This window comes from Flavobacterium sp. (assembly GCF_041392005.1).
Classification (GTDB): domain Bacteria; phylum Bacteroidota; class Bacteroidia; order Flavobacteriales; family Flavobacteriaceae; genus Flavobacterium.
The window spans coordinates 115,344-173,014 of record NZ_JAWKMX010000003.1 but is presented as its reverse complement, the minus strand read 5'-3'; the positions used below and the strand labels follow the sequence as shown (position 1 = coordinate 173,014).

Below are 57,671 nucleotides of genomic sequence, written 5' to 3'. Positions count from 1 at the left end.
ACACGGGTGCCAGTAATAGTTGTGTGGGTTTTGAAGGTATTGAAAAATTTAAACTAACTGCTGAAAATTCGGAAACTAAAGCGGCTGGTGCAGGTGCAACCGGTATGGAAACACAAATTTCGAAAAACAACTTAATTTCAATGAGTCATTGGAAATTTTCTGAATTAAATGTGATTATTTTTGATATGAGTCATGTTAATTTAGCTTTAAAACAGTATAAAACAAAACCTGTTGACGGCATTATTGGCGCCGATGTATTATTAAAAGCAAATGCAATTATTGACTATAGTAATCATTATTTGTATTTAAGATAGTTTATTTCACGCAACCTTTTTACAAAATTAACATCTTTAATATATTGGTTATAAATATTTTATGGTTTAAAACATAAATACACTGCCATAATTTTTAAAGTTGGTTAAATGAAAACGCCCAAGAATTATACTTGGGCGTTTTCTATTTCTAATTAAAATTATTATAGTTCCAATGCTTTTTTAGGATTGTTATCCATCAATAATTCTACTGGGTTTTCTAAGGCTTCTTTTATAGCAACTAAAAACCCAACTGACTCACGACCATCAATAATTCGGTGATCATAAGATAAAGCTAAATACATCATTGGGTGAATTTCAACTTTGCCATCTACAGCAATTGGACGTTCAATAATGTTGTGCATACCTAAAATTCCGCTTTGTGGTGGATTGATAATTGGTGTTGATAACATACTACCAAAAACACCTCCGTTTGAAATTGTAAAAGTACCACCTGTCATTTCATCAACAGTAATTTGACCGTCGCGAGCACGTAATGCCAAACGTTTTACTTCGGCTTCTACACCTCTAAAGCTTAAATTTTCAGCATTGCGAATTACAGGAACCATTAATCCTTTTGGTCCTGAAACAGCAATACTAATATCACAAAAATCGTACGATATCATTTCGTTTCCATCGATCATAGAATTTACTGCAGGATACATTTTTAATGCACGAACCACTGCCAAAGTAAAGAAACTCATAAAACCTAAACCAACACCATGTTTATTTTTGAAATCATCTTTATATTGACTTCTCAATTTATTAATTGGCGTCATGTTAGCTTCGTTAAACGTCGTTAACATCGCTGTTTCATTTTTAGCTGAAACTAAGCGTTCTGCTACTTTACGACGCAACATTGACAGTTTTGTTCTTTCGCTACCCCTATTACCGCCTGTTGGTGTACCCATTGAAGGTACAGCACTAATAGCGTCTTCTTTAGTAATACGTCCGTCTTTGCCTGTTCCAACAATATCTGATGGTTGTATATTTTTTTCTGCTAATATTTTTTTAGCTGCTGGCGAAGCCGAACCAGTAGCATACGTTTCTGCTTTAACTGGAGTCGCTTTTGGCTCTTCTTTTACAGGTGCAGTTGGTGTCGTTTCTGCTTTTGCTGGTGCTGCATTGCCTTCTGGTTTTGTCGCACTTGTATCGATTAAACAAACTACTTGCCCAACAGCCACTGCATCGCCTTCTTCGGCTTTTAAGGTAATTATACCACTTGCTTCAGCGGGTAATTCCAAAGTTGCTTTATCAGAATCTACCTCGGCAATTGCCTGATCTTTTTCAACATAATCACCGTCTTGCACTAACCAAGTTGCAATTTCTACTTCGGTAATTGACTCTCCCGGTGAAGGGACTTTCATTTCTAAAATCATATTTTTTTGTTTAAAGTTTAAATTGTTTAAAGTTTCAAGTGGCTAATAGTAAACCTGAAACTTTAAACTTGAAACAAATTTTTATCTAAATAAATTTTTATCAAAAACCATAGCTATTGCACTAGCATGGCGTTTTTTAGATCGTTCGTAACTTCCTGCTGCTGGTGCACTATACGCTTTTGGCGATGCCAAGCGGAATTTTACCAAATCGAAATTCATTAACATATAACTGTAAGCACCCATATTTTTAGGCTCTTCTTGTGCCCAAACATAATCATCAACTTTAGGATAACTTTCAATGATTGCTTTAATTTGATCGGTAGCTAATGGGAATAATTGTTCTAATCGAACAAAAGCGACATCATTTCTACCTAATTCTTCTCTTTTTGCTACTAAATCATAATAGAATTTTCCTGTACAGAAAACCAATGATTTTATTGCTTTTTTATCGGTTGCATTAGGATCATCAATCACTTCTTGAAAACGTCCGTTGGCCATTTCTTCTTTAGTAGAAACAGCTAATGGATGACGTAACAAACTTTTTGGTGAAAATACGATTAATGGTTTTCTAAACTTAGTTACCATTTGACGGCGCATTAAGTGGAAAAAGTTCGCTGGTGTTGTACAGTCTGCCACATACATATTGTGTTTTGCACACAATTGAAGGTAGCGCTCCATACGTGCCGATGAATGCTCTGCTCCTTGGTTTTCGTAACCATGAGGCAATAACATTACAATACCATTTTGGTTATTCCATTTGTCTTCGCCTGCTGAAATATATTGATCCATCATGATTTGAGCGCCATTAGAAAAATCTCCAAATTGAGCTTCCCAAATAGTTAGCGTTTTAGGCGATGCTAATGCATAACCGTATTCAAATCCTAATACTCCATATTCAGATAAAAGGGAATTATAAATATAAAAATTACCTTTTTTATCTTGAATATCATCCATTAAGATAATTTCTTCTTCCGAATCTTCAACTTTTACAACAGCATGACGGTGTGAAAAAGTTCCTCGTTCAACATCTTGACCAGAAATACGCACATCGTAGCCTTCTTTTAATAAAGAACCGTAAGCCAATAATTCGCCCATTGCCCAGTCTAATTGATTTCTTTCGAAATACATGGCTTTCCGATCGTCAATTAAACGAGAAATTTTATTGATGAATTTTTTATCTTCTGGCAACTTTGTAATTGTCGTTGCTATTTTATCTAATTCTGTTAAAGAAAATGAAGTATCATACGATTTCAACATAACATCAGTAGAAACCTGCTCATAACCTTCCCATTCATTTTCCATAAATGGAGTAATAACGGTAAGCTCTTTTGTTCGTGAAATTTCTAGATTTTCATCTAATTTGGCTTTGTACTCATCTTCTAAGCCTTTTACATAGCCATCAGAAATTACACCTTCATTAAGTAACTTTTGTGCATAAATATCACGTGGATTTTTATGTTTCGCAATGGCTTTATATAATTTTGGTTGTGTAAAACGTGGTTCATCACCTTCGTTATGACCATATTTTCTATAGCCTAATAAATCGATGAAAACGTCTGTTCCAAATTCCATACGATAATCTAATGCAAACAGCATAGCATGAACAACCGCTTCAACATCATCTGCATTTACATGTAACACTGGTGATAACGTTACTTTAGCCACATCAGTACAATACGTAGATGAACGTGCGTCTAAATAATTGGTAGTAAATCCTACTTGATTATTGATTACTAAATGGATTGTTCCTTGTGTTTTATAGCCATCAAGCTTAGCCATTTGAATAATTTCATATACTATACCTTGACCCGCAATAGCGGCATCGCCATGAACAGCAATAGGTAATACTTTTGAAGGATTATTTGGATAATTTCTATCTTGTTTTGCACGTGTAATACCTTCAATAACAGCACCTACAGTTTCTAGGTGAGAAGGATTAGGCGCTAAATTTAAGTTAATTTTGTGACCAGCATCGGTTTTTCTATCAGAAGTTAAACCCAAATGGTATTTCACATCGCCATCAAAGTTCATATCTTCATCATAATCTTTACCGTCGAACTCAGAGAAAATATTTTGCGTGTTTTTACCAAAAATATTTGCCAAAACATTTAAACGGCCACGGTGTGCCATACCCATTACAAACTGTTCAACTCCTTTTTCTGCAGCAGCTTCAACAAGAGCATCAAGTGCTGGAATAGCCGACTCACATCCTTCTAAAGAAAAACGTTTTTGACCCACGTATTTTGTATGCAAGAAATTTTCGAAAGAAACCGCTTCGTTTAATTTTCGAAGAATATGTTTTTTTTGTTCTGTAGAAAAAGATGGTTGATTGTCATTAATATCTAATCGGTTTTTTATCCATTCACGAACTTTTGGATCGCGAATGTACATATATTCTACCCCAATTGACTGACAATATACTTTTTCTAAATGCTTAATAATATCGGCCAAAGTACTTGGCTTCATATTTACCATTTTAGCGGCATCAAAAACCGTATTTAAATCTGATTCGGACAAATCGAAATTCGACAAAGCTAATGTTGGCGTGTACGTTCTACGTTCTCGAACAGGGTTCGTATGTGTAAACAAATGACCGCGAGTACGATAGGCTTCGATTAAATTTAATACGTTAAATTCTTTATGAAGCTTGTCGGCAACATGTTCGCAAGAAACATTACCATTAACTATCATTTGACCAACTTCGTCGCCAGAAAAATTGGTTTGAGCAAAATCAAATCCTTGAAAAAAACTTCTCCAGCTTGGCTCTACGCTATCTGGATTTTGTAAATATTGATCGTATAAATCGGCAAAAAAAGCCGTATGTGCAGCATTTAAAAAGGAAAACCTATCCATAGTTGTGTCTAACAGACCTTTTAATTAAAAATTTTTATGCAAAAGTAAAACATTTGTAATAATCTTTTAAAGATTTTTGTATTTTTATAACATAAAACTTTAACAATTAAATTAATGAAAAAGAATTTTACAACTGTATTTTATGTATTGAGTATTGCTTTATTTTTTTGTGCATCTTCTACTATTTTTGGTCAATCGAAAATGCAACCTCAAAAATCTAAATTTTTAGATAAAGTACAGTTTGGTGGAGGTTTAGGTTTAAATTTTGGCAACAATTCTACAAACATTACTGTTGCGCCAAGTGCTATTTATAATTTTAATCAATATGTTTCGGCAGGTTTAGGCGTGCAGTATTCGTATGTAAAACAAAAAGATTTTTACGATTCACATATTTATGGCGGAAGTTTAATTGCTTTATTTAACCCTATACGTGAAATTCAACTTTCTACTGAATTAGAACAATTGCGCGTAAACAATTCGTACGACGTAAATTTTGGTGGTGGTTCTGATAATTTCTGGAACACAGCTTTGTTTTTAGGAGCTGGTTACAGAACAAACAATGTTACTATTGGTGCTCGATATAATGTTTTATATAAAGATGGTGACAATGTGTATGGCAATGCTTTTATGCCTTTTGTTAGAGTTTATTTCTAAACCACACTTTTTGCCATTCACGGGCTAATACAAGAAAAGCAACTTGCTCGGAAAGTTTTACTAAATCTGAACCGTCAAGTTGCTTTATTTTTTCTTCAGAAATATCAATAATATAAAGTAAATTTAAATATTCGGCAAACTTGTACTGAATGAGTTTGTATATTTTTTCGTGTAAATTATTTTTCAATTCACTTGGCAAAATAGTAGTTGGCAATTCCATACTTTCATTAGCTAAATTGAAATCTTTATTGAGTTGAACAATGAGTTTTTCGTACAAGTTTTCTTTTTCAGCTTGATAAAATAAAGATTCTATTGTTGCTGGCGGATTATACATTACGGTTCATTAATTGTTCTCCAAAATTTTTCAACATTTCTTTTTTAGTACTCTCAATTTCTATTTTTTCTAAAGTTGAAAATGCTTTTTGAGTAAAGTTTTGAATCGCTTGACGCGTAGCGTCTGCTGCAGTTGTTTCAACAAAAAGTTGCTTTACCGATTCAATTTTATCTGTATTATCTGTTGGTTGAATCGAAAACAGATGTAATAATTGCTCTTTTTGTTCTGTGGTTCCAAATTCTATAGCCTTTAAATACAGAAATGTTTTTTTATTTTCGATAATATCGCCACCTACTTGTTTTCCGAATGTTTTAGGATCACCAAAAGCATCTAAATAATCGTCTTGTAATTGAAAAGCAATACCCAAATTTAAACCAAAATCATAAATTAAATTAGCATTCTCCTCAGATGTTTCAGCAACAATTGCACCCATTTTCATTGCTGCGGCTACCAATACTGCCGTTTTATATTCGATCATTTTTAAATATTCGGGAATGGTAACATCGTCACGTGTTTCAAAATCAACATCGTATTGTTGTCCTTCACACACTTCTAAAGCTGTTTTACCAAATAATTTTGCAAGTTGTTGAAAAATATGTGGTTCGTAAGCTTCAAAAAACTGATATGCTAAAATTAACATAGCATCGCCCGAAAGAATTCCAGTATTCAAATCCCATTTTTCATGCACCGTTTCATTTCCTCTTCGCAAAGGTGCATCGTCCATAATATCATCATGAATTAATGAAAAATTATGAAACACCTCAACCGCAGTTGCCGCAGGTAATGCACTTTTTAAATCGGCATTAAAAATATCGGCACTCATTAAAGTTAAAACAGGGCGCATTCTTTTTCCGCCTAAATCTAAAATATACTTAATTGGTTCATAAAGCCCTTTGGGTTCTTTTTTTAAAGAAATTTGATTAAAATGTTCTGCAATTATAGTTTGATAGTTAGAAAGTGGTTGCATAGCTTCTATTTATTGGGCAAATTTCGCTAAAAAATAATTATTAAAGAAGTATTTATAATTCAAAAAGCAAGAATGTTAAAAATCTCATAAAAACTTTGGAAACTTTTTTTGTATTAAAAGTTTCTGTAGTACATTTGCAGCCGAAAATTTCGAGAAAATGAAAGAGAAAATTATTGAAAAAGCAGCCGAAATGTTTGTTTCTCACGGGTTTAAAAGCATAACAATGGATGATATTGCTTGCGAATTGGGCATATCAAAAAAAACAATTTATCAGCATTTTACAACTAAACCTGATTTGGTAAAAAGTGCAAGTTTTTTTGTTTTTGAAAAAATTTCATCGGGAATTGATGCCATTTGTCAAAAAAGTACCAACCCAATTGAAGAGCTTTTCGACATTAAAAACTTTGTTTCCGATTATTTAAAAACGGAAAACTCAACAACCACTTTTCAATTGCAAAAATATTATCCTAAAATTCATGATGCAATTAAAAAACTACATCTCGAAAAAATGGAAAACTGTATTATTGGAAATTTAACAAGAGGTATTACTGCCAATTTATATCGCAAAGAGATTGAACCTTCTATTATAGGTCGTTTTTATTTTGCGGGTATAAGTTCTTGTAAAGATGAAACACTTTTCCCTTCCAATATTTATAACAACTCTCAAATTCATAAAGAATTTTTAATTTATCATTTGCGAGGAATAGGTACTCCAAAAGGATTAGAAATATTAGAAAAAACAATACAAAAGCAAACTAATTAATATTAAATTTTAATGAAAAATTTTTACATTATTATTGTTTTAATGATTTCTTCGTTGCTAACCGCACAAGAAAAGCAAGAACAATATGCCTTTACACTAGAAGAGGCAATAGCACATGCGCTAAAAAACAACTACCAAGTTGTAAATGCAGAGCGCAATATAGAAAGTGCCATTAAGAAAAAATGGGAAACCACTGCCATTGGTTTACCTCAAATTGACGCTAGCCTTAATTATCAAAACAATTTTGAAATTCAAAAATCGTTAGTTCCTGCTGAATTTTTTGGAGGAAACCCTGGCGAATTTGCTGAAGTTGCATTTGGTACAAAACATAATATGGTTGCTAATGCAACTTTGCGTCAACTTATATTTGATGGCTCTTATTTAGTTGGATTGCAATCGGCTAAAGTTTATTTACAAATTTCTGAAAATGCAAAAGAAAAAACGGATTTAGAAATTCGTGAAATGGTTATAAATGCCTATGGTAATGTATTGTTAGCCAATGAATCTGTAAATGTATTAAAAAGCAATAAAACTTCTCTCGAAAAAACCTTGTATGAAATTACCCAAATTTATAAAAACGGTTTAACTGAAGAAGAAAGTGTTGAACAATTACAAATAACTTTAAGTCAAATTAATAGTTCGTTATCTTATGCAACGCGTCGTGCTAATATTTCACTTGATATGTTAAAATTTGTTTTGGGAATTGATTTAGACAACACACTTCAATTAAAAGATAATCTTGATCAATTAGCGTTAAAAAACATTGATTTAGCAGCAACAACTTCAACATTTAACATTAACGATAATATTGATTACAAAATCGAATTAAATACATTAAAATCAAATGAATTATTAGTTAAGTTAGAAAAAAGCAAATATTTACCTTCATTAGGTGCGCAAGTAAATTTTGGTTATAATTCATTTAGCAATGATTTTTCGTTTTTACAAAGCGATCAAAAATGGTTAAATTATTCCTATTTAGGTGTAGGATTAAATGTTCCTATATTTAGCAGTTTTGCCCGTTCATCAAGAGTGCAACAAGCAAAAATTGCTTATGAAAAAGCAGAAACAAACTTAAAACAAACGGAACAAAATTTAAGGTTACAATTTGAAACCGTTAAAAACGAATATCAATTTAGCATTGAGCAATATACCGTTTCTAAAGAAAACTTACGATTGGCAGAACGCATTGAGCACAAACAAGGTGTTAAATTTCAGGAAGGAATTTCAAGTAGTTTTGAATTTACCGAAGCACAACGCCAATTATATGCTGCGCAACAATCGTTTTTAGAAGCAATGGTAAATGTGATTAACAAAAAAACAGCTTTAGATAAAATCATCAACAATAATTAATTTATATCATGAAAAAAAATATAATCGCAATACTTACTTTAGTTTTATTGGTTGCTTGTGGTGGCGACAAAAAAAACTCGACTGAATCAGTAATAGAAAAAGGCGACGTAAAAGCGTTACGCGAAAAAAGAAGTCAATTAGTAGCACAAACCGATGCTTTAAATAAAGAAATCGAATTAATTGATGCTGCTATTGGTAAGTTAGATACCAATCATAAAATCATGTTAATTACAACGCTTACCGCTAAAGACACTTTATTTAATCATTATTTAGAACTTCAAGCAGATGTTCAAACAAAAGAAAACATTATTTTAAATTCACAATTTGGCGGAACGTTACAACAAATATATGTAGCTGAAGGACAACGAGTAACTAAAGGGCAAACTATTGCTAAAGTAGATGACGGTGGGTTAAGTCAACAAGTAGCCCAATTAGAAATTCAAGCGGGTTTAGCAAAAACAACCTTTGAACGTCAACAAAATTTATGGAATCAAAAAATTGGTTCCGAAATTCAATATTTACAAGCTAAATCGGCTTATGAAGCACAAGCTAAAGCCGTAAATCAATTAAAATCGCAATTGGCTAAAACCGTAATTAAAGCGCCTTTTTCGGGAACTATAGATGAAATAATTACCGATCAAGGTAGTGTTGTTGCACCAGGAACACCAATTGCACGTATTATTAACCTAAGCAATATGTATTTGGAAGCAGAAGTTCCTGAAAAATACATCAGTTCAATTAAAAACGGATGTGATGTTATGGTTGAATTGCCAACAATCGGTGAAAAATTTAATACAAAAGTTTCGCAAACAAGTAATTACATCAATCCTGCCAACCGCTCTTTTATGGTACAAGTAAAAGTGCCTAATAAAAACGGAAATATTAAACCAAATCTTTCTGCTAAAGTTCAAATTAAAGATTACAGTAACCCAAGTGTAATTTCGGTTCCTGCAAGTATTATTTCTGAAAATGCAGAAGGCGAACAATATGTATATATTGCCGATAATGTTACGACTGATGGTAATACTGTTGCTAAACGTGTTATTGTTACTACAGGTTTAACACAAAATGGTATGATTGAAATTTTAAGCGGTGTAACTGATGGTCAACACATCATTAAAGAAGGTGCACGTAGCGTAAAAGACGGACAAAAAGTATCGATTATTAAATAAAAATATACTATGACTCAAAATACATCCGATAAAGAATTTAAGCTTTCATCGTGGGCAATTGAAAACAAAATGACCATATATGTGGTTATGGCATTGTTTTTTATCATGGGAATTTCTGCCTATTATGGTATGCCTCGTGAAGATTTCCCTGAAGTAAAAGAAACCAAAATTTATATAAGTACAGTTTATCCAGGAAATACTGCCGAAGATATTGAACGCTTAATTATAGATCCGCTTGAAGATGAACTGAAAAACGTTAGTAATGTCGTTGAAATTACATCTACATCATCTGAAGATTACGGAATTGTAATTGTAGAATTTGACGAAAAAATTTCTGTTGATGCGGCAAAACAAAAAGTAAAAGACGAGGTCGACTCTAAAAAAGCTAGCGAAGATTGGCCTACATTTAATGGCGCCAAAGTTGAACCTAATGTGTTTGATTTAAATCTTTCTGAAGAAATTCCAATTTTAAACATTAATATTTCAGGTGAAAATTATCCTGTGTATAAATTAAAAGAGTTTGGCGAATATCTTGAAGATGAAATCGAATCGCTACCCGAAATTAAACAAGTTGATATTCGTGGCGCACAAGATAAAGAAGTTGAAGTAGCTGTTGATATTTATAAAATGATGGCAGCTCAAATTAGTTTCGACGATGTTATCAATGCCATACGTGGTGGTAATGTAACTATGTCGGCAGGTAATTTAATTGCTAATGGACAACGTCGTACTATCCGTATTTTAGGTGAAATTGAAAACCCAAGCGACCTTGATAATTTTGTAGTTAAAAGTAATCGTGGTGCTGTGTATTTAAAAGACATTGCAAATATTTCTTTTAAAGATGTTGATAAAACAACCTATGCTCGTGAGTTTGGCCATGAAGTGGTAATGCTCGATGTTAAAAAGAGAGCAGGTAAAAACATGATTGAAGCAGCCGATAAAATCAAAACTATTATTGCTGACGCACAGCTAAATAATCATATTCCAAGTGATGTAAATATTACCGTTGCTAACGACCAATCATCAAGAACTTTAAATCAGGTTGACGATTTAGTAAATAATATCATTTTTGGTATAATACTCGTTGTTGGCGTGTTAATGTTTTTCTTAGGATTCCGAAATGCACTTTTCGTTGGATTTGCCATTCCAATGTCTATGTTTATGTCGTTTATGATATTAAATGGTATGGGCTATACGCTAAATACCATGATTCTTTTCGGATTGATTATGGGACTCGGTATGTTAGTTGATAACGGAATTGTGGTTGTTGAAAACGTTTACCGTTTAATGGAAGACGAAGGCATGAGCCGAATTGAAGCCGCTAAAAAAGGTATTGGCGAAATTGCTTTACCTATTATAATTTCTACAGCTACTACTGTTGCGGCATTTGTTCCGCTTGGTTTATGGCCAGGTACTATGGGCGAATTTATGAAATTTTTCCCTATAACACTTTCTGTTGTTTTGGGTTCATCATTATTTGTTGCAGTGTTTTTTAACTCGGTATTGGTGTCTCAATTTATGGATGTTAATGACAAAATATTAACTCGTAAACAACTCATACAATTATCTATAATTTTAGTTCCAATAGGATTATTTATTGTTATAATTGGCGGTCAATATAGAGCTTTAGGTTCATTAATGATATTTACGGCTGCAATGTTTTGGGTGTATCGTTACTTTTTAAAAGATGTAACTGTAAAATTTCAACATGTAATATTATCGCGTTGGGAGAACTGGTATGAACGTTCTTTAAAATTTTTCTTATCAGGTAAAAAACCATACATCGTAACAATTGGAATGGTTATCATGTTCTTTTTAATTTTAGGATTATACTTCGGGTGGAGTGTTGCTAGCCAACGTACTAAAGTTGAATTTTTCCCTGATAACAAACCCAATCAAGTAATTGTTTATATCGAATATCCGCAAGGAACTGATATTGAAAAAACGAACGCCATTACTAAACGTATTGAAAAACAAGTGTACGAAGTAATGAATTCGAAAGAATTTATGAACGAAGATGGCACGTTTAATTATTTAGTTGAATCGGCTGTTTCACAAGTGGGTGAAGGTGCTGGAAACCCACAAACCGATGGTGGTTCAAGTGCCGAAATGCCAAACAAAGGTAAAATTACCGTTTCCATGCGTGAGTACAAATTTAGAGATGGTAAAGACTCTGAAACTATGCGTGCAAAAGTTCAAGAAGCATTAAAAGATATTTATCCTGGGGTTACCATTTCAGTTGAAAAAGATGCCGTTGGACCACCAGCAGGTTACCCTGTAAACATCGAAATTAAAGGCGACGATTATACCGAATTAATTGTTACTGCCGAAAAAATGCGCGAATTTTTAAACACGAAAAACATTCCAGGTGTTGACGAATTAAAAGTTGATGTTAATAAAAGTAAACCAGCTATGCGTGTTGTTGTTGATCGTGAAAAAGCAGGAGAAATGGGCGTTTCATCAGGACAAGTAGGTAACCAATTACGTCGTTCAATTTTTGGTGAAAAAGCAGGTATTTATAAAAAAGATGGCGATGATTACGATATTTATGTTCGTTTTAATGAAGAAAATCGCTACGATCAAAGTGCTTTGTTTAATCAAAAAATTATATTTAGAACCAACACCGGCGAATTAAAAGAAATTCCTGTTTCTACAGTGGCAAGCCAAAAGAATACGTCGTCGTTTAGTGCTATTAAACACCGAAACACCGAACGTGTTGTGGTATTATATTCTGCACTGGCTCCAGGTTATACAGATGCTGGCGCTATTGTAAATCAAATTCAATCAGAAATGGCGAATTTTAAAGATATGCCTAATGGAATAAAAATTGATTATACCGGACAAATTGAAGAGCAAAACAAACAAATGGGCTTTTTAATGGGTGCATTAATTTCGGGCTTAGGTTTAATTATGCTTATTTTGGTGTTCCAATTTAATTCCATTTCAAAACCATCAATTATTATGATTGCAGTGTTTTTAAGTTTTATTGGTGTTTTCTTAGGATTAATGATTACAGGATGGCCATTCGTAATTATGATGACCATGATGGGAATCATTTCATTAGCTGGAATTGTGGTAAATAATGGTGTGGTTTTACTCGATTATACACAGTTATTAATCGATCGTAAAAAAGAAGTTTTAGGAATTCCTGAAGGTAAGATGCTTCCAAAAGAAGAAATATTTAATGCTATTGTTGTGGGCGGAAAAGCGCGTTTACGACCTGTATTGTTAACTGCAATTACAACAGTATTGGGTTTAATTCCGCTAGCAATTGGTTTTAATATTGACTTTTTCTCATTATTTAGCGAAGGAAACCCACATATTTATATGGGTGGTGATAATGTTATCTTTTGGGGTCCATTAGCATGGACGGTAATTTTCGGACTAATTTTTGCTACCTTTTTAACACTTATAGTTGTACCTGTATTATTTTATTTGGTAAACTTATTAAAAATTTGGTGGTTTAATCGAAAAAATAAGCAACAAGAATCAGTAGAATTATAAACAGAAAGCGGTTTCAAAATTTTGAAACCGCTTTTTGTTTTATTTAAAAATCTAGATAATTTACATTCGTAGAAAACTGCAAAATATTTTGCAATACCGTAGGATTATTATTGGTAAAAAACAAATGTTCGCCTTTTTTTGTATTGCTGTTTCTTAAATTGTTTTGCATTAAAATGTTTTTAGTTTGCTTTGCAACCGCTTCGCCAGAATCGATAATTTTTATAGAATTAGGAAGAATTTTTTGTATTTGCGCTATTAAATAAGGATAATGACTACAGCCTAAAACCAAATAATCTATATTTTCAGCAATCATAGGCTGTAAATACTGGTTTAAGAGTTGTGTCATTTCTTCCGATTCAATTTTTCCATTTTCGATAAGTTCTACTAATCCTGTTCCTATTTGTTCAACAAAGTTAACATTCGTGTATTGTTTTGCTTTTTCATAAAACAATTCGCTAGTAATAGTTCCTTTCGTTGCTAGAACACCTATTTTTTGGGTTTTAGAATAAATAGCTGCTGGTTTTATAGCCGGTTCTATTCCTATAAATGGAACAGCATAAGTGGCACGCATTTCTTTTATAGCATTTGTAGTGGCAGTGTTGCACGCTACTACTATTAATTTACACTTTTTTTTTAGTAAAAAATCGACATTTTTAAAACATAATTCAATTATTTCTTTTTTCGATTTAATACCGTATGGTGCATTTTTACTATCGGCTAAATAAATTGTGTTTTCATTAGGTAATAGCCTACTAACTTCCTTCCATATAGATGTTCCGCCAATTCCAGAATCAAAAAAACCAATAGGGTTTGAATTGTTTTGCATAACACAAAAGTATAAAAAAACTGCCCAATCTTTTCGATGGGCAGTTTGTATTTTTGTAGAATTATGGATTTATAAATTAAAAACCTAATTCTTTTTTTACATCGTTTAAAATATCTGGACCAGTAGCAACCAAAACTCCACCACCTGCAGTTGCGTCTAAAATATAATCGTAACCTTTTGCAGCTGCCACTTTTTTAATAGCGTTGTGTGCTTTATCCATAATAGGTTTTAACAAGTCCATTTCTTTTTTACCCAATTCTTTTTGAGCACTTTGTTGGTATTGTTGAATGCGAACACCCATATCTTGCATTTCTTTTTCACGCGTTTGGTTTATTGCTTCGTCAACCGTTTCTGCTTCTTGTTGGTATTTTTGCAACTTTGTTTGATATTGTTGTACCATTTCTTGGTACTCGTTATCGTAATTTGTTTTTATTTTTTCTAATTGCGATTGTGCCGCTTTCATTTCGGGCATATTAGTCATTAACGCTTGTACGTCTATATGTGCCACTTTTGCTTGAGCAAATAATTGAGTTCCTGCAAATAAGATTAATGCAAATACTAAAGTTTTAAATTGTTTCATGTGTATTAAAAATTATGATATTAAATGTTATGTATTATTCTGTACTATTTTGATTTTCTTTTGCTTTTTTAGCGGCTTCGCGTTCTTCTAAAATTTTGTTTCGACGTTCTTCTAATTCTCTTTTTCTATCTTCAAGTTTTTGTTGTCGTTCTGCCTCTGCTTTTGCTCGTTTTTCTTCTGCTGTTGTTTGCGCAGGTGCTACTTCGTCTGTTGTATTATTGATTGTTTTTTCTGTTTCTTTATTTTCATCTGAAGTAGTATCAACATCTGTGCCATTTTTTTTAGCATTGCGTTCATCAAGGGCTTTTTGGCGTCTTGCTTCTGCTTCTGCTTTTCTATCTTCAAGCATTTTTTCGCGGGCGGCTTTACGTTCTTCGAGCATTTTTTCACGAGCTGCTTTTTTTGCTTCTAATGCTTCTCTACGCGCTGCAAGTTCTGGATTTTCGTCTTCCATATTTTCCAACGCCTCTTGTGCTTCTTGTGCTTTTAATTGTTTTTTTGTTAATTCTTCTCTTTTTTCTGTACGCGAAATAATACGAATTACTTTATCGCTGATATCGTGGCGTTGATTAGCAAAAAGCATCGTTAAGTCGGAAGATTTATCGAAAACAAAATCGTATTTTTGTTGTTCGGCAATATCTTGTATTGCATTAAAAACTTGATCTTGTACAGGCTTTACTAAAGTTGTTTTTTGTACGATTAAATCGCCTTGTACGCCAAACTTTTTTTCTTGATACTCTAAAAGCTCTTGTTCTAGAAAGGTTATTTCTTCTTCTCTTTCGTTAATTAATTCTTTTGTAAGTAAAGCGCGTTCTGTGTTTAAGGCTTCTTTTAGTTTATCTATTTCGGCTTTTTTTACTTCTATTTCTTGTTTCCATTTTACGGCTTTTTGTTCTAACTGGTTGTTAGCTTCTGCATACGAAGAAACTTTGCTTAAAATGTAATCCATATCAATGTAGGCAATGCGCATTCCTCTACTTTGAGAAAAAAGAAATGAAGTGCTTACTAATGTTGCTAATACGAGTATTTTTTTCATAATCTAGGCTTTATTTTTAAACCAATACCTGTGCAAGATACTAAATATTTTGTGAGTTTTTACACTAATAACGTGTAAGGTTTAAAATTGTTGTCCTATTATAAAATGAGTTTGCCATCCGCTTTTTTGTGTTGTTCCTGGTATAGGGTCGAAACCGTGAGCAAAATCGATACCCAGCAACCCAAATGCTGGCATAAACACTCGTAAACCTACACCTGCCGAACGCTGTAAGGTAAATGGGTTAAATTGTTTAAAATCGTCGAATGCCGCACCTGCTTCTAAGAATGTTAATCCGTAAATTGAAGCTGTTCCGCCTAAAACTATAGGATAGCGTAATTCTAATGAGAATTTATTATAAATTGTTCCTCCATCGGGCGATGATAAAGAATTGTTTGGATAACCTCTTAATTGAATGGTTTCACGTCCGTCTAACGAATAATTAGCTAATCCATCGCCACCTACAAAAAATCGTTCAAATGGTACTAAACCTCTTTCGCTATTATAATAACCCATAAAACCAAATTCGCCTAATGTTCGCAACACTAATTTTTCGTAAACCGTAGTGTACCAATCGGCTTTAAATTTAATTTTATAATATTCTAACCAGTTGTATTTTTTTTGATCTACTTTAGCTTGATCTACCTGTGCATCATCTGGATTGGTTACTGCGTAGCCTGAGCTATTTAGATAAGTTCCTTCGGCTATATTTGCACCATCTGGATCTATATAACCCGCTGCGGCTTTTACTTTATAATCTGGGTCGCTTTCTAGTTTACCATAATCGATACCATTAAATAGAGAGTATGGTAACGTAAAGCGAGCCGATACACTAAACTCTGAACCATATTGCGGATAAATAGGGTTAGAACCTTTGCTGTTTCTGGTTAAACCAATGGTGTATGCCAAGTTTCTAGATGAACCATCGCCAAAAGTAAATAAACCTGTGTTGTAGTTGTTTAAATCGTAATATTGAAATGATGCACTACCCGATAATACAAAATAATCGTCGGGGCGTTTTAATCGTTTTGAAACTCCAGCAGATAGCGATGTAATGTTGAAACTTTGGTCGCGCGTTACATCTCTAGTTCTGTAATTGTACAGAAATTGTTTACTATGTGAAATGGAACCAAAAAAGCTAATAGGTTTTTTACCACCTAACCAAGGTTCTGTAAATGACAAACTGTAGGTTTGGAAATAAGAACTTCCTTGTAAGCGAAGCGATAATTTTTGACCATCGCCCATAGGCAGTGGCTTATAGGCATCTTTATTAAAAATATTGCGAAGTGAAAAATTGTTAAACGACAAGCCTAATGTTCCTATAAAGCCACCGCCGCCATAGCCACCTTGAAGTTCTACTTGACTAGCACCTTTTTCTTCTACTTGGTATTCAATATCTATAGTTCCTGCTTGTGGATCTACGTTTTTAAATTCGGGTTTTATGTTTTCGGCATCGAAAAACCCTAGTGCACCTATTTCTCTAACTGATCGTATTACTAAGTCTTTACTGTACTTTTGTCCTGGTTTTGTGCGAAGTTCTCGGTAAATTACGTGGTCGTTTGTTTTATCGTTCCCTTTTACGGTAATTTTGTTAAAGTAGGCAATTGGTCCTTCTGTTATTCTAATTTCGAAATCAATTGTATCGTTATAGGTTTTTACCTCAACGGGATTAATATTCGAAAATAAATAGCCATTGTTTTGATACAAATTGGTAATATCATCGGCATCGGGTTTGGTATTATCGGCAATTCGTTTTTGAAGTAAAACACCGTTGTACGTATCGCCTTTGGCAATGCCTAACATTCTTTTTAATTGTCTTTCGTTGTAAACGGTATTTCCTATAAAACGTATGTCGCCAAAATAGTATTTTTTACCTTCTTCTACATTTATTTTTATGTTTACCGTGTTGTTTTTAGCATTATAGGCTACGGTGTCTGATAAAATTCGGGCATCTCTATATCCGCTTTCTTTGTATTTATTAATTACAGCGGTTAAATCTTCTTTATAGTTGTTTTTTATATATTTTGAACGTTTATAAAAACGTAGTACATTTCGTTTTTTTGTGTTTTTTAGTGCTTTTCGCAATTTAGCATCTGATATTTTTTCGTTTCCAGAAAATTGTATTTCTGCTACTTTTACTTTATCGCCTTTATCTATGTTAACCACCATTTTTACTTGGTTATCTAGCGTATCTGGAATAGTGTTAATAAAAACTTTAATGTTATAAAACCCATCTTTTTTGTATTTATTTTCGATGTAGTTTTTTGTAGTAGTTAGCAAGTTGTTGTTTACTATTTTTCCTTTTTTAAGATCGGTTTCTTTAAGTAAATCTTCTGCTTTTCCCTTTTTTAATCCGTTAATTTTTACATCGGCTAGTTTAGGCAATTCATTTAAATACAATTCTAATGAAATGCTATCGCCTTTTATTTCGTTTACATAAAAATTAACATCGCTAAAAAGACCTAATTTCCATAATTTTTTAATGGCCGAGCTAATTTCTGAACCTGGCACTATAATATCTTGTCCTTTTTCTAAACCTGTAAATGTAATTACTGTTTGTTCGCTATATTGAATTTTACCTGTAACTTTTACATTGGAAAGTATATATTTTTTCCCTTGTTCAAATTCTTCTTGTTGTGCTATTGCTTCTGTTGTGCTACCTAACACAAAAAACATAAATAGTACGTGTAATGTATTTTTTAACATTTTGAAATTATGAAATTTGTTCACTTGTTTTTCCAAATCTTCGTTCTCTATTTTGAAAGCTTATTATTGCTTTGTATAATTCTTCTTCTGTAAAATCGGGCCACAATACATCGGTAAAATAAAACTCTGCATATGCTACTTGCCACAGCAAGAAATTACTTAATCTGTGCTCGCCACTGGTTCGTATTACCAAATCAACATCGGGAAGATTATGGGTGTAAAGATGCTCATTAATAATGTTTTCACCAATAGCATCAGAAGAAATTATATTATTTTTAACTTTATCGCTTATTTTTTTAACAGCCTGAATAAGTTCTTCTCTACTGCCATAGCTAAGGGCTAATGTAAGCGTCATGTGTTTGTTTTCGGCAGTTTTAGCAATAACTTCTTGTAATTCTCGTTGAACCTTTTCGGGTAAATTTGTTAAATTTCCAATGGCATTTAACCTAATTTTATTTTCTTGTAGTGTTTTTAATTCTTTTTTTAACGACGAAATTAAAAGCTTCATTAAAGTATCAACCTCTAGCTTTGGGCGGTTCCAGTTTTCTGTTGAAAACGCATATAACGTAAGGTTTTTTATTCCTAATTTGGCACAATTTTCTACTGTTAATCGAACCGATTTGGTTCCGTTTTCGTGTCCTACGGCGCGTAACAGTCCTTTTTGTTTTGCCCAACGACCATTTCCGTCCATAATAATAGCTAAATGGCTTGGTAATTTTAGTTTGTTTATTTGCGTTTCTAAATGTTTCATTTTAATGCGGGCAAAAACAAGGATTTTCTCCAAATGTGTACGTTAATGTTATTCCAGAAAACACATACCAATCGTTACTGTTTAGGTTACCAAATCGTATTGAAGCAAAATTATCATTTTCTGGAAAACTACCATCTAAATTATCGGTTAATGCGTAGCGAGCTCCTACTTCTACGCCCAGTACAAACTGTTGTGCTATCTTGGCTTTAAGACCAACTACCATGGGTATTGCAAATTGACCATTTCGGTAATCTGTTTTACTTTTTTTGTTATCAATATACAATTCATCGTAAATAAAATAGTTAACACCTGTAAAGACATAGGGCGTAAAAACTTTATCAAAATTATGTAAATCGAATTCAAAAAAATTAAATTCTAAACCTGCAGAAAATTCGTGTACATAATTTTTAAACGAATAGCCTCTTAAATACCTATTTGGCGCTTCACTATCTTTATCGTTTGCTTTAAGCTCTCCATATTTATAAGAAAAACGCCACGAATGCCTTGGGCTTCTGTTCCATTTATAAACAAGTCCTATAGCGGGCTCATTTGGCTTTACATAATCGGTAGGACCAATATCGCCTATATAATTAATTCCACCAGCAAAAACCCCAATTTCATGAATTTGACTAATGGCACTTAAAGAACTGATAAATACTATATAAACTAAAAAGCGTTTCATTTTTTAAAATAGTTTGCAAATATAACAATATTGATTTCTTTACCACATTTTGTGGTAACTTATTTTAAAACGCTAAAAAAGAAAAAGTGGTATAATTTGAGAATTAATTTCTTTTATCTTCGCCCCAAAGTAATTTTTTTCGAATTGTTTTAGAAAAATCCTCTTCTTTAAACTCGATTAAATTAATGTAAAAAGAAGCTTTTTTTATGTATAAAGTGGTTTGGTTATTAACCGATGTTATTCGAGAATCTAACGATACTAAAAACGCATCTTCTCTACCCGATATTTTTAAACTAATTTCGGTATCGTCTGTTATTACAAGCGGACGAGCATTTAAATTATGTGGCGCTATTGGGTTAATTATAAAACTGTTTACACTAGGTGTTACAATAGGACCGCCACAACTTAGAGAGTAACCTGTTGAACCTGTAGGAGTTGCTAAAATTAATCCATCTGCCCAGTACGAGGTTAAATATTCTTGGTTTAAATAGGTTTCTATGGTTATCATAGAAGTTGTTTCTTTTCTAGAAACTGTTATTTCGTTAAGCGCAAAATTTAAATCGGCTAAATCTGGGTTTTTTGGCTCGCAACGCAAAGTAATAAGCGACCGTTTTGAAATGGAGTATTCTTTTGCAATAACTTTAGTTAACAGTGGTTCTATATTATCTAACTGAACGGTTGCTAAAAAACCTAATCTTCCTGTGTTAATACCTACAATAGGAATATTTTTGTCGCGCACATAGGTTACGGCTCTCAAAATTGTACCATCGCCACCTATACTTACAAAAGCTGTAAAGCTTGCATCTAATTCTGTATGGTTTGAAAAAACACTAAATTTTTTTGGCAAAAAAGATGCAATTAATTTATAGAAGTTTTCTTCAATAACAACTTCGCAATTGTTTTCAATAAAAAACGCAATTACTTTTAAAACCGTAGTTTCGGTGCTGTTTTGATAATATTGTCCAAATAACGCAAACTTCATTCTATAAACTCAAGTATTTGTCTAAATAATCGGAACGTTCTTTTAAATTTTGCAAATAGTTGTCGTCTGCTATTTCCGAAACTATTTGGTATTCAAATCGACGAAAGGTTTGAATAATATCGTTTAACGAGCCTCCACTTGTTTTAAGTGTTATTTCTACTTTATTGTTTTCTATTTTCGATACAAATGCACCTAACAGACGAGCATTATTACTTTCTACAATTTGCACAATTTGTCCCATTGTATAATTAGTTACGTCTTTTTCTACTACTAAAATACCGCCATCTTCTTTTAAAAAAGGTGTTTCGTGAAAAAATCGAATTACATCTTCTAATTCGTAGTAACCTACATATTTATTTTTATCGCTTAAAACGGGCACAATATTGGTTTCATTTTGGGCAAACACCTCTAATACGTCGAGCCAAATCATATTTACACGTACATAAAAACGGTCGAGTTCATATTTGTTATCGGTTATAGTAGTTTCGCCTTCTAAAATATCGGCATTATCTCGGCTTATACTACCTATAAAAACACCATTTTCTAAAACTGGAAAGTGCGAATAATTTAGATTTAAAAAAAAATCTTGTACATAGCTAATAGTGTCTGTTGTTTTTAACGGACGTAAATCTCTATTTATATAGCTAAATATCGAATTCATTTTTAGTTTAATTTTTGGTGCAAATTAATCAATTTTTACCACAAAGCCATTTATACTTTGTATTTTTGTTTTTCTAAAACTAAAGGTATGACAAAATTATCAGTAAACATAAATAAAATTGCAACACTTCGAAATTCTCGTGGTGGCAATGTGCCCAACTTACTTCAAGTAGCAACCGATGTGCAAAAATTTGGTGCACAAGGTGTAACCATTCATCCGCGACCAGACGAACGCCATATTCGCTATAAAGATGCCTACGATTTAAAACCTATTGTACACACCGAATATAATATTGAAGGAAATCCTATTAAAAAATTTATCGATTTAGTTCTCGAAATTAAACCCACGCAAGTTACACTTGTTCCAGACGGTAATGATGTTTTAACTTCAAATGCGGGCTGGAACACCCTAAAAAACAAAAGTTTTTTAACCGAAGTTATTGCCGAATTTAAACGAAATAATATTCGTACTTCTATTTTTGTTGACCCTATTGAAGCTATGGTCGAAGGAGCAAAAGCAACCAATGCCGACAGAATTGAACTCTACACCGAAAGTTTTGCCCATCAGTATAGCTTAGGAAATAGAAAAGGCATTGAACCATTTATTTTAGCGGCTAAAAAAGCAAACGAATTAGATTTAGGCATTAACGCTGGACACGATTTAAGTTTAGATAATATTAAATTTTTTAAAGAAAATATTCCTAACTTATTAGAAGTTTCAATTGGTCATGCACTTATTTCCGAATCGTTGTATTTAGGTTTAGAAAATGTGGTAAATATGTACTTGCAAAAATTAAACTAATTTGGGCGTGCCTCCTCACAAAACTTTGTTTTATGAAGGAGTCGCGTGTTCCACGTTACACGGTAACTTGTTGCACCCGCTCACGTAAAAAACGTTATAAAAATGGAATTGTATTCAAACATAATAGGTAACGGAAAACCTTTTTTAATTTTACACGGCTTTCTAGGAATGTCCGATAACTGGAAAACACTTGGGACAGAATTTTCAGAATTAGGCTGCCAAGTTCATTTACTTGATTTGCGAAACCACGGCAGAAGTTTCCATTCCGATGCGTTTTCTTATGAAGTTATGGCAGAAGATGTTGTTCGGTATTGTGCTACAAACAATTTAGAAAACATTGTTTTACTAGGGCATTCAATGGGTGGAAAAGTAGCCATGCAAATAGCTTGCGAAAACGCTAATTTAGTAGAAAAATTAATTGTTGCCGATATTGGACCGAAGTATTATGCACCACACCACCAACTTATTTTAAAAGGATTAAATGCAGTAGATTTTTCTCAAAAACCATCGCGAAAAGAAGTTGACACCATACTAAAAGAGTATATAAAAGATTTTGGCACGCGTCAATTTTTACTCAAAAGTTTGTATTGGAAACAACCAGAACAATTAGCCTTTCGCTTTAACTTAGCTGTTTTTAACGAAAAGATAGAAACCATAGGCAATGAGCTTTCTACAAATTCTCATTACAACAAACCTGTGCTTTTTTTACGAGGCGAAAAATCGAACTATATTTTAGACGAAGATCGTATCGGTATCGAATATTATTTTCCTAAGGCAACTATAAAAACCATAAGCAACGCAGGACATTGGTTACATGCCGAAAACCCAGAAGATTTTTTTAAAGATGTTTCGGAATTCTTAAAAAATTAAAAAAATATTAGGAACGCATAATATTTTACCTTAAAAAATTGTTAATTCCATATTTTATATTAAATTTGATGATTATAACTAACATTTAATTATTATGAGAAAAATACTTTCTTTAACGCTATCAGCATTGGTTGGTGTTTCTGCTTTTGCAGGCGGCTATCGTGTGGCTATTCAAGGACAAAGACAATTAGCCATGGGTCATACAGGTGTTGCTGTAATAAATAGCGCTGAGGTTACCTTTTTTAATCCTGCTGGAATGGTTTATTTAGACAAGAAATTCAATTTATCAGTTGGAGCAAATGCCTTGTTTTCTAAAACACGATTTCAAAACTCGCAATACAATTGGGAAGCGAGTACCGATAATTTTGGTACCCCATTTAGTATTTATGCAACTTACCAATTAACCGATTGGTTAACCGCTGGTTTAGCTGTTTATTCGCCTTATGGTAGCTCTGTAGAATGGGACAAAGGCTGGGAAGGAGCTCATTTAGTAAACAACATCGATTTAAAAGCAATATTTGTTCAACCCTCATTAGCTGTTAAATTGTCTGATCAATTTAGTCTTGGTGGTGGTCTTATTTATGCTACAGGAGGTGTAGAATTTAATAGAAATTTACAATATCCAGGAGGTGTTTTACAAAATTCTAATGTAACATTAGATGCTAGTGGTATTTCGGCTTGGGGATACAATATTGGTATGATGGTAACACCTACCGAAAAAGTTCGTTTAGGTTTAAATTACCGATCAAAAATAGTAATGGAAGCACGCGATGGCGATGCTTCTTATAGCGATGTTCCAGATTATGCAGCAAGTTTATTACAAGACACTAAGTTTGATGCTGATTTACCTTTACCGGCAGAATTAACAACAGGTTTGTCGGTTCAAATTACAGATAAATGGTTAGTTGCTTTCGATTATAACTACACCATGTGGAGTGCTTACAAAGCTTTAGACATTTCATTTGCAAATGGTTCTTCTTCTAGCAACCCAAGAAATTACAAAAATTCTTCTACCTATCGTGTTGGTACACAGTATGAGGCTAATAACAAATTTACTTTTAGAGCAGGTTGGTACTTTGACGAAAGTCCAGTACAAGACGGGTATTTTGCACCAGAAACGCCACGTAACGATTCTATGGGCTTTACAGGCGGTTTAACCTACCAAGTAACAGATAAATTAGGTATAGATGCTTCTTTCTTATACTTACATTTTGATGAAATCGATAATTCATACAATCATTCTACTGATCCTTTAACACAGTTACCGAATCCTAACTTTGGTGGTACTTATAAATCGTCTGTGTTTTCTCCAGGTATTGGTATAACATATGGTTTCTAATTTTAAAAAAAATGAAAATGAAAAATAAATTTTTATACGTATCAGTATTAGTAGCTTTAGGTTTTGCTGCTTGCGAGCCTGAATTTGAAAATGATGTAGATGCAAATTATTCTGCGGGAGATGCAGATTTCACTACTTTCGTAGCTGTTGGAAACTCTTTGACCGCTGGTTATATGGACGGTACTGTTTATAGAGATGGTCAGGCAAATTCGTTTCCTAATATGTTAGCAGAACAGTTTTCTTTAGTAGGTGGTGGCGCTTTTACACAACCCTCTTTTGATGATGATGTTAACAATTTAGGTGGCTTAACTTTGGGAGGAACTACACTAGCAGGAACCCGTTTAGTTATTGATGCTAGCGAAGGTCGCCCTGAAAATATTGCGGGTTCTCCTTCTATTGATATTGCTAATATTTCGGCAGGAGCTCGAAACAACATGGGAGTTCCAGGGGCAAAATCGTTTCATTTATTAGCACCTGGTTATGGAAATATTGCAGGTGTTTCTGCAGGTTTAGCAAACCCGTATTATGTTCGCTTTGCTTCTTCGCCTAATGCTTCTGTTTTAGGAGATGCTATGTCGCTTAATCCTACATTTTTTACATGTTGGATTGGTGCTAACGATATTTTATCGTATGCTACAAGTGGTGGTGCTAATGCAGACGGAATGACACCCGCGGCAGATCATAACAGTACAGGAAATTTAGATCCTACAACTTATGGAAGTAACGATATTACAAATGCAAATGTGTTTGCTGCAACTTACAACCTTATTATTAATGGTGGTACACACCCATTATTAGGTTCTGTTACTGGTTTAACTTCAAACGGAGCAAAAGGTGTTGTGGCAACTATTCCAAGTGTAACATCAATTCCTTATTTTACAACTGTTCCTTACAACCCTGTTCCTGATGCGCTACTTAATGCAGATCAAGCAAATGCTGCTTTATTAACACAATTATACCAATTTTTGTTTGTAGCAACAGGTGGTAGAATTTCCCCTTTACAATTAAATGATGGTGCAAATAATTCACTATTAATTTATGATGCAGACCTATCTGACTTAGGTGCTCAAATTACAGCTTATGCAAGCGCATCTGGCAACCCATTACTTATGGCGTATGCAGCTCAATTAGGTGCTTTGTATGGTAAAGCTCGTTCTTGTACAAATAACGATTTAGTTGTTTTAACCGCTTCATCTGTAATTGGTACAGAAAACCCTGCTGTTACAGCTCCGTTTAATATTCAAGGTGTTACACTTCCGTTAGCTAACAAATATGTATTAACTTCTACAGAAAAAACTAGAGTATTGAATGCTACAACAGCTTACAACAATGCTATTGTATCTATTGCTGCTAGTAAAGATTTAGCTGTAGCAGACATGAACAGTATTATGAACCAGTTAGTTAGTGGTTTACGTATCGATACAGGGCAACTTTATACAGCCGATTACTTTAGCGGTGTTGCTTCAGAGCATCAAGTTTTATTTTCTTTAGATGGCGTTCATCCAAATTCTCGTGGATATGCGGTTATTGCTAATGCGTTTCTTAATGTAATTAATTCACATTATAATGCAAACATCCCTTTAAAATTTGTTAATGATTATAGAGGTGTTCAAATAGTAGGTTCAAATTAAATTTTGTATTATACAACGTAAAAGGGTTGCCATTTAGCAACCCTTTTTTATTTGTATTACTCTCTATTTGTACCAAGAAGAATACATTACATAGTTTTGGGCTATTCGTTCAATCTCGCCTGAAAACTCGCTTTCATCAATATTTTTTACTTTTTTAGCAGGAATACCCGCATAAATGCAACCACTTTCTACAATTGTATTTTGTGTAACTACAGAGCCTGCAGCTATAATTGAATTGCTGTTTATTACACAATTATCCATTACAATTGCTCCCATACCTATTAAAACGTTATCATTTATAACACAGCCGTGTACAATTGCATTGTGACCTATTGAAACGTTATTCCCAATAATTGTAGCGTGTTTTTGATACGTACAATGAATTATAGCACCATCTTGTATGTTTACTTTATTGCCTATTGTTATAGAATTAACATCGCCTCTAATAACAGCATTAAACCAAACACTGCATTCTGTTCCTATTGTAACATTCCCAACTATAGTTGCATTTTCTGCTATAAAACAATCGTTTGCAATGGAAGGATAAACACCATTTACTTCTTTAATTATTTTCATTTTCTTTTTAGTATTAAATAAAAAAGTCCCACTTATGGGACTTTAATTTGTTATAATTTAATGGATTATTAATTAACCGCTGGACAATTACAATCCCAAGCTTTATCTCTACAAAATACGTCGATACCTAAAGTAAACTGATGAAATCCACCGTTATCAAATTTAATATCTCCTAAAATATGAGTGTAGGTATAGGCAAACATAAATTGTTTATAATTTACGCCAATTACTGGCGTAATCCATTGTAATTTTTGCTCGTCGATAGCGTTTCCGTTTAAGTACTGGGCTCCATCAAAACTTCTTCTGTATGATAATGCCCCCCAAACTTTTCCAAACTCTAACTGTTTGTATGCTTTTAAGTTAATGTCAATAGCTTTTTCAGTTGTTTCTTCTGTATATTGAAACATAATAGATGGCTCAAGTAATATTCTATCGCTGTCGCCAAAAACAGCACCAGCACTCCATAAGTATTTTCTTAAATTATCTGATTCAAAACCTTCGGTATAAATTTCTCTTCTATTAGCCAAAAAGTTTTTTACTGTAAGATGAGTAAAAAAATCTAAATAATGATAAGAAGCTCCTAAATCTACATTAAAATACGAGTCTTTTTGATAAATTCCTCCAAAAACAAATGGATCAAAATTTTGATTAACAAATTCTGTTTCATCTAATTGACTTTGTATAAATGCCGCACTTAATCCAAATGACAATTGGTTTAAATCTACTGTATTTCTTGAGAATCGTAAATGGTGAGCATACGTTAGTTTTCCTCCTCTTTGCGAATGATACCCATTCTTATCATTAAATGCAATTATACCTATACCTGAAATTCCATCTTCATCTAAAGCCGTGTTAAAACTTAATGTTTGTAACGAAGGGGCGTCTTCTTGCCCAAACCATTGCTGTCTTGCAGTTAAACGAATTTTACCACAATTAGAAGCGCCAGCCATAGATGGATGAATTAAATAATAATTATCCGCTAAATAATCTGAATATACTGCTACACCTTCTTGGGAATAAAAATATTGTGTCAATAAAAAAGACAAAACTAAAAAACTCCTTTTTAAACTCATTCTTTTGGGGTTGTTTTATTTATATAATATGATAAGGGTTACCCAACCTTGCCAAAGATATAAAATTTTAATTTAGATACTAAACTCAAATGTTAAAAATTATCGTTTCAAAGAAAAATGGGCTTTAAATTCTTTAGCCACGTTGTTTTCTACATATTCTAACGAGAACCAATAATCAGTAGATGGCATTAGTTGTCCGTTAAATGTTCCGTCCCAACCTAGCGAATCGTCGGTAGCGCTTAGTTGTTTTAGTAACTTGCCATAACGGTCAAAAATATACAGTTTTGCCTCGGGCTGGTTTAATCCAGCTATATTCCAAGTATCGTTGTAACCATCGCCATTAGGCGTAAAAAACTTAGGATAATCTATAACGCGAACTGTAGTTTCTAAAAACGTACAACCTTGCGTGTCTATTACCGTTATGGTGTGGTCGCCTGTGCTTACATTGGTAAACACATTACTATCTTGATACCCACTATCATCTAATTGGTATTGTAGCGTACCTGAGCTACCCGAAGTATTTACCACAATCGTAGCATTATCTGAAAAATAATCGGTAGCCTCTGCTTTTACAATTGTAGCTGGTGTTGTTTCGTTTACAACGGCTGTATTCGATACGCCCTCGCAGGTTGTATCTAAATTGGTTACTAAAACATAATAACTACCCGTTGTGTTTACCTCTAACTGTGGCACTGTAGTTATAGCTACTACTGCATCGTTTGCATCGTACCAAACAAACTCATAATTGCCTGTACTGTAATTACCCGTAGCTTGTAGCCAATATGTTTGGAATACATTGCCTAAATCGTCTATACACAACGAACCGTCTTCTATTGTAGGGTTTGGAATAGGATTTACATAAACCATAAAATCTTCATATTCGCCTCTACAGCCCGATGGCGAAACAGTCCAAACTCTATAATGTACATAACCTTGTGAGTCGCCAATTACTGATAATACATCGGGAATTACAAACGGAGGCGGTGCACTTAAACTACCATCTGAATATCCGCTTACATTACTACTTGCATCTATAACAAACCACTCTACTCCTGTATTGGCTACTAATGGAAAATTTAATTGAATGTCAAACACATCAGCTAAACTAGTATCGCTACAAATAGTATAATCAGATTGAATAACAGAACCTGGAATAGGATTAACCGTTACGCTATCACTATCCTCTGGTAAACCTACACATGAACCTATTTGGGGTGTAAAGCTTACATAAAAATCTCCTGCAGTGGTATTGCTTGTACTAGCAACTGTTAAGGTAACTATTCCAGTAGTAGTGGTTCCACTAGTAATACCATCTACAACACTAACGCCGTTTAATACCGCTGTCCAGTTATATGTTATACCACTCGGGTCGCCCGAAACTGTAAAAGTAACCGATTCGCCTGAACAAACAGATGCCGTATCTGGTGTAATTGTTATATCCGTTATAACAGGTACTGGGTTAACATAAACTATAATAGTTTCAGGTGAGCCTGAACAATTACCTCCCGTTAAAACTGGTAAAATAGAAAAAGTGATAAATCCTTGTTGTAACGGATTTGTTAAAGTCGCTACTTGATTAATATTTGTATCATCTCCATTTGTAAAACCATTATAGGTAACATTCGTTAAAGTAGCTTGCCACTGAAAACCTGTAGCGTTGTTCATGTTTACCAAAATATTTGCCAAATCACCATCGCATATCGCATCATAATCTATCGATGTGATGGCGGGCGTTGGTGTAATACTTATCGTTTCAGAATCGCTTAAAGCAACCGTACAACTTGGTGTGCCAGATGAAACTACACTTGTTAAAGTATAAGTAGTAGTCGTTGTTAACATTGGTGTTGTAAACGCAACATAACCTGTGCCATCTAAAGTTTCTGTATATACTGTTGTACCATCTGTAAACGAAACTGTAGCATTTGGTGTACCTGTAAAAGTAAGAGTTGTCATACCGTTTAAGCAAACTAAATTACTTGTTGTACTCATATCGGCTGTTGGTAATGATAAAACAGATATTGTTGCTGTGTTTGTTAAAGTTGTTGTACATGAAGTAACCGAATCTGTTAACAATTGTAATGTAATTACTTGGTCAACTGTGGCTCCCGTACAACTACAGCTACATCGCCATCGGATTCTATTTGAGTTGTTCCTGCTACTCCATTTATATCATAATTTACTAAAGCATTTGGTGTACCCTCTATAGTAAAAATAGCATTTTCGCCTGCGCAAATAGCACTATTATTAGTAATCGGGTTAATTGTTGGAAGAGGATTTACCACAACCGTTTCACTATCGGTTAAAGTAACAGTACATGTATTTTGTTGAATATTTACCATAGTTACAACAACATTAGAACTTGCATTAGTTAACGTATAAACATAACTTCCAGAAGCATCTAACATCGCCGATTGAGAAGTACCATCTACCGTAAAATTAATAGTAGCATTAGCTGTACCTGTAAAAGTGAATACCGCATTTTCGCCTGCACAAATAGGCGTATTACTTGTGATACTTGTAAATATTGGCGATGCCAACATCGCAGCATTGCTGAAACTTAAAGATGAACCCGATGTACAACTGCCATTGCTTGCTGTTACCGTGTAACTTGTGCCAATAACCATTCCGCTAATTACACCGCCTGCGCCAACACTCGTGCCATCGTTTGGTGTAAACGAATACGTGAGCATTGGGTCATAATTGCTTATCGCGCTACTGCCGTTTGCGCTACAACTTGGTGGTGTGGTGGTTATCGTAGGAACGTCTGGGGTAACTAATATAGCGGCAATACTAAATGGTAATGACGCTGCCGAAACACAACCCGAAGCATTTTCTGCTGTAACTGTATAATTCGTTCCTGCAACCATTCCGCTGATTACACCGCCTGCGCCAACACTCGTGCCATCGTTTGGTGTAAAAGCATACGTGAGCATTGGGTCGTAATTGCTTATCGTGCTACTGCCGTTTGCACTACAGCTTGGTGGTGTGGTGGTTATCGTAGGAACGTCTGGCGTTGTTAACATCGCAGCATTGCTGAAACTTAAAGATGAACCCGATGTACAACTGCCATTGCTTGCTGTTACGGTATAACTTGTACCAATAACCATTCCGCTGATTACACCGCCTGCGCCAACACTCGTGCCATCGTTTGGTGTAAACGAATACGTGAACATTGGGTCATAATTGCTTATCGTGCTACTGCCGTCTGCACTACAACTTGGTGGTGTGGTGGTTATCGTAGGAACGTCTGGGGTAACTAATATAGCGGCAATACTAAATGGTAATGAAGCTGCCGAAACACAACCCGAAGCATTTTCTGCTGTAACTGTATAATTCGTTCCTGCAACCATTCCGCTGATTACACCGCCTGCGCCAACACTCGTGCCATCGTTTGGTGTAAACGAATACGTGAACATTGGATCGTAATTCGTAATGGTAGCCGTGCCTTCTGCACTACAGCTTGGTGGTGTAGTGGTTATGGTAGGAACGTCTGGCGTTGTTAACATCGCAGCATTGCTGAAACTTAGTGATGAACCCGATGTACAACTGCCATTGCTTGCTGTTACCGTGTAACTTGTGCCAATAACCATTCCGCTGATTACACCGCCTGCGCCAACACTCGTACCATCGTTTGGTGTAAACGAATACGTGAACATTGGGTCGTAATTGCTTATCGTGCTACTGCCGTTTGCACTACAGCTTGGTGGTGTGGTGGTTATCGTAGGAACGTCTGGGGTAACTAATATAGCGGCAATACTAAATGGTAATGAAGCTGCCGAAACACAACCCGAAGCATTTTCTGCTGTAACTGTATAATTCGTTCCTGCAACCATTCCGCTGATTACACCGCCTGCGCCAACACTCGTGCCGTCGTTTGGTGTAAACGAATACGTGAACATTGGGTCGTAATTCGTAATGGTAGCCGTGCCTTCTGCACTACAACTTGGTGGTGTGGTGGTTATCGTAGGAGTAGCTAAAGCATTACTTACAACAATAGTATGGCTTAACACTACATTATCGGAACAAGTACCAACCGAAACCACACTTGTTTCTAGTATTTGGTCAACCGTTGGAGCTGTAACTACTACTTGTGCTGTACCTGAAGCAGTAAAGGTAACAGTTCCTGAAACACTATTCAATGTGTAATCAACTGTTGCGTTTGGTGTACCTTCTAAGTCGAAAATAGCATCTTCGCCTTCACATATTGGTGTTGAGCCTGTTAATGAAATAATCGTTGGTGTAGGAGATACAACAACAGTTTCCGTTTCCGTTAAAGTAACTGTACAACCATTTTGTTCAATACTTTGCATTGTTATAACAACGTTTGAACTTGGACTTACTTCTGTGTATTGTCCATTTCCTGTTGCATCTAATACTATAGTTTGTGAACCACCATTTACATCAAAAATAATTGTTGCTCCAGCTGTTCCTACAAAATCAAAAGTAGCATCTGATCCTTGACATATTGGACCATTGCCTGTTACACTTGTAAATACGGGATTTGGATTTACTACAATCGTAAATGTATCGGTTAAAGCTGTTGTACATGTTCCTATATAAATTGAACTTAAGGTAATTACTTGATTAACTGTTGCTCCCATTACAACCACATCTACATCGCCGTCGGCTTCTATTTGAATGGTTCCTGTTGTTCCATTTACATCGTAATCTATCATAGCATTTGGTGAACCAACTATCGTGAAAATAGCATCTTGTCCTTCACATATTGGTGTTAATCCACTTAACGAAGTTAAACTTGGCGTCGAATTTACGGTTACCGTTTCCGTTTCCGTTAAAGTAACTGTACAACCATTTTGTTCAATACTTTGCATTGTTACATCAACGTTTGAACTTGGTGTAGTTGCCGTATAAACATAACTTCCCGAAGCGTTTAATGTTGTTGATTGAGAAACCCCATCTACTGTGAACTCAATAGCAGCATTTGGTGTACCTGTAAAAGTAAATATCGCATCATCGCCTTCACAAATCGGTGTGTTGCTCGTTATACTTGTAAATTCTGGAAGGTCATTAACAACAACTGTATAGCTTAACACTACATTATCAGAACAAGTACCAACCGAAACCACACTTGTTTCTAGTATTTGATCAACCGTTGGAGCTGTAACTACTACTTGTGCTGTACCTGAAGCAGTAAAGGTAACAGTTCCTGAAACACTATTTAATGTATAATCAACTGTTGCGTTTGGTGTACCTTCTAAATCGAAAATAGCATCTTCGCCTTCACATATTGGCGTTGAGCCTGTTAATGATGTAATAACTGGTAAACTAATAACATTAATGGTAACATCATATGTTAATTCTGGAGAACAACCAACTGTAGTTATAGTAGCGGTATAGTTTCCTGTAGCTGTGGGTGTTCCCGTAATTGTATAAACACCCGAATTATAACTACCTGTTACTCCTGTTGGCAAACCTGCTATCGTAGCATTTGTAGCATCTCCGGTTATATCAAAAACTATATCTTCAATTGGTTGATTGTTACATACCGTTTGGTTATCTGTTCCTGTAGCTGATGTTAAAATAATATCACATTCTGGGCAAGGCTGCGTCATAGCCGTAAACTCAGAAAAAACGGGACACGGTATTGTAAAATCTTCTATTCTTACATAAACCTGTAGTGGGCTAACTGTTGAAGGATATATTGATGATATTTGCCCTAAAGCCTCTTGCGCATCTTCTGGAGTTAAATAAAACGTTAATTCATAGTCAAGCGGGTCAAGCGAAGGGCCTAAAAGTTCTTGAATATGATCGTTAAAATTATAATCTTCGCCTTCGCAAACTACATAGTCTGCGGGTGCATCATTTACACTAAATACCGGCAAATACTCTACATCTATGCAATCGGTTTGTGTACAAGAGCCACCGCCTATATTTGTAGCGGCAATACAGTATGTCCCTGCTTGGTCTGCTATCATCGATGGTCCTGTTTCGCCAGATAACACTGTACCGTTAAAAGTCCACTCAAAAGTATAATTAGCTGCTTCTAAACCAGAATTTAGTTCAATTGTTTCACCTGGGCATCTCGCCAAACCATTGCTAACCAACATATCGTCTGTTTCTACACCTAAATCTACTTGATACGAAATTTCGGCAGTACCTACATTAAAACTACCTGCACCTATAAATATTGCGGAGTCAAAGGCATTATCATTTCTATCGCCAATAATTAATTGTATGTGATAAAGCGTATTAGGCACTACTGTAGATTGTGCTGTCATTAGTACGGTTTGTCCTCTAAAATCGATAGCTGCATTTGCTGGATTTACCTGATTGTCTATACCAAAATACTCTGCATTTTCACTATTACAAGTACCACTATTTAATGTGTTATCATCTCGAATGGTTAGTACCGAAATAGGATCGGTAGTACCAGGTACCAATGCTAAATTTGTTGTAACATTTGTAGCTGTATTCGTTAAAAAGAACGCAAAAGCATCAGCATATTGACATTGCCATTGTCCATATTCATCGGAAGCAAACAAAAAGTCGAAACTCATGGTATTTGTAAAAGGCAAGAAATCGAACTCAATTACCACAACATCATTATAACTATTCAATCCAGGGTCAATACCCAACGACTGTATGTAATTATAAAGCGAAGACAATGTGTCACCATCGGTACCACAATTATTATCGCTATTTACTCCAGATTCTGGCCCTGGTACATTAGTAGCAAAACCTGTTGACATTACAACGCCCGCTGCCATGGGAAAATCGGGGTTGGTATTGGTAAAATAGCCTATTCCGTTTGAGCAGTTGTTCCACGAAACATTAGACACTACTGCACATGGCGAATCGATTAATACATCGGTTACAAGTTCTGGAACGGTATAAGCATTTGTACTTACATTTATTGCCTGCGAATAACCCGCAACAGTAAATAACATTACTAAAAATAAAATATGCTTTTTCATTATATAATTTTTAAATCCAATAAAAAGTGTTTTTCTATTATACCTCTATTTGTATTGGTTAATTTTGTGTTAATTATGTTGTGTAACAACAAATATATAAAAACATACTGTTTAAACTTCTTAAATTTGCAAAAACAAGTAAAAATGACTAAATTATCTATAAAAACAACAAACAATCCTACAATTGTTAAATTTGAAGCAGCACAGCCATTTACAAAAGGAAAAAATTATGAATTTAAAAATATTGACGAAACTAAAAACTCGCCTTTAGCTACCGCATTATTTTATCTTCCTTTTGTAAAAACGGTTTATATTTCGGGAAATTTTATAGCAATTGAAAAATTTTCGATAGTAGAATGGGCAGATGTTCAAGACGCAGTAGCCGAACAAATTGAAAATTATATAGCTAGTGGAAAAGCTGTAATTTTAGAAGAAACCGAAACCAAAAAACTACCCATTACCGTTTATGGTGAAACCACTCCTAACCCTTCGGTTATGAAGTTTGTTTGCAACAAGCGTTTAACAAAAGTAGCTGTTGAATATAAAAATATTGACGAAGCAAAAAGTTCGCCATTAGCCGCAGTACTATTTAACTTTCCGTTTGTAAAAGAAATTTTTATTGATGAAAATTATATTTCGATTACCAAATACAACGTAGCAAACTGGGACGATGTTACACTAGAACTTAGAACATTTATTAAAGAATATTTAGAAAATGGCAATACGGTTGTAGATGAAGATAAAACAACAACCAAAGCAATTTCTGAAGAAGCAAAAGATGTCGCTTTTGATAAATTAGATAGCACATCGCAACAAATTGTAAACATTATTGAAGAATATGTAAAACCTGCTGTACAAAGCGATGGCGGAAATATTGTTTTCGATTCGTTTAACCCAGAAAACAAAAAAGTGAAAGTTATTTTACAAGGTGCTTGTAGCGGCTGTCCGTCGTCAACATTTACCTTAAAAAACGGTATAGAAAACATGCTAAAGCAAATGCTTAATGATGAAGAAATTGTAGTTGAAGCACTAAATTCTTAAAAAATATGTATTTTAAGAATTTTATACTATGATTGCTGCAACTGATATCTTTTCTATTTCGGGTAAAAAAGATTTTGAAAAAATAGCCCTAAAAGTTTTTCGTTTTCAATATGAAAACAACGCTGTATATAGGGAGTTTTGCGAATTCATCAAACGAAATCCAAGTAATGTAAAATCTCTTGATGCTATTCCTTTTTTACCGATACAATTTTTTAAAAGTCACGATATTGTTTGTTCATCGGCAAAAATAGAGCAAACTTTTACCAGCAGCGGCACCACAGGTTTGCAAACCAGCAAACATTTGGTAACCGATATTTCAATGTATGAAACAAGTTACCGAAAAGGTTTTTCAGAGTTTTATGGAAACATCGAAAACTATTGTGTGTTAGCTTTGCTTCCGTCTTATTTAGAACGTGAAGGCTCTTCATTAATCTATATGGTTGAAGATTTAATAAAAATGAGTAATCATCCTGATTCTGGGTTTTATCTACACAATTATGATGCTTTAATTGAAAAACTTGAAGCATTAGATAATTCTGGTCAAAACGTACTTTTAATTGGTGTTACTTATGCTTTGTTGGATTTGGTTGAAAAACATCAATTTCATTTAAAAAATACCATCATCATGGAAACGGGTGGCATGAAAGGAAAACGAAAAGAGATGATTCGCGAAGAATTGCATACAATTTTATGCAATGGTTTTGGTGTATCAAACATTCATTCTGAATATGGCATGACCGAGTTGTTATCGCAAGCCTATTCACTTGGAAATGGCGTTTTTGAATGTCCGCCTTGGATGCAAGTTATCATACGAGATACCGAAGATGCGCTTACCTTATTACCAAACGGAAAAACGGGTGGCATTAACGTGATTGATTTGGCAAACATTAACTCATGTAGTTTTATAGCTACGCAAGATTTGGGTAAAAAAAATCCCAACCATTCTTTCGAAGTGCTGGGACGTTTTGATCATTCGGATATTCGAGGTTGTAACTTGATGGTATTTTAATACCTTTTACTTAAAATAACGCACCTACCTTTGATCTACTATAATTTCAGACAATCTTGTCATTTTATAATTAGAATTCCAAACACTTGTCATTTTTAATTTATAACTCTTTTTAGTTTTAAAAACATAGTAGTCAACATCATAATTAGCGACATAATTACCGTCATCATTTTTTTCTATTTTTAAAGTATTCCAATGGATTTCAATATTTGTTAAATTGTATTTAAGATTATATTCTTTCGCCTTTTTCTTAATTTCATTTATAGATAAATTTTCATCATTAAACCATCTATAAACAAAAGGAGAAACAACCTCATCTAATCTATTTATTTCTTTTTTTCTTATAATCGAATAATATGTTCTAATTCCATTCTCTATTTTTGTTTTTTTATGATAATCATACCCATAATTAACTAATATTAAAAAAACTACAACAACAATAGAACTAAAAATTGTTTTATTGAATTTTTTCCTTTTTTTTAAATTATTCTTTTCAATATTTTCTTTTGTTTCTTTTATAGAAATAATTTCTTTACCAAAATAATTTGTTATATCAATTGCTTTTTTCTCAATATCAAATTTTAACAAAAAAGAATGATATAAAGTAAAATGCTTCAATTTTTTTAAAGGTATAAAACTGATATTTTTAGGATTGTTCGGCTCTCCTTGATATCCAATAGCTATAAATATTTCTATTTTTTCATCTTTTTCAATTTTAAGAAACCGTTCATATTGGTTATACCTCATGATATCTAACATATCTTCCCAATTAAAATTTGAACGATATTTAGCTTCTACATAAAATTCTATGTTTGTACGTTTACACTTAAATTTAAAATCTGGCTTTAAGGTGTCTAAAGAAATTCTATCCTTGTTTTGTTTATAATTATTTGTTCTATGAATTAAGTCGTATTCTGAATCAGGAAACAAAACTTCCTCAACATATTTTTCAAACAACTCTCCTTTTTCAAAAGATTTCATATAAAATTCATTTAACTCGAATTACATAATAATTTTTCTTTCCTTTTTGAAGCAATACAAATTGATTATTAATTAAATCATCTTTTGTAATTACTTTGTTTTCGCCTACTTTTTCTTTATTTACCGAAATCGCATTTTGTTTCAACTCGCGTCTTGCATCACTATTTGAAGCTAAAAAATTTGTTTTAGCCGCTAATGCTCCAATCATATCCAAGCCTTCGTCTAAATCAGCAAACGAAATTTCTGCCATAGGAACACCTTCAAAAACTTCTAAAAAAGTAGTTTCATCAAGCTTTTTTAAATCGTCAATTGCATTGCTAAACAACGCATTAGATGCGGCAACCGCTTTTTCATATTCTTCTTTAGAATGCACAAAAACGGTAACTTCTTCGGCTAATCGCTTTTGTAATATACGCAAATGTGGTGCTTGTTGGTGTTCGGCAATTAAAGCATTAATTGTTTCTTTGTTTAAAAAAGTAAATATTTTTATATATTTTTCGGCGTCTTCATCAGATGTATTTAACCAAAATTGATAGAATTTATACACCGAAGTTTTATCGGCAGTAAGCCATACATTTCCGCCTTCACTTTTACCAAATTTTGAACCATCGGCCTTAGTAATTAAAGGGCAAGTCATGGCAAATGCTTTTGCTTTTTCCTCGTTATCTACATTCATACGGCGCACCAATTCGGTTCCGGTTGTAATATTTCCCCATTGGTCACTACCACCCATTTGCAGCAAGCAATTGTATTCTTTATGTAGATGATAAAAATCGTATCCTTGTATTAATTGGTAGGTAAATTCGGTAAAACTCATTCCGGCACCTTCGCCTTCAAAACGTTTTTTAACTGAATCTTTTGCCATCATATAGTTTACCGTGATGCGTTTACCCACATCGCGCGCAAAGTTGATGAATGAAAAGTCTTTCATCCAATCGTAATTATTTACCAATATAGGCGCATTGGCATCAGTAGCATCAAAATCTAAAAAACGTGATAATAACGCTTTTATCCCCGCAACGTTTTTATCTAAAGTAACTTCATCAAGTAAATTACGTTCGTCCGATTTACCCGATGGGTCGCCAATCATACCTGTAGCGCCACCAACCAAAGCAATTGGTTTGTGCCCAAAATTATGCAGATGTTTTAACAATATAATTGGCACTAAACTTCCTATATGTAAACTATCTGAAGTAGGATCGAAACCAATATATGCCGTAGTAGATTCTTTTGTTAATTGTTCTTCTGTGCCAGGCATCATGTCGTGCACTAAACCGCGCCAACGTAATTCTTCTACTAAATTTTTCATTTGTGTACTAATTTTGGCAAAGATAGTTTTTAGTTTAAAAGATAAAAAGTTTGACGGTTTAAAAGTTAAAGGTTTATAAAGAATTAGTATTTTTACCAAATGATTTTAGTAACCGGCGGAACTGGACTTGTAGGTAGTCATTTATTAGTAAAATTGCTTCAAAACAACGAGCAAGTAAAAGCAATTTATCGCAATAAAGAAAGTTTAAAAGCGGTTAAATTAGTTTTTGAATATTATAATGCCTTACCATTATTTGATAGTATAGAATGGATAAAAGCCGATATTAATGACATTCCGAGTTTAGAAACGGCTTTTATGGGTATTACAAAAGTGTATCATTGTGCTGCTTTTATATCGTTTGATGCTAAAGATAAAGACAAATTACACAAAGTAAATATTGAAGGTACGGCTAATCTTGTAAATTGCTGTATTGATTTTTCTGTTCAAAAATTATGTCATGTGAGTTCGGTGGCTGCCTTAGGCGATGCCACAGAAAACGAAGCGACTATAACGGAAGAAACCGAATGGAATCCTGAAGTTTTGCATCATGATTATGCGATTTCAAAATATGCTGCCGAAATGGAAGTTTGGCGTGGCTTTCAGGAAGGTTTACAAGTAGTTATTGTAAATCCTGGAGTAATTTTTGGTTATGGTTTTCCTGATAAAGGAAGTAGTAGCGTAATACAATCGCTAAAAAAGGGAAATCCGTTTTATACAAAAGGTAACTTTGGAATGGTTGCCGTTGAAGATGTTGTTGCTATTATGTATCAACTAATGAATAGTGCAATTTCGGGAGAACGTTATACGCTGGTTGCCGAAAACAAAACATTTCAAGAAGTACTAAACTTAATTGCTGGCATTTTAAAAGTAAAAAAACCATCGATTTATGCCAACAAGGTTTTTACTTCGTTTGCATGGCGCTTGGATTGGTTTTTGTCTAAACTACTACAAAAAGAACGTAAATTAACGCAAGCTAGTGCGCGAGCAGCTCACAGTACCAAACAATTTGACACTACTAAAGTAAAAAACACATTACATTACACTTTTTTAGATATGACTTCGTATTTAAAAAATTTAGTACCTAAAATATAAATTATCGTTTACTCTTCTTCTACTTTAGTGTCTTTGTTTTGTTTTTCAGAATTTGAAATTTCGTTTATTTCTGCTTCTATTTGTTTTAAAACTTTATCGTGCATTTTTTTGTACAGCTTGGGTTGCGCCGCATAATACTTATGGTTTTGAGTGTACAAAAGACTATCTATACCGTATTTAGTATAAATATATTCGTTTTGTTTAAAATTAGTAGGCAGGCTAATAATTCTGTTTTCTGCTATTTGTAAAATGGCAACATCATACAACATAGCTACCATTTCGTCTTCGCTTAATAATTTTTCTGGTTTTTCTACAGGATTCGTGTTACACGAAACCGTAAACAGAAATAAAAACATTACTAAAACTATGTTGTTCTTCATTTTAATTTTGTTCAAAAAGCAATCGTTTTCCTGCTTTTACGTTTTTTAATTTACCATTCGAATATACTAATTTTCCGTTAACAAAAGTATGTGTAATTCTCGATTTAAAATTAGTTCCTTCTAATGGCGACCAACCGCATTTGTATAAAATATTTTCTTTTTTAACTACCCAAGGCAAATGTGTGTTAACAATAGCCAAATCGGCATAATAACCTTCTTTTATAAAACCGCGCTTTTCTATTTTAAAAATTTTAGCTGGGTTATGACACATTTTTTCTACTATTTTTTCAATAGAAATTTTTCCTTTTAAATACGTTTCAAACATAGCTACAACCGCATGTTGAACCATAGGTGCACCCGAAGGACAACTTGTATAAAGATGCGATTTTTCTTCTAAAGTATGTGGCGCATGATCGGTTGCTATTACATCAATTCTATCGTCTAAAAGCGCTTTCCAAAGTGCTTCTTTATCTTCTTCGGTTTTAACGGCAGGATTCCATTTTATTAAGCTTCCTTTCGTATCGTAATCTTTATTGGTAAACCATAAATGATGTACGCAAACTTCGGCGGTAATTTGTTTTTCTTCAAGTGGAATTTTATTGGTAAACAACTCCATTTCTTTAGCTGTTGACAAATGAAACACGTGTAAACGTGCACCTGTTTTTTTTGCCAGTTCTATAGCTTTTGACGAAGAAATGTAACACGCTTCGGCACTTCTAATTAAATGATGTTTGTTTACAGGAATAGCATCGCCAAATTCTTCTTTATACTTTGCTAAATTTTCTTTTATAGTTGTTTCATCTTCGCAATGAACAGCAATTAACATTTTTGTGGAAGAAAATATTTTTTCCAAGGTTTTTTGATCATCAACCAACATATTACCGGTAGATGAACCTAGAAACAACTTGATGCCTGCAACATTACGTGGATTTGTTTTTAAAACTTCTTCCAAATTATCATTTGTACCACCCATCATAAAAGAATAGTTAGCATACGAAGTATCGGCAGCAATTTGATATTTTTGCTCTAATAATTCTTGAGTAACTGCATTTGGAACGGTATTGGGTTGCTCAATAAAAGAAGTTATTCCGCCTGCTACTGCAGCTTTACTCTCACTTTCAATATTGGCTTTATGTGTTAAACCAGGTTCTCTAAAATGTACTTGATCGTCGATTGCTCCTGGAATTAAATAGCTACCTTCAGCATCAATAAGAATACAGTTTGAAGATTTTGGGCTTATACTTTCGGCTATTTCTTTAATGTACTCGTTTTCAATTAAAACGTCGCCTTCAAAAATAGTTCCTTCGTTAACAATTTTGGCATTTTTTATTAAGTAGGTTGTCATTTATAATGTATTGAATATTTTTTTTACACGTAGTAAAACAACTCCAAAAACAGCTTCTTTAATAATTGAGCTACTCATTTTTGATTTTCCTTTTGTTCTATCGGTAAAAATTATGGGGATTTCTACAATTTTTAATTTTTTTGCAAATATGCGATATTTCATTTCAATTTGGAATGCGTAACCTACAAACTTTACTTTGTTAAGATTAATTTTTTCTAACGCACTTTTTTTATAACAGACAAAACCAGCTGTGGCGTCGTGTACTTTCATTCCAGTTATTACTCTAACATATATAGAAGCAAAATACGATAACAGTACTCTAGACAAAGGCCAATTAACAACGTTTACACCGGTAGAATATCGTGACCCTACAGCCATATCGGCACCATTTACACACGCGTGTAACAACCTCGGCAAATCGTTTGGATTGTGAGAAAAATCGGCATCCATTTCAAAAATATAATCGTATTGGTTCTCAAGTGCCCATTTAAAACCGTGTACATAAGCTGTTCCTAAACCTGCTTTTTTTTCTCTAACTTGTAAAAATAGTTGTTGGTTAAATTCGGTTTGTAATGCAACTACTTTTCTTGCAGTACCATCTGGCGAATTATCATCTACTACTAAAACATCGAAATTTTCAGGCAAATGAAACACAGCACGTACTATGCTTTCTATATTTTCTATTTCATTATACGTAGGAATTACAACAATGCTCTTTGCCATATTTAAACTATATAGTGCAAAAATAAGTTATTATTTGAGTTTAATTCTTAATAATTTTATAATTAAATGAATGCAATTTTTATAATTTTGTGCCAAATGGAAATTTTATATAAACTACGGCACATTACTTTTAACGATTGGGCAACGTTGTTGTTTTTTTTGTGTTTTGTAATAATTGCTATAAACCGAAACGTTTACAGCGTTAGATTTAGCGAATTTACAAAACTTGCTTTTTCTGATCGATATGCTAAAACATACAAAGATTCTTCTAATATTTTAAATAGCTTTACGGTTTCTATGTTAGTTGTTCAATTAATTGCTTTGTCGTTTTTTATTTTATTATTTTTTAATCAGTTTGAAATAGCAACAAAAAACAATGGAATTCTATTTGTGCAAATTATAACCTTTTTAAGCGTATTTATTTTTTCAAAATTTTTATTTGAAAAAATAATTGCCGTTACTTTTGCCATAGAAGAATTTGTAGATCAGTTTAATTTGCAAAAAGTAATTTACAGAACCTATATAGGTTTTCTTCTTTTGCCCATTACTTTAGTTTTATTTTACAATCCTGTTAGTAGTAGTGCAATTTTCTATATTATTGGTTTTATCATTCTTGTTTTCAACGTGTTGTTATATATTACTATTGTAAAAAAATATCAAAATTTTATACTTCGTAAAATATTCTATTTTATTTTGTACCTTTGCGCCTTTGAAATAGCTCCATATTATTTTATATATTATTGGATTGTAAAAAACTAGAGAAAATTCTATGCCGAATTTAAAAGTGAAAACAATTTTGGTTTCACAACCGGAGCCAAAAGTTGAAAATTCGCCTTATTTTGAATTACAAAACAAGCTAAAGGTAAAGGTCGATTTTAGACCATTTATTCATGTTGAAGGTGTAAGTGCAAAAGATATAAGGGCTCAAAAAATTGATTTAAGTAAATTTACAGCAATTATTCTTACAAGTAGAAATGCTGTTGATCATTTTTTTAGAGCTGCCGAAGAAATGCGCTTTAAAATTCCTGAAGACTTAAAGTATTTTTGTCAATCTGAAGCCGTAGCTTTTTATTTGCAACGTTATGTGGTTTATAGAAAGCGTAAAATTTATGTGGGTCAAAAAGATTTTTCAGATTTATCGCCACTTATTAAAAAATATAAGGACGAAACTTTTTTACTGCCGAATACCGACCAGCTTAATAGTGATATTCCTGTAACATTAGATAGTTTAAAAATTAACTGGACAAAAGGTATTTTCTATAGAACTGTTGTAAGTGATTTATCTGATTTGAAAGATGTGTATTACGATGTTTTAGCTTTTTTTAGCCCTACAGGCATTCGTTCATTATTTGAAAATTTTCCAGATTTTAAGCAAAATAATACGCGTATAGCTGTTTTTGGAAACACTACAAAACAAGAAGCTTTAGACAAAGGTTTACGCGTTGATATTATGGCGCCAACTCCTGAAACGCCTTCTATGACAGGTGCTCTTGAAAAATACATTTTAGAAACAAACAAAGGAAAATAACAATACGCAAAAAGTATAATAAACATAAAAAGCGGTGCAATTGCACCGCTTTTTATATTAAACCTATATCTAATATATGTTCTAATTTTGAGCCAAAGCTTGCTTAGTCCATTTTTTTACTTCGGCAACTTTGCTATTATTATAATCTACTTCGCTTAAATAGTTTTCGCCCCAAAAGAACCATTTTCCAACTTTTACACCTTTTTTGTATTCTCCCATTGCTTGTTTAACTCCGTTTTCGTTGTACGAAACCCATTTCCCATGGAGTTTCCCATCTAAATAAAAACCTTGCTCTTTAATTTGACCATTATCGTGAAAAAAAGTAGCTTTTACCATATGGTTAACCACTTCGTATTTTGGTTCTATATTTTGAGCGCTTAACAAGCACGAAACCATTAAAATTCCTACCAACAGTATTTTTTTCATAATCTTTATTTTTAATTGGTTAATTATTATGTATCAAATATACATTTTATTTTACAATTAAAAAACTTTTTCTTAACAATTTCGTAACATTAGGGTTTGTTGTATAAAAAAACCGCTACATGTGTAGCGGTTAAAAATTATTGTAATCAGTTTAGTTAACTATACTTTTAAACAATTCTTTTATTTCTTTAGATGATGGTCTCGGTGCGTCTGCATTAACAATAACACCTTCGTCATTTAATAAAATAAAACGTGGAATACCATTTATTTTGTATTCTTTTACAAATTCAGAATTCCAATCGTTATCTGCAAATAACTGAATTCCTGTCAAATCATTTTCTTTAACAAAATTCAACCACTTATCGTGATCTTTAACTCTATCTATAGAAATACTAACAAATTCAATTTTTTTACCATGAAACTCTTTTTCTAATGCCTTTAAAAATGGAATTTCTGCACGACATGGTGCGCACCAAGTAGCCCAAACGTCAATATAAACATATTTCCCTTTTAAATCATCTAAACTTGTTTTTCCGCCTTTAAAGTTTTCATATTCAAATTTTGGCGATTTTGTACCGTTTAGTTTTGCTGCTTCTTTCTTTTGAGCAAGATATTGCAACATCATCATTTGCTCTTGCTTCATACTATTTTTAAGGGTTTCAACTAAATCTGCGTCTAGATTATTACTTTCTAAATCTTCAATATCTTTTTCATATTTTTCCTTAAGAACTTCCGCAACATCTTCTTTATCATTTTCTAACAATGCTTCCAATTTTTCTTGAAAAATCTCGTCTTTAAGTGCTTTTTGAGCTATAAAATTATTCTCTTTTGCGCCCTCGCCTTCGTAAACAATAGACTCATCAAATTCTTTAGCGTCCATTCTTAACTTTAAATCATATCCATTTTTAAAAAACAATAATGTCGTTTCTACACCATCATCTAATCGATGTAAACCATCTTTTGTTTCAAAAGTAGCCGTAAAAACTCCTTCCTTATTAATTGGAATAACTTGTTTAAAACGATACGGTCCAAAAATAGTTAAGGTATCGCTATTTCTATTTTCAATTTTTGCTAAAAACGTTACTTTGCTTTTAATATCGTCTTCTTGTGCAAAAACATTTATAGTTGCTAATAGTAAAAGAAATAATAGCTTTTTCATTTTTTTAATTTTAATAATTAGGTAAGCAATATACATAATTTGAATGTAATTCTACATATTTATTATATTTTTGCAAAAATTAAATTAAAATGTACAGAAATTATACTTGTGGCGAACTAAATGCTACGCATATAAATAAAGAAGTTACGCTTGCTGGTTGGGTGCAGAAAACTCGTGATAAAGGTTTTATGATTTGGGTAGATTTACGTGACCGATATGGTATTACCCAACTTATTTTTGATGAGGAAAGAACGCCAAAAAATGTTTTTGAAAAAGCTAAAACATTAGGACGAGAGTTTGTCATTCAGGTAAAAGGAACGGTAATAGAACGTGAGTCTAAAAACAACAATATTGCTACAGGCGAAATTGAAATTTTAGTTGCAGAGCTAACCGTTTTAAACCAAGCTATGCTTCCACCTTTTACTATTGAAGACGAAACTGATGGTGGCGAAGACATTCGTATGAAATACCGTTATTTAGATATTCGTAGAAATCCGGTAAAAGAAAAATTACTGTTTCGTCATAAAGTGAGCATGGAAGTTCGTAAATATCTTTCAGATCAAGGTTTTTGTGATATTGAAACGCCTTATTTAATTAAATCAACTCCAGAAGGTGCTCGCGATTTTGTGGTACCAAGCCGTATGAACGAAGGGCAGTTTTATGCACTTCCGCAGTCGCCCCAAACATTTAAACAATTACTAATGGTGGGTGGAATGGATAAATACTTTCAAATTGTAAAATGTTTTCGAGATGAAGATTTACGTGCCGACCGCCAGCCCGAATTTACACAAATAGACTGCGAAATGGCATTTGTAGAACAAGAAGATATTTTAAATATGTTTGAAGGTTTAACACGCCATTTACTTAAAGAAATAAAAGGCGTAGAAGTAGAAAAGTTTCCGAGAATTACCTACGACTATGCCATGAAAACCTATGGAAACGACAAGCCCGATATTCGTTTTGGAATGCAATTTGGTGAACTTAATGAAGTAGCACAACATAAAGATCTTGGTGTTTTTAACAATGCTGAATTGGTTGTAGGTATTGCTGTTCCAAACGGAAACTCGTATACTCGAAAAGAAATTGATGCGTTAATTGACTGGGTAAAACGTCCACAAATTGGCGCTTTAGGAATGGTTTATTGCCGATATAACGAAGATGGCACATTTAAATCGTCTGTTGATAAATTTTACGACCAAGACGATTTACAAAAATGGGCAGCAATTACAGGAGCAAAACCAGGCGATTTAATGTTGGTTCTTTCTGGCGAAGCGCATAAAACAAGAACGCAACTATCGGCGCTTCGTATGGAATTAGGAAACCGTTTAGGTTTACGCAAACCTAATGAATTTGCACCATTATGGGTTGTCGATTTTCCTTTGCTAGAATGGGATGAAGAAAGCAATCGTTACCACGCTATGCACCACCCGTTTACTTCGCCAAAGCCCGAAGATATTCATTTAATAGAATCGAACCCAGGTGCAATTCGTGCCAATGCCTACGATATGGTATTAAACGGAAACGAAATTGGCGGTGGTTCTATTCGTATTCACGATAAAGAGTTACAGTCAAAAATGTTCGATTTATTAGGTTTTACAAAAGAAGAAGCCGAAAATCAGTTTGGATTTTTAATGAATGCTTTTCAATATGGCGCACCTCCACACGGCGGCTTAGCTTTTGGTTTAGACCGATTGGTTGCCATTTTAGGCGGACAAGAATCTATTCGCGATTTTATTGCTTTTCCTAAAAACAATAGCGGTCGCGATGTAATGATTGATGCACCATCTAAAATTGATGCGGCGCAATTGGAAGAATTGCATATTAAATTGAGATAGAATTATTATGCTGAATCAAGTTCAGCATCTAAAATGATGAGATTTTGAAACAAGTTCAAAATGGCAAATTAATATGAAATACGTTTTACAAATATTATTGGTGGTTTTCTTTGGTTTACTTGGTTATGGATTTTATTTAAACCATGAAATTCCTAAATCGGGCGATAAATGGATAGGTTTTGGTGTTTTATTGGTTGCTTTTATTATTATGCCGCTGTTTATTGCTAGTAGATACAAGAAAAGTAAAATGAGTGAATTTTTAAAATCGCAAACGAAAAAAACTGAAAATCAATAAATTTCTTGTAAAAAAAGTTTGTTACTTCATTATTAAGAGTATCTTTGACGTATTATTAATTTTATTTTTTATTTAATGCGAACAGGCAAAGTAAAATTCTTCAATGAAGAAAAAGGTTACGGTTTTATTACTGATGATGAAACTGGAAACGACATTTTCGTACACGTTACAGGTTTAAACGTTGAAACATTAAACCAAGGCGACAACGTAAGTTACGAAGAAGAAGATGGAAAAAAAGGTAAAGTAGCTGCTCAAGTTGCAGTTATCGAAGAATAATATAAGATTACGAATTTTATTAGTTTTTGATTACCGATTAAACAAAATCCCTTTCTAAATTCAGAAAGGGATTTCTGTTTTTATAAAATAGCAGTACTATTTTTATCTAAAATTATACTGAAAACCAAAAAGCACATTTCCTTTTGGCATTGGTAAATTATTCGTTTCAAAATATTCTGTATTAAAAATATTATTGGCATACATAGTAAACCTAGCATTTTTATAGTTGTACGAAATAGTACAATCATACAAATTATAACTTGTTCCAAGTGTTCGTTCGGTATAGCGATACGCAATAGTAGTGCTGAAATTTGTGAACCAATTCATTGTGTAATTAGCCACAAACTGATGTTTTAACGAATTAATAGAATAACGCGACTCGGCAACAGCTGTTTTTTTTACTTCGTCTTCAATAAATGTATAACCAAAATGCAATTTATGTGGCAAACCGTTCAAAGCAAAGCGATAATCAACTTGGGTTTCAAATCCTTTTGTTGTAACGTCTTGAATATTACGTGGTGTAAAAATCATATCGGTTGCATTTATCCTAACATAATCTATTAAATCGTTAGAATCGCGATTAAAACCCGCAATGGTTAAATCAATATTCGATAGATTTAATTTAACACCCACTTCTTCTGAAAGTGCATCTTCGGCTTGTAAATCTTTATTTCCTACGGCTTGTGGCCCTATATAATACAAATCGGTATAAGTAGGTACACGATAGGTATAACCAATGTTTGCATAAAGGTTAACATTTTCCGATACTTTGTAACCCAAATCTATTCCTGGAAAAATTTTATTGTCGAAATCAGAAAAATAAGAAGCTGCTATTCCTGGTGTAATGTCGAATTTATTGTTAAAAAACTGAAAACGATGCTCTAAAAACAAAGTAGCAATTTCCCGATTATTATTACCTAAATTATTACTACTAATATAATATTTCGACAGTTCGAGGCCAAAACCAGTTGTTCCTATTTTAGATTGATACGAACCGTTTAATTCTGCCGCAATTTTATTGGTAATATGTAAATTTCGATAAATAGACGGATTGTTTCGTATATAAATATATTCATCTTGATTTCTTCGCCAATAAATACGTGGTTTCCAAGTAATATTTCCTTTTTTAATTTCGGTAGAAACACCTAGTAAACTCGCTTGTGTTTCTTCATACTGCTGTGTAGCAGTTGGAATTCCATAAAAACCATTAGCACCAAATTTTCGTTCATTATAACTTGTAAGCAACGTTATTGGCAATTTGCTTTTATTAAAGGTACTTTTTGTAAAAACATTTGTGTTATCAAAATCGGTATTTTCTCGGTAACCTTCCGAAAAATGCTTACTAACTTGTAGTATATGACTACTGTTTTCTTTTTCGATTGTGCCCAAAACTTCGCCCAAAAACTGATGAAACGAACCTGCTTGAATTTTTGCTGAAAGCGAATTATCAACACCATCTTTGGTAACAATATTAACCGCACCTGTAAACGCATTTTGCCCAAAAATACGCGCTGCTGGTCCTTTTATAATTTCAATTCGTTTAATTACCGTAACGGGAAGCGCCATATTAAGCGTGTGATGCCCCGTTTGTGGATCGTCAACTTTAATACCATCGATAAGCAGTAGTGTTTGGTCAAAACTTCCACCGCGAATGTATAAATCGGCTTGCATACCATTAATTCCTTGTCGGCGTACATCTACGCCTGCAATTTGTTGCAACGCATCGGCAATGTTTGTAACGCCTAAGTTTTTAATATCTGATGCAGTAATAATTTGAATAGTTCTTGAGTTTTCTTTAAACGGTAAATCAATTCGCGACGATGTAATTACCAATTCCTTTAAACTATCATTTCTTATAATTTCCTCTTGTGCATTTGCACTACAAAAAGCCAATACAAATACTATAACTAAATTTTTTATCTTCATATTTTAAATTTTTCGAATACAAAATTCGTAACTTTCCGGACGAGTAAAATAGTCCGCTTTTTAAATTATGGATAGTCCGGTTACTTTAGTTATAAAAGAACTCATTCAAATTGATAAATCAAATACAACCGCCGTTTACATTCAGTTGGCGCAACAACTTATAAATGCTATTCAACGAGGTTATTTAGCACCAGGAACAAAATTGCCAGGAACACGTGTTTTGGCTCAAATTTTGCAAATTCATCGCAATACTGCTGTAGCGGTTTACGATGAGTTAGCTTCGCAAGGTTGGGTAGAAATTAAAGCTAACCAAGGAACTTTTATTATTATTTCTAAACCGAATTTGATAAAAATAAAAGGAAATTCTTTGCAGCAATTCAATTCTTATGCAAAAACTACAGGTTTTCCGCTACAATCGTCTTTACTCTTAGCTTCTACAGTTGAAACTTCGCAAGCAAAATTTAGCTTAAATGACGGACAACCCGACTTACGGTTGCACCCTACGCATCAATTTTCAAAATGGTATAGCGCCGCAATGAAGCGAAAATCGTTACCTAAAAAATGGAATACTAATATTTTGCAATATTCGGCTTACGAAGCACAGCTTTGTAATTATTTAAACGCAAGTAGAGGTTTTCATATTCAACCTCATAATTTGCTAAGTACACGAAGTACCGAGATGAACTTGTATGTTGTTTCGCAAATTTTACTGCAACCAAATGATTTAGTTTTGGTAGGAAATTGGAGCAATTATGCAACGAATATGATTTTTCAGCAATCGGGAGCCAAAATAAAAACCATTCCTACTGATGAAAAAGGTTTAAATGTTGATTTTATCGAAAGAAATTTTACTAAAAACTCTGTTCGATGTGTTTATGTTTGCGCTAATCGAGATTATCCTACTACAAAAAGTTTAAGCGCCGAACGCCGATTGCAATTATTAGAATTAGCGCAAGTGTATAATTTTGCTATAATTGAAGACGATTACGATTACGATTTTCAATTTGAAGGTTTGGCCATGTTGCCAATGGCAAGTTCCGATGCTAATGGACTGGTTATTTATTTAGGAAAATTAGGACAATCGTTATTTCCAAGTTTTCAAACTGGTTTTGTAGTAGCTCCAGAAAACTTAATTATTGAAGCAAAAAATTACCTCCAATTGCTCGATAAGCAAGGCGATTTAATTCAAGAGCAAGTGCTCGCAGAACTTATTTCTGAAGGCGAAATACACCGATTATTAAAGAAAAATGTTTTGGTTTATAAAAAACGGCTCGATTTTTTATGTGATTGTTTACACTTGTATTTTAGCAATACCGTAAAATGGGAAAAACCAGCAGGCGGATTGGCAATTTGGTTACAATTTGAACCGAAAATTTCGTTATTACAATTAGCTAGAGAAACTGAAAAAAACGATTTGTTTCTACCTAAAACAATACTTTATCAAAACAAAAACACTTGTGCTATACGGTTTGGGTTTGGACATTTAACCGAAGAAGAAATTGAAATTGTGGTTAAAAAATTGAAAATGGCATATGATAGAATCGTATTATAATTTATTTTTATTTAATACTTTTTTATTGTTTTTCAATAATTATTTTATATTTGCTAAAATTATAAATTATGAGAAAATTAAACTTTTTAAAAACCATTGTTGATTTCGTTTGGATAATGACGATTATTGCAGCTCCTTTTTTAATTCTGTTCTTAGGTTTTGTAATAATTGATGATAAACCTTTAGGAATGACTTTAAAAATTAATGGCGTTGAACTTAATGTAGTAGACTTAAAAACAAAAATACTTTTACTTTTCCTAATTATTTCTAGCATAATGATAGTATATTCTCTATTTTTATTTAGAAAAATTTTAAGATTATTTCAAATTAAAAAAATATTTGATTCAGAAGTTATTAATAATTTCAATAAAATTGGAATTTTACTGATGCTATCTTCATTTACAGTTGGTATTCCAAATTTACTTATACAAATAATGAACAAAAGTACTTCATTAGATCTTGGAATGAATCCGTATGTTATGATTTTTTGTTTGGGGTTATTCTTTTTAGTTTTAAAAGAAGTATTTACAATTGCTAAAAATCAAAAAGAAGAAAACGAATTAACTATTTAATTATGCCAATAATTGTAAATTTAGATGTAATGTTAGCCAAACGTAAAATGCGAAGTAATGAATTAGCTGATAAAATAGGAATTACATTAGCAAATTTATCTATCTTAAAAACAGGAAAGGCTAAAGCAATTCGTTTTTCTACTCTTGAAGCGATTTGGAAATTGAAATCGTAGTTCAAAAATTGAAAATGGCGTATGATATTGTTAAACTTTTATAAATCTACCCAAAAGAAATTTCCTTTTTCGGTAGCGTTTAGCAAATCTATTTTCATTCTTTGTGCAAATTGTTTTCCACAAGCAATAGCATCTTGTTTATTGGTGTACAAAAACATTTTACAATGTTTATTGGTATCGTACCAAAGGTTTACTTCAAATTGTAAATTATCGTTTTTAAAAACTGAAATATAGCCCAAATTTTTAATTTTCTGTTTTGTATTCATTTTAAAGAAAGCCACTTTGTATTCTGTTCGTAGTATTTGTTGCTTTAAATCGATATAAATAGTCGTAATTTTTGAAAAATTTAAACCAAATATAAACGCAAAAATAGTAAGTTCTAAAAACCCTGTGGGAACTTGGCTCTTCTTTACATTTGTTGTATCAACAGCTAAAAGCTCTGTTATAAATAAATACAAGCATACAACCGATACGCCAAAAAGTAAGGTTGCTAAAATAAGATGAAATACTGGTCGTTTTCCTTCGCTAATAACAAAGTTATCGTTATTCATTTTGTAAAAATAAAAAAGTCCTGCAAATTACAGGACTTTTACTATAGTATTTAAACTGTTTTAGTCGGCTAAAACAATTATCTTATTGTCTTTCATTTCTATTGTTCCCGAATTTATAGGTAACCAATAGGTTTGCTCGTTTTGTTTATTAAATTTAGAAAGAAATTCTTTTTCAATTTTAATACTTTGAGCATTGATTTTTACATTTCCTTTTACTAACAACGACACTATAGGTGCGTGGTTGTTAAGCATTTGGAATTCTCCATTTACACCAGGAACAGCAACTGAAGTAACTTCTCCTTTAAATAATGTTGCTTCGGGTGAAACTATTTCTAAAATCATAATTTTAATTAATTACGAATTTAAAATTACAAATTACGAAAATTGATAATTCGTAATTCATAATTCATAATTCTATTATGCTTCTGCTAACATTTTTTCTCCAGCTTCAATAGCTTCTTCAATAGAACCTTTAAGGTTAAATGCTGCTTCTGGTAGGTGATCTAATTCGCCATCCATAATCATATTAAATCCTTTAATAGTTTCTTTAATATCTACTAATACACCTGGAATACCTGTAAATTGCTCGGCTACGTGGAAAGGTTGCGACAAGAAACGTTGTACACGACGTGCTCTACCTACAACTAGTTTATCTTCTTCCGATAATTCTTCCATACCTAAAATGGCAATAATATCTTGTAATTCTTTGTAGCGTTGTAAAATTTCTTTTACGCGTTGTGCACAAGCATAATGCTCTTTTCCTAAGATTTCTGGCGTTAAGATACGAGAAGTAGAGTCTAAAGGGTCAACCGCAGGGTAAATACCTAACTCGGCAATTTTACGCGACAATACTGTTGTTGCATCTAAGTGAGCAAAGGTTGTAGCTGGCGCAGGGTCTGTTAAGTCATCGGCTGGTACATATACCGCTTGCACTGATGTAATTGATCCTTTTTTAGTTGATGTAATTCGTTCTTGCATAGCGCCCATTTCGGTTGCTAATGTAGGTTGGTAACCTACGGCAGATGGCATACGACCTAAAAGTGCCGATACCTCTGAACCTGCTTGCGTAAAACGGAAAATATTATCTACGAAGAAAAGTACATCTTTTCCTTGATCTTCTCCTGCTCCATCACGGAAATATTCTGCAATTGTTAAACCAGATAGTGCTACACGAGCACGAGCTCCTGGTGGCTCATTCATTTGACCAAAAACGAAAGTAGCTTTAGAATCCATCATTCCGTTTTTATCTACTTTTGTTAAATCCCAACCACCTTCTTCCATAGAGTGCATAAAATCTTCGCCATATTTAATAATGCCCGATTCTAACATCTCTCTTAAAAGGTCGTTTCCTTCACGTGTTCTTTCTCCTACACCAGCAAATACTGATAAACCACCATGACCTTTTGCAATATTGTTAATTAACTCCTGAATTAATACTGTTTTACCTACACCAGCACCACCAAAAAGACCAATTTTACCACCTTTTGCATACGGCTCAATTAAGTCGATTACTTTAATACCTGTAAACAAAACCTCTGTAGAAGTTGATAAATCTTCAAATTTTGGAGCCGAACGGTGAATTGGCAAACCATTTGCACCTTCTTTAGGTAAATTTCCTAAGCCGTCGATAGCGTCTCCGATTACGTTAAATAAACGACCAAAAACTTCTTTGCCAATTGGCATTTGAATAGGTGTACCTAACGCTACCACTTCTTGCCCTCTAGACAAACCGTCTGTAGAATCCATAGAGATGGTACGAACGGTATCTTCTCCTATGTGCGATTGTACTTCTAGTATTAATTTTGTACCGTCTGCTTTTGTAATTTCTAACGAATCATAAATTTTTGGAAGCTCAGCATTTGTAGTATCGAAAACTACATCTACTACTGGTCCGATGATTGTTGCAACTTTTCCTGTGAATTTAGACATTGCTTATGTATTTATTTAATAGCTATTTACGTGATGAAAAATACTTCCGTTTTTCAGAGTGCAAAGATAGTTTTTTTACAAACAATTTTGCAATTTATTTTTTGATTTTTTTGCAATAAAAAAGCGAAATAGGAACATTTCGCTTTTTTATCGTAATAAGATACTTTTTGTATGTGTCTATAAATTTAAACCGAAGTTCATTGGTTAGTTTAATTTTTATATTTATTCATCTAAATTGTCATTGTTTGGATTACCTATTGCATAATAAATAACATATAGCCAACCACAAAGCCCGTGAAAAATAGCCCAAAATATAGATTTGTTTAATGACCACGATATGGTAATGGCAAGTACCGACCCAAAACTTACTCCTGTTTTAATAATAATTGATGGTTCCATTTGCTAAAATTATGAAAAATATAATAAAAACAATCTCACTTTTTAAAAATTACATATAGCATAAGTTCAATTAGTAAACACACAAAAATTATAGACTCCTACGGAGTGACAAGATTGTGTCAATTTTTACTTTTAACCTAAATTTTAAAATTTGTTAAAATTTGACAACTTTATAAAAGTTGCCAAATTAAAAACGTAAACCAAAACAATTAAAAGTTTTATAGAATTTTGATATTTTATCTTTTTGAAAATATCTCGACTCCGCTTGATATGACAAACTTTATGTTTACTCAACCGTAACCGATTTTGCTAAATTTCGAGGTTGATCTACATTACAACCTCGCATTACGGCAATATGATATGACAGTAATTGTAATGGTATTGTTGTTAACAATGGTGTTAAAGCTTCGTTAGCTTCGGGAATTTCGATAACGTGGTCGGCTAACTCTTTTACTTGTACATCGCCTTTGGTTACGATAGCAATAATTTTTCCGCTTCGCGATTTAATTTCTTGAATATTAGAAACTACTTTGTCGTAATGTCCTTTATTTGGTGCAATTACCACAACTGGCATTTGCTCATCTATAAGAGCAATTGGTCCGTGTTTCATTTCTGCTGCTGGATAACCTTCGGCATGAATGTATGATATTTCTTTTAATTTTAAAGCCCCTTCTAAAGCTACTGGAAAATTGTATCCTCTACCTAAGTACAAACAATTTGTAGCATCTTTATAAATTGAAGCTACTTCTTTTGCTACATCGTTACTTTTTAAAGCTTCTTCTACTTTTTCTGGTATTAACTCTAATCCTAATAAATAACGCTGGTAATCAGAATTTGACAATGTTCCTTTTGCTTTTGCTAATCGTAGTGCAATAAGTGTAAGTATTGTAATTTGTGTAGTAAACGCTTTTGTTGACGCTACTCCTATTTCGGGTCCTGCGTGCGTGTATGCACCTGCGTGTGTTTCGCGAGAAATTGACGAACCTACTACATTGCAAACACCGAAAACAAAAGCACCGTTTTCTTTTGCCAATTTAATTGCCGCTAATGTATCGGCAGTTTCGCCCGATTGTGAAATAGCAATAACCACATCGTCTTTATTTATTATAGGATTTCGATATCGAAATTCTGATGCGTATTCTACCTCAACAGGAATTCGTGCAAATTCTTCAATTATATATTCGGCGACTAAGCCAGCGTGCCAAGAAGTTCCGCAAGCCACAATTAATATTCTTTTTGCATTTAGGAATTTTTCGATATTATCTTCAATTCCAGCCATTTGAATAATCCCTTTATTAGCTAACAAACGACCACGATAAGTATCTTTAATCGCACTTGGTTGCTCATAAATTTCTTTTAGCATAAAATGCTCGTAGCCACCTTTTTCAATTTGTTCCAAGTTCATTTGGAGTTCTTGCACATAAGGATCTACTAATGAATCGTCTTTAATTTTACGAACGCGCATTGGTTTGTGCAAGCGAACAACTGCCATTTCTTCATCTTCAAGGTAAATTGCATTTGCTGTGTATTCTATAAAAGGTGACGCATCGGAAGCTATAAAAAACTCGTCTTCGCCTATACCTATTGCTAATGGCGAGCCTAAACGCGCTACTACAATTTCGTTTGGCTTGGTTTTGTCGAAAACAGCTATAGCGTAAGCTCCAACTACTTGGTTAAGCGCAATTTGAACCGCTTTACCTAGTTTAATGTTTTCCTTTTTTTGAATTTCTTCTATTAAATTTATTAAAACCTCAGTATCGGTATCGGAATGAAATGTATAACCTCTTTTTATTAATTCTTTTTTTATGGGTTCATAATTTTCGATAATTCCGTTATGAACAATCACTAAATTTCCAGAATTTGAATAATGCGGATGCGAGTTTACATCGTTTGGCACGCCGTGAGTTGCCCAACGTGTATGCCCAATTCCTATGGTTCCGTTTTTGGTGTTTTCGGAAGCTGCTTTAGCTTCTAAATCGGAAACTTTTCCTTTTGTTTTCGATAGTTTTAAATCGGTGCCGTCGTATAAAACAATTCCAGCACTGTCGTATCCTCTATATTCTAATCGCTTTAATCCTTTAACAATTATTGGATAAGCTTCTCTATGACCAATGTAACCTACAATTCCACACATAAAGCATTATTATTAATTAGGTTCTGTATAAAAAATTTCGAATTTTACTCTTTTTTCGTCTGTTGTGTTGCTTCCGTAAAGTACTGTTCCTAAAGGATTCATAATGTTTGCCACAGGAACATATTTTATTTCGGTTGACGCTTCATCGTTAGCAATAGTAAACGGATTTTTAAGATAAGCGTTTGAACTTGTAGCAATATCTTCTGTAACGCAAACTCCAATTCGTATGTTTTCGTTCAGCTCGTCATCTACTTTTCCATCGTTATTTCTATCTGTTTTTAGTAAATTTTTGATGTGCTC

At 33.4% G+C, this 57,671-nt stretch carries 51 protein-coding genes (2 of these 51 cut by a window edge); 21 read left to right on the top strand and 30 right to left on the bottom strand.

Going from position 1 to position 57,671, the window contains the following annotated elements; all coding sequences use genetic code 11:
- Positions 1–314, top strand: partial view of a retropepsin-like aspartic protease gene (locus R2808_RS03405; RefSeq protein WP_371269553.1) — the 3' portion only. Its footprint begins 124 nt before the window's first position; the window shows 314 of its 438 coding nt (coding positions 125–438); its start codon lies off the left edge, out of view; its stop codon occupies positions 312–314.
- 161 nt (positions 315–475) lie between these two features.
- Here the strand turns inward: R2808_RS03405 and odhB are convergent, their stop codons facing one another.
- Together odhB and R2808_RS03395 are read right to left on the bottom strand one after the other, a co-directional pair.
- Complete coding sequence (gene odhB, locus R2808_RS03400) at positions 476–1,690, bottom strand: 2-oxoglutarate dehydrogenase complex dihydrolipoyllysine-residue succinyltransferase (RefSeq protein WP_371269552.1); 1,215 nt, start codon at positions 1,688–1,690, stop codon at positions 476–478.
- An 81-nt stretch (positions 1,691–1,771) separates the two neighbouring features.
- Positions 1,772–4,543 carry a 2-oxoglutarate dehydrogenase E1 component gene (locus R2808_RS03395; RefSeq protein ID WP_371269551.1) on the bottom strand — a complete coding sequence of 924 codons (2,772 nt, stop codon included), beginning with the start codon at positions 4,541–4,543 and terminating at the stop codon, positions 1,772–1,774.
- A gap of 114 nt (positions 4,544–4,657) precedes the next feature.
- On the opposite strand from R2808_RS03395, the gene R2808_RS03390 reads away from it, so the two are divergent.
- The gene (locus R2808_RS03390; protein ID WP_371269550.1) at positions 4,658–5,197 is read left to right on the top strand and encodes a hypothetical protein; all 540 of its coding nucleotides are present in this window, start codon (positions 4,658–4,660) and stop codon (positions 5,195–5,197) included.
- Here R2808_RS03390 and R2808_RS03385 read toward each other — a convergent pair.
- A complete protein-coding gene (locus R2808_RS03385; RefSeq protein ID WP_371269549.1) occupies positions 5,181–5,531 on the bottom strand; it encodes a hypothetical protein in 351 nt (116 codons plus the stop codon). The genes R2808_RS03390 and R2808_RS03385 overlap by 17 nt on opposite strands.
- Positions 5,524–6,498: a polyprenyl synthetase family protein gene (locus R2808_RS03380; protein ID WP_371269548.1), complete on the bottom strand. Its 975-nt coding sequence runs from the start codon at positions 6,496–6,498 to the stop codon at positions 5,524–5,526. Before R2808_RS03380 ends, R2808_RS03385 begins: the two co-directional genes overlap by 8 nt.
- A gap of 157 nt (positions 6,499–6,655) precedes the next feature.
- Here R2808_RS03380 and R2808_RS03375 point away from each other — a divergent pair, with 157 nt between their 5' ends.
- The 4 genes from R2808_RS03375 to R2808_RS03360 are packed head-to-tail and all read left to right on the top strand — an operon-like array spanning position 6,656 to position 13,290.
- Positions 6,656–7,261 (top strand): TetR/AcrR family transcriptional regulator, encoded by a 606-nt coding sequence (locus R2808_RS03375; RefSeq protein WP_371269547.1) that lies wholly within the window; start codon positions 6,656–6,658, stop codon positions 7,259–7,261.
- Between the two features lie 12 nt (positions 7,262–7,273).
- A complete protein-coding gene (locus tag R2808_RS03370) occupies positions 7,274–8,614 on the top strand; it encodes a TolC family protein (RefSeq protein ID WP_371269546.1) in 1,341 nt (446 codons plus the stop codon).
- Between the two features lie 8 nt (positions 8,615–8,622).
- Positions 8,623–9,786, top strand: a complete 1,164-nt coding sequence (locus R2808_RS03365; RefSeq protein WP_371269544.1) for an efflux RND transporter periplasmic adaptor subunit — start codon at positions 8,623–8,625, stop codon at positions 9,784–9,786.
- 9 nt (positions 9,787–9,795) lie between these two features.
- Positions 9,796–13,290, top strand: a complete 3,495-nt coding sequence (locus R2808_RS03360) for an efflux RND transporter permease subunit (protein WP_371269543.1) — start codon at positions 9,796–9,798, stop codon at positions 13,288–13,290.
- A gap of 43 nt (positions 13,291–13,333) precedes the next feature.
- Here R2808_RS03360 and murI read toward each other — a convergent pair whose 3' ends face one another.
- The 8 genes from murI to R2808_RS03320 all read right to left on the bottom strand — a co-directional run bounded on the left by murI (position 13,334) and on the right by R2808_RS03320 (position 21,511).
- A complete protein-coding gene (gene murI, locus R2808_RS03355) occupies positions 13,334–14,116 on the bottom strand; it encodes a glutamate racemase (protein ID WP_371269542.1) in 783 nt (260 codons plus the stop codon).
- Positions 14,117–14,192: 76 nt separating this feature from the next.
- Complete coding sequence (locus R2808_RS03350; RefSeq protein ID WP_371269541.1) at positions 14,193–14,696, bottom strand: OmpH family outer membrane protein; 504 nt, start codon at positions 14,694–14,696, stop codon at positions 14,193–14,195.
- A gap of 34 nt (positions 14,697–14,730) precedes the next feature.
- Entirely contained in the window at positions 14,731–15,732 is a 1,002-nt protein-coding gene (locus R2808_RS03345; RefSeq protein WP_371269540.1) for an OmpH family outer membrane protein, read from the bottom strand.
- 81 nt (positions 15,733–15,813) lie between these two features.
- Complete coding sequence (gene bamA / locus R2808_RS03340) at positions 15,814–18,435, bottom strand: outer membrane protein assembly factor BamA (protein ID WP_371269539.1); 2,622 nt, start codon at positions 18,433–18,435, stop codon at positions 15,814–15,816.
- A 7-nt stretch (positions 18,436–18,442) separates the two neighbouring features.
- Positions 18,443–19,186 carry an isoprenyl transferase gene (locus tag R2808_RS03335; RefSeq protein ID WP_371269538.1) on the bottom strand — a complete coding sequence of 248 codons (744 nt, stop codon included), beginning with the start codon at positions 19,184–19,186 and terminating at the stop codon, positions 18,443–18,445.
- 1 nt (position 19,187) lies between these two features.
- Complete coding sequence (locus R2808_RS03330; protein ID WP_371269537.1) at positions 19,188–19,868, bottom strand: DUF6089 family protein; 681 nt, start codon at positions 19,866–19,868, stop codon at positions 19,188–19,190.
- Positions 19,869–19,971: 103 nt separating this feature from the next.
- Positions 19,972–20,850: an NAD kinase gene (locus R2808_RS03325; protein WP_371269536.1), complete on the bottom strand. Its 879-nt coding sequence runs from the start codon at positions 20,848–20,850 to the stop codon at positions 19,972–19,974.
- A 1-nt stretch (position 20,851) separates the two neighbouring features.
- Entirely contained in the window at positions 20,852–21,511 is a 660-nt protein-coding gene (locus R2808_RS03320; RefSeq protein WP_371269535.1) for a CBS domain-containing protein, read from the bottom strand.
- A gap of 87 nt (positions 21,512–21,598) precedes the next feature.
- Between R2808_RS03320 and R2808_RS03315 the strand changes: the two genes are divergently transcribed.
- The 4 genes from R2808_RS03315 (at position 21,599) to R2808_RS03300 (ending at position 26,152) form a co-directional block, all read left to right on the top strand.
- A complete protein-coding gene (locus tag R2808_RS03315; protein WP_371269534.1) occupies positions 21,599–22,312 on the top strand; it encodes a pyridoxine 5'-phosphate synthase in 714 nt (237 codons plus the stop codon).
- Between the two features lie 102 nt (positions 22,313–22,414).
- Positions 22,415–23,182 carry an alpha/beta fold hydrolase gene (locus R2808_RS03310; protein WP_371269533.1) on the top strand — a complete coding sequence of 256 codons (768 nt, stop codon included), beginning with the start codon at positions 22,415–22,417 and terminating at the stop codon, positions 23,180–23,182.
- A gap of 94 nt (positions 23,183–23,276) precedes the next feature.
- Positions 23,277–24,521, top strand: a complete 1,245-nt coding sequence (locus R2808_RS03305; RefSeq protein ID WP_371269532.1) for an OmpP1/FadL family transporter — start codon at positions 23,277–23,279, stop codon at positions 24,519–24,521.
- A 17-nt stretch (positions 24,522–24,538) separates the two neighbouring features.
- Positions 24,539–26,152 carry a G-D-S-L family lipolytic protein gene (locus R2808_RS03300; protein WP_371269531.1) on the top strand — a complete coding sequence of 538 codons (1,614 nt, stop codon included), beginning with the start codon at positions 24,539–24,541 and terminating at the stop codon, positions 26,150–26,152.
- A 63-nt stretch (positions 26,153–26,215) separates the two neighbouring features.
- On the opposite strand, the gene R2808_RS03295 is transcribed toward R2808_RS03300, so the two are convergent.
- The 4 genes from R2808_RS03295 to R2808_RS03280 all read right to left on the bottom strand — a co-directional run bounded on the left by R2808_RS03295 (position 26,216) and on the right by R2808_RS03280 (position 34,736).
- Complete coding sequence (locus R2808_RS03295) at positions 26,216–26,728, bottom strand: gamma carbonic anhydrase family protein (RefSeq protein ID WP_371269530.1); 513 nt, start codon at positions 26,726–26,728, stop codon at positions 26,216–26,218.
- A gap of 68 nt (positions 26,729–26,796) precedes the next feature.
- A complete protein-coding gene (locus R2808_RS03290) occupies positions 26,797–27,801 on the bottom strand; it encodes a type IX secretion system membrane protein PorP/SprF (protein ID WP_371269529.1) in 1,005 nt (334 codons plus the stop codon).
- A gap of 99 nt (positions 27,802–27,900) precedes the next feature.
- The gene (locus R2808_RS03285; protein WP_371269528.1) at positions 27,901–29,874 is read right to left on the bottom strand and encodes a T9SS type B sorting domain-containing protein; all 1,974 of its coding nucleotides are present in this window, start codon (positions 29,872–29,874) and stop codon (positions 27,901–27,903) included.
- An 11-nt stretch (positions 29,875–29,885) separates the two neighbouring features.
- Complete coding sequence (locus tag R2808_RS03280; protein ID WP_371269527.1) at positions 29,886–34,736, bottom strand: choice-of-anchor L domain-containing protein; 4,851 nt, start codon at positions 34,734–34,736, stop codon at positions 29,886–29,888.
- A 144-nt stretch (positions 34,737–34,880) separates the two neighbouring features.
- Here R2808_RS03280 and R2808_RS03275 point away from each other — a divergent pair, with 144 nt between their 5' ends.
- Entirely contained in the window at positions 34,881–35,777 is an 897-nt protein-coding gene (locus R2808_RS03275) for a NifU family protein (protein ID WP_371269526.1), read from the top strand.
- A 28-nt stretch (positions 35,778–35,805) separates the two neighbouring features.
- Entirely contained in the window at positions 35,806–36,786 is a 981-nt protein-coding gene (locus R2808_RS03270; RefSeq protein ID WP_371269525.1) for an acyl transferase, read from the top strand.
- Between the two features lie 24 nt (positions 36,787–36,810).
- Here the strand turns inward: R2808_RS03270 and R2808_RS03265 are convergent, their stop codons facing one another.
- A complete protein-coding gene (locus tag R2808_RS03265; protein WP_371269523.1) occupies positions 36,811–37,767 on the bottom strand; it encodes a hypothetical protein in 957 nt (318 codons plus the stop codon).
- Positions 37,768–37,774: 7 nt separating this feature from the next.
- A complete protein-coding gene (gene tyrS / locus R2808_RS03260; RefSeq protein WP_371269522.1) occupies positions 37,775–39,076 on the bottom strand; it encodes a tyrosine--tRNA ligase in 1,302 nt (433 codons plus the stop codon).
- A gap of 99 nt (positions 39,077–39,175) precedes the next feature.
- Between tyrS and R2808_RS03255 the strand changes: the two genes are divergently transcribed.
- Entirely contained in the window at positions 39,176–40,168 is a 993-nt protein-coding gene (locus tag R2808_RS03255; RefSeq protein WP_371269521.1) for an NAD-dependent epimerase/dehydratase family protein, read from the top strand.
- 8 nt (positions 40,169–40,176) lie between these two features.
- Here the strand turns inward: R2808_RS03255 and R2808_RS03250 are convergent, their stop codons facing one another.
- From R2808_RS03250 to R2808_RS03240, 3 genes are read right to left on the bottom strand one after another with little or no spacing between them, the layout of a single operon-like run.
- Positions 40,177–40,548: a DUF4296 domain-containing protein gene (locus R2808_RS03250; RefSeq protein ID WP_371269520.1), complete on the bottom strand. Its 372-nt coding sequence runs from the start codon at positions 40,546–40,548 to the stop codon at positions 40,177–40,179.
- A gap of 1 nt (position 40,549) precedes the next feature.
- The gene (locus R2808_RS03245) at positions 40,550–41,893 is read right to left on the bottom strand and encodes a dihydroorotase (RefSeq protein ID WP_371269519.1); all 1,344 of its coding nucleotides are present in this window, start codon (positions 41,891–41,893) and stop codon (positions 40,550–40,552) included.
- The gene (locus R2808_RS03240; RefSeq protein ID WP_371269518.1) at positions 41,894–42,616 is read right to left on the bottom strand and encodes a polyprenol monophosphomannose synthase; all 723 of its coding nucleotides are present in this window, start codon (positions 42,614–42,616) and stop codon (positions 41,894–41,896) included.
- Positions 42,617–42,712: 96 nt separating this feature from the next.
- Here R2808_RS03240 and R2808_RS03235 point away from each other — a divergent pair, with 96 nt between their 5' ends.
- Together R2808_RS03235 and R2808_RS03230 are read left to right on the top strand one after the other, a co-directional pair.
- Positions 42,713–43,375 (top strand): DUF4271 domain-containing protein, encoded by a 663-nt coding sequence (locus tag R2808_RS03235; protein ID WP_371269517.1) that lies wholly within the window; start codon positions 42,713–42,715, stop codon positions 43,373–43,375.
- Positions 43,376–43,385: 10 nt separating this feature from the next.
- On the top strand, positions 43,386–44,144 hold the full coding sequence (locus R2808_RS03230) for a uroporphyrinogen-III synthase (RefSeq protein WP_371269516.1): 759 nt from the start codon (positions 43,386–43,388) through the stop codon (positions 44,142–44,144).
- A gap of 81 nt (positions 44,145–44,225) precedes the next feature.
- On the opposite strand, the gene R2808_RS03225 is transcribed toward R2808_RS03230, so the two are convergent.
- Together R2808_RS03225 and R2808_RS03220 are read right to left on the bottom strand one after the other, a co-directional pair.
- A complete protein-coding gene (locus R2808_RS03225) occupies positions 44,226–44,570 on the bottom strand; it encodes a toxin-antitoxin system YwqK family antitoxin (RefSeq protein WP_371269515.1) in 345 nt (114 codons plus the stop codon).
- Between the two features lie 151 nt (positions 44,571–44,721).
- Positions 44,722–45,729, bottom strand: a complete 1,008-nt coding sequence (locus tag R2808_RS03220) for a TlpA family protein disulfide reductase (protein WP_371269514.1) — start codon at positions 45,727–45,729, stop codon at positions 44,722–44,724.
- Between the two features lie 89 nt (positions 45,730–45,818).
- On the opposite strand from R2808_RS03220, the gene aspS reads away from it, so the two are divergent.
- From aspS to R2808_RS03205, 3 genes are all read left to right on the top strand, one after another.
- Positions 45,819–47,564 (top strand): aspartate--tRNA ligase, encoded by a 1,746-nt coding sequence (gene aspS, locus R2808_RS03215; protein WP_371269513.1) that lies wholly within the window; start codon positions 45,819–45,821, stop codon positions 47,562–47,564.
- A 73-nt stretch (positions 47,565–47,637) separates the two neighbouring features.
- Positions 47,638–47,859: a hypothetical protein gene (locus R2808_RS03210; RefSeq protein WP_371269512.1), complete on the top strand. Its 222-nt coding sequence runs from the start codon at positions 47,638–47,640 to the stop codon at positions 47,857–47,859.
- 75 nt (positions 47,860–47,934) lie between these two features.
- Positions 47,935–48,135 carry a cold-shock protein gene (locus tag R2808_RS03205; protein WP_371269511.1) on the top strand — a complete coding sequence of 67 codons (201 nt, stop codon included), beginning with the start codon at positions 47,935–47,937 and terminating at the stop codon, positions 48,133–48,135.
- Positions 48,136–48,237: 102 nt separating this feature from the next.
- Here R2808_RS03205 and R2808_RS03200 read toward each other — a convergent pair whose 3' ends face one another.
- A complete protein-coding gene (locus R2808_RS03200; RefSeq protein ID WP_371269510.1) occupies positions 48,238–50,061 on the bottom strand; it encodes a TonB-dependent receptor plug domain-containing protein in 1,824 nt (607 codons plus the stop codon).
- A gap of 67 nt (positions 50,062–50,128) precedes the next feature.
- Between R2808_RS03200 and R2808_RS03195 the strand changes: the two genes are divergently transcribed.
- From R2808_RS03195 to R2808_RS03185, 3 genes are all read left to right on the top strand, one after another.
- Complete coding sequence (locus R2808_RS03195; protein WP_371269509.1) at positions 50,129–51,613, top strand: PLP-dependent aminotransferase family protein; 1,485 nt, start codon at positions 50,129–50,131, stop codon at positions 51,611–51,613.
- Positions 51,614–51,681: 68 nt separating this feature from the next.
- Entirely contained in the window at positions 51,682–52,185 is a 504-nt protein-coding gene (locus tag R2808_RS03190; RefSeq protein WP_371269508.1) for a DUF2975 domain-containing protein, read from the top strand.
- A gap of 2 nt (positions 52,186–52,187) precedes the next feature.
- Positions 52,188–52,358 (top strand): helix-turn-helix domain-containing protein, encoded by a 171-nt coding sequence (locus R2808_RS03185; RefSeq protein WP_371269507.1) that lies wholly within the window; start codon positions 52,188–52,190, stop codon positions 52,356–52,358.
- A gap of 38 nt (positions 52,359–52,396) precedes the next feature.
- On the opposite strand, the gene R2808_RS03180 is transcribed toward R2808_RS03185, so the two are convergent.
- From R2808_RS03180 to R2808_RS03155, 6 genes are all read right to left on the bottom strand, one after another.
- Complete coding sequence (locus R2808_RS03180; protein WP_371269506.1) at positions 52,397–52,909, bottom strand: hypothetical protein; 513 nt, start codon at positions 52,907–52,909, stop codon at positions 52,397–52,399.
- A gap of 60 nt (positions 52,910–52,969) precedes the next feature.
- Positions 52,970–53,251: a F0F1 ATP synthase subunit epsilon gene (locus tag R2808_RS03175; RefSeq protein WP_371269505.1), complete on the bottom strand. Its 282-nt coding sequence runs from the start codon at positions 53,249–53,251 to the stop codon at positions 52,970–52,972.
- 75 nt (positions 53,252–53,326) lie between these two features.
- Positions 53,327–54,838 (bottom strand): F0F1 ATP synthase subunit beta, encoded by a 1,512-nt coding sequence (atpD, locus tag R2808_RS03170; RefSeq protein ID WP_371269504.1) that lies wholly within the window; start codon positions 54,836–54,838, stop codon positions 53,327–53,329.
- A 222-nt stretch (positions 54,839–55,060) separates the two neighbouring features.
- Positions 55,061–55,237 (bottom strand): hypothetical protein, encoded by a 177-nt coding sequence (locus tag R2808_RS03165; protein WP_371269503.1) that lies wholly within the window; start codon positions 55,235–55,237, stop codon positions 55,061–55,063.
- A 286-nt stretch (positions 55,238–55,523) separates the two neighbouring features.
- Positions 55,524–57,371, bottom strand: a complete 1,848-nt coding sequence (gene glmS, locus R2808_RS03160; protein ID WP_371269502.1) for a glutamine--fructose-6-phosphate transaminase (isomerizing) — start codon at positions 57,369–57,371, stop codon at positions 55,524–55,526.
- Between the two features lie 12 nt (positions 57,372–57,383).
- Positions 57,384–57,671, bottom strand: partial view of a DUF4270 domain-containing protein gene (locus R2808_RS03155; protein WP_371269501.1) — the final stretch only. 1,473 nt of this gene lie beyond the right edge of the window; 288 of the gene's 1,761 nt are visible here — the last part of the coding sequence; its start codon lies beyond the right edge, outside the window; it ends in the stop codon at positions 57,384–57,386.

Coding starts and splice junctions, on each gene's coding strand:
- odhB (WP_371269552.1), bottom strand. CDS start 1,690: ATGATTTTAGAAATGAAAGTCCCTTCACCGGGAGAGTCAATTACCGAA.
- R2808_RS03350 (WP_371269541.1), bottom strand. CDS start 14,696: ATGAAACAATTTAAAACTTTAGTATTTGCATTAATCTTATTTGCAGGA.
- R2808_RS03180 (WP_371269506.1), bottom strand. CDS start 52,909: ATGAATAACGATAACTTTGTTATTAGCGAAGGAAAACGACCAGTATTT.
- R2808_RS03345 (WP_371269540.1), bottom strand. CDS start 15,732: ATGAAAAAAATACTCGTATTAGCAACATTAGTAAGCACTTCATTTCTT.
- R2808_RS03335 (WP_371269538.1), bottom strand. CDS start 19,186: ATGAAACATTTAGAAACGCAAATAAACAAACTAAAATTACCAAGCCAT.
- R2808_RS03250 (WP_371269520.1), bottom strand. CDS start 40,548: ATGAAGAACAACATAGTTTTAGTAATGTTTTTATTTCTGTTTACGGTT.
- R2808_RS03325 (WP_371269536.1), bottom strand. CDS start 20,850: ATGAAGTTTGCGTTATTTGGACAATATTATCAAAACAGCACCGAAACT.
- R2808_RS03210 (WP_371269512.1), top strand. CDS start 47,638: ATGAAATACGTTTTACAAATATTATTGGTGGTTTTCTTTGGTTTACTT.
- R2808_RS03305 (WP_371269532.1), top strand. CDS start 23,277: ATGAGAAAAATACTTTCTTTAACGCTATCAGCATTGGTTGGTGTTTCT.
- R2808_RS03165 (WP_371269503.1), bottom strand. CDS start 55,237: ATGGAACCATCAATTATTATTAAAACAGGAGTAAGTTTTGGGTCGGTA.
- R2808_RS03270 (WP_371269525.1), top strand. CDS start 35,806: ATGATTGCTGCAACTGATATCTTTTCTATTTCGGGTAAAAAAGATTTT.
- R2808_RS03245 (WP_371269519.1), bottom strand. CDS start 41,893: ATGACAACCTACTTAATAAAAAATGCCAAAATTGTTAACGAAGGAACT.
- R2808_RS03300 (WP_371269531.1), top strand. CDS start 24,539: ATGAAAAATAAATTTTTATACGTATCAGTATTAGTAGCTTTAGGTTTT.
- R2808_RS03255 (WP_371269521.1), top strand. CDS start 39,176: ATGATTTTAGTAACCGGCGGAACTGGACTTGTAGGTAGTCATTTATTA.
- R2808_RS03395 (WP_371269551.1), bottom strand. CDS start 4,543: ATGGATAGGTTTTCCTTTTTAAATGCTGCACATACGGCTTTTTTTGCC.
- R2808_RS03200 (WP_371269510.1), bottom strand. CDS start 50,061: ATGAAGATAAAAAATTTAGTTATAGTATTTGTATTGGCTTTTTGTAGT.
- R2808_RS03390 (WP_371269550.1), top strand. CDS start 4,658: ATGAAAAAGAATTTTACAACTGTATTTTATGTATTGAGTATTGCTTTA.
- murI (WP_371269542.1), bottom strand. CDS start 14,116: ATGCAAAACAATTCAAACCCTATTGGTTTTTTTGATTCTGGAATTGGC.
- R2808_RS03295 (WP_371269530.1), bottom strand. CDS start 26,728: ATGAAAATAATTAAAGAAGTAAATGGTGTTTATCCTTCCATTGCAAAC.
- tyrS (WP_371269522.1), bottom strand. CDS start 39,076: ATGAAAAATTTAGTAGAAGAATTACGTTGGCGCGGTTTAGTGCACGAC.
- glmS (WP_371269502.1), bottom strand. CDS start 57,371: ATGTGTGGAATTGTAGGTTACATTGGTCATAGAGAAGCTTATCCAATA.
- R2808_RS03265 (WP_371269523.1), bottom strand. CDS start 37,767: ATGAAATCTTTTGAAAAAGGAGAGTTGTTTGAAAAATATGTTGAGGAA.
- R2808_RS03280 (WP_371269527.1), bottom strand. CDS start 34,736: ATGAAAAAGCATATTTTATTTTTAGTAATGTTATTTACTGTTGCGGGT.
- R2808_RS03190 (WP_371269508.1), top strand. CDS start 51,682: ATGAGAAAATTAAACTTTTTAAAAACCATTGTTGATTTCGTTTGGATA.
- R2808_RS03375 (WP_371269547.1), top strand. CDS start 6,656: ATGAAAGAGAAAATTATTGAAAAAGCAGCCGAAATGTTTGTTTCTCAC.
- R2808_RS03320 (WP_371269535.1), bottom strand. CDS start 21,511: ATGAATTCGATATTTAGCTATATAAATAGAGATTTACGTCCGTTAAAA.
- R2808_RS03315 (WP_371269534.1), top strand. CDS start 21,599: ATGACAAAATTATCAGTAAACATAAATAAAATTGCAACACTTCGAAAT.
- R2808_RS03385 (WP_371269549.1), bottom strand. CDS start 5,531: ATGTATAATCCGCCAGCAACAATAGAATCTTTATTTTATCAAGCTGAA.
- R2808_RS03185 (WP_371269507.1), top strand. CDS start 52,188: ATGCCAATAATTGTAAATTTAGATGTAATGTTAGCCAAACGTAAAATG.
- R2808_RS03330 (WP_371269537.1), bottom strand. CDS start 19,868: ATGAAACGCTTTTTAGTTTATATAGTATTTATCAGTTCTTTAAGTGCC.
- R2808_RS03235 (WP_371269517.1), top strand. CDS start 42,713: ATGGAAATTTTATATAAACTACGGCACATTACTTTTAACGATTGGGCA.
- R2808_RS03290 (WP_371269529.1), bottom strand. CDS start 27,801: ATGAGTTTAAAAAGGAGTTTTTTAGTTTTGTCTTTTTTATTGACACAA.
- bamA (WP_371269539.1), bottom strand. CDS start 18,435: ATGTTAAAAAATACATTACACGTACTATTTATGTTTTTTGTGTTAGGT.
- atpD (WP_371269504.1), bottom strand. CDS start 54,838: ATGTCTAAATTCACAGGAAAAGTTGCAACAATCATCGGACCAGTAGTA.
- aspS (WP_371269513.1), top strand. CDS start 45,819: ATGTACAGAAATTATACTTGTGGCGAACTAAATGCTACGCATATAAAT.
- R2808_RS03225 (WP_371269515.1), bottom strand. CDS start 44,570: ATGAAAAAAATACTGTTGGTAGGAATTTTAATGGTTTCGTGCTTGTTA.
- R2808_RS03175 (WP_371269505.1), bottom strand. CDS start 53,251: ATGATTTTAGAAATAGTTTCACCCGAAGCAACATTATTTAAAGGAGAA.
- R2808_RS03195 (WP_371269509.1), top strand. CDS start 50,129: ATGGATAGTCCGGTTACTTTAGTTATAAAAGAACTCATTCAAATTGAT.
- R2808_RS03365 (WP_371269544.1), top strand. CDS start 8,623: ATGAAAAAAAATATAATCGCAATACTTACTTTAGTTTTATTGGTTGCT.
- R2808_RS03240 (WP_371269518.1), bottom strand. CDS start 42,616: ATGGCAAAGAGCATTGTTGTAATTCCTACGTATAATGAAATAGAAAAT.
- R2808_RS03360 (WP_371269543.1), top strand. CDS start 9,796: ATGACTCAAAATACATCCGATAAAGAATTTAAGCTTTCATCGTGGGCA.
- R2808_RS03205 (WP_371269511.1), top strand. CDS start 47,935: ATGCGAACAGGCAAAGTAAAATTCTTCAATGAAGAAAAAGGTTACGGT.
- R2808_RS03220 (WP_371269514.1), bottom strand. CDS start 45,729: ATGAAAAAGCTATTATTTCTTTTACTATTAGCAACTATAAATGTTTTT.
- R2808_RS03370 (WP_371269546.1), top strand. CDS start 7,274: ATGAAAAATTTTTACATTATTATTGTTTTAATGATTTCTTCGTTGCTA.
- R2808_RS03275 (WP_371269526.1), top strand. CDS start 34,881: ATGACTAAATTATCTATAAAAACAACAAACAATCCTACAATTGTTAAA.
- R2808_RS03310 (WP_371269533.1), top strand. CDS start 22,415: ATGGAATTGTATTCAAACATAATAGGTAACGGAAAACCTTTTTTAATT.
- R2808_RS03230 (WP_371269516.1), top strand. CDS start 43,386: ATGCCGAATTTAAAAGTGAAAACAATTTTGGTTTCACAACCGGAGCCA.
- R2808_RS03380 (WP_371269548.1), bottom strand. CDS start 6,498: ATGCAACCACTTTCTAACTATCAAACTATAATTGCAGAACATTTTAAT.